Here is a 45,004-nt window from a genome sequence, read left to right on the forward strand (position 1 = left end):
GCCTCCGGCCTCCACACATCCTACGGACCCGGTGCCCACCTCAGGCGGCACGGAAACGTAGGATGCGTGGAGCGAAGCGCAACGCATCAGGACGACGTGGCGGCATCCCCCGCACCCCAACGCCACGCCCACCACCGGCTGATGCGTTACGGCCTCCGGCCTCCACACATCCTACGGACCCGGTGCCCACCTCAGGCGGCACGGAAACGTAGGATGCGTGGAGCGAAGCGCAACGCATCAGGACGACGTGGCGGCAACCCCCACCCGTCAACGCCCCAGCAAGCGCATCCACCACCAGAAGTTGACGATGCCGATCAAGGCACCGGCGACGTAGGTGAAGGCGGCGGCGGTCAGGATTCTGCGGGCGGGTCCGCGGTCTTCGCGCTTGAGGTAGCCGCCCTTGTCGAGCAGGGGCAAGGCGCGTCGGAAGCTGGCGTCTAATTCCGTCGGCAGGGTGACCAGGTGGACGACCACGCCCGAAGCCAGGGAAGCCACCGCCATGGCCAGCAGCACCAGGCCCGCACGCGGCAGGCGTAGCGCCAGCATGGCGACGGGCGCGAGCACCAGAAGCACCATGCCGAATCGCTGGAAACGCTGCATGGCCTTGACCATTTGCGTACGCCACACCAGCGGTTTGTAGCCGTCGGCGTGCTGGATGGCGTGGCCGACCTCGTGCGCGGCAATCGTCACCGCGGTCAGCGAGGCGCCGTTGAAATGCTCCGGACTGAGTCGGACGGTGCGTTCTTCGGGATCGTAATGGTCACCGCCCGAATCGGTCTGCTCGACCCCCACCTTTTCGAGCCCCAGCTGGTCGAGCAGGTGCCGCGCCAGCTCCCCGCCCGTGCCCTGGTAGCGATCGTCGGGCTTGCGATATTTCGACAGCACGCGTTTGACCCACCACTGGGGCAGGAAGACGACGACGGCGATCAGGATCAGGATGATGATGGGCATGGGGTTGGTGGATATGGCGTCTCAGCCGGAAGGTGGAGAGATTCTAGCAGCGGGGGTGACAAGGTTTCAGGCCGTAGCGTGTCGTTTCCGGTGGCGGGTGCGGCGTCGGCGTTCGGGGGTTGCCGCAACGTCGACCCGATGCGTTGCGCTTCGCTCCACGCATCCTACGTTTCCGAGCCGCCTGAGGTGGGCACCGGGTCCGTAGGATGTGTGGAGGCCGAAGGCCGTAACGCATCATTTCCGGTGGTGGGTATGTCGTCGGGGTGCGGGGGTTGCCGCCACGTTGACCTGATGCGTTGCGCTGACGCTCCACGCATCCTACGTTTCTGTGGCGCCCTTGGCTAGCACCGGGTCCGTAGGATGTGTGGAGGCCGAAGGCCGTAACGCATCATTTCCGGTGGTGAGTGATGGCGTCAGGGTGCGGGGGTTGCCGCTACGCTGACCTGATGCGTTGCGCTGCGCTCCACGCATCCTACGTTTCTGTGGTGCCCATGGCTGGCACCGGGTTCGTAGGATGTGTGGAGGCCGCAGGCCGTAACGCATCAGCCGGTGGTGGAAAGACAGCTGCGGTGTGAACTGGCTATCCGCGGCGTCCTTTGCCGACCGACCTTGATCGTGATCAACAAACGGGCCGGCGTCCTTGCCTACCATGCGCGGCAGCTGTTTATTGAAGAAGGAATTCGAACGTGTCCGATCCATACGCGGACGTGCAGGCCAGCTACGGGCGCTGCACGCGCAAGAAGGGCTTTATCACGCGCTTCTACGAGCTGTTGCTGGCCAGCGATGAACGCATGGCGCCCATGTTTTCACACACCGACTGGACCAAGCAGAACAAGGCCCTGCGCCGCGGCATCAGCATCGCGCTGACCTACGCCGGCGGCTCGAAGATCGTCGAGCGTCCGCTCAAGGAAATGGCCGACGTTCACTCGCGCAAGGGCCACGCCCCGGTGGACCCGGAGCTCTACGGCTTCTGGCGGCGCAGCCTGCTGCAGGCCGTGCGCGAACACGACGACCGCCTGACCCCCGTGCTCGAGGACAAGTGGGCCGAGGCCCTGAAAAAGACGACGGATTTCTTTGTCGAGCGGCATTAGTCGACCTGATGCGTTGCGCTGACGCTCCACGCATCCTACGTTTCCGTGCTGCCTGAGGTGGGCACCGGGTCCGTAGGATGTGTGGAGGCCGCAGGCCGTAACGCATCATTTTCGGTGGTGGTTGCGCCGTCCGCGTGTGGGGGCCGCCACCACGTCGTCCTGATGCGTTGCGCTCCGCTCCACGCATCCTACGTTTCCACGGCGTCCCGCCCCGCGGTCCGTAAACCGTAAACCGTAATCCGTAATCCGTAATCCGTGACCCGGAACCCGGAACCCGAGGCCTCCCCTGAAACCTGAACCCTGAAACCTGAAACCTGAAACCTGAAACCTTCCCCCCACCCCTTCCGATATAATCCACCCCATGACTCACTCCCCCACCCCCCGCGCCGCCTCCGGCCGGATTTTCCTGATTGTCGTCATCGCCCTGGCGGCGATCGCGACCGGCCTGGTTGTCTCCTCGGTGCTGTTCGACCGTTCGCAGGAATTGCGCGCGGCGCGGGCGTTTCCGGAGCCGCGGCCGATGCCCGAATTCGAGCTGCACGACGCTTCCGGCGAGGCGCTGACGCCCGAGGATCTGCAGGGGCAGTGGTCGCTGATGTTCTTCGGTTTCACCAATTGCCCGGATATCTGCCCCGACACCCTGGCGGTGCTGGGCGCGGCCGTCGACGACCTTGACACCATGGGTGCGACCTCCAAACCGCAGGTCGTGTTCGTCTCGGTCGACCCCGCCCGCGACGACGGCGAGGCCCTGGGCGACTACGTGCGCTGGTTCGACGAGGATTTCATCGGCGCGACCGGCAGCGAGGAAGCGCTCGAGTCGCTGACCAGCGAACTCGGCATCTACTTCGCACTCGACGAGCCCGATCCCGACTCCGGCTTCTACACCGTCGATCACTCCGCGTCGGTCATGATCATCGACCCGCAGGGCCGGATCTACGGGCGCTTCGCGCCGCCGTTCGACCGCCAGGACATCGCCGCCGACCTGTTCGCGCTGGCGCGATGAGCGCGCCGCTGTCGGTGCGGCTGCGCGTCTGGCCGCAGTACCTGCTGCCGCAGAAGCTGCTCACGGCACTGGCCTGGCGCCTGTCCTCGTGTCGCTGGCGCTGGTTCAACCAGCCCTTCATTCGCGTTTTCGTCCGGCTTTTTGGCGTGGACCTGTCCGAGGCCGAGCGCAAGCGCCCCGTGGACTACGCCTGCTTCAACGACTTCTTCACCCGGTCACTCGAACCCGCCGCCCGGCCGATCGCCGAAGAAAGTCATCGACTGGTCTGCCCCGCCGACGGCACGATCAGCCAGCTCGGCCGCCTCGACGGCGAGACCATCCTCCAGGCCAAGGGCATCGACTACACCGCCGCCGAGCTGCTGGGTTCCGCCGAGCGCGCACGGCCGTTCGAGGACGGTCACTTCATCACCGTCTACCTCGCGCCAAGGGATTACCACCGCGTCCACTCGCCGATCGCCGGGCGGGTGATCGAGGAAGTGCGCGTACCCGGGCGGCTGTTCAGCGTCTCGGCCAACACCACCCTGGCGGTGCCGCGCCTGTTCGCGCGCAACGAACGCATGGTGGCCATGCTCGAGACCGAGCACGGTCCGGTGGCGGTCGTGATGGTCGCGGCCATGCTGGTCGCCGGCATCGAGACCGTCTGGGGCGGGCCCGAAGACCGCCGCCCCGGGCCGCAAATGCAAATCCGGTCGGTCGACGGCGCCCCGCTGACCCGCGGCGGCGAACTGGGCCGTTTCCACTGGGGTTCGACCGTCATCGTGCTCACGCCGAAGGGCTTTCCCGGCTGGCTGCCCGACCATTCCGCCGGTGATCGCGTTCGCATGGGCCGGGCCTTGACCTGAGCAGCGCATCAGGTCGACTTCGTGATGGCACAATGGCACTGAACTAACCCGCAGCCAGTCCCGTCAAAGCATCCATGAACAAACTCATTGCATCCCTTTTCCTGCTCCTGACGCTGCCCCTGGCCGCGCAGGAAGCGTCCGAATCCGGCGAGTCGGCCAACGGCGACGAGAACGAGCCGCTGACCACACCCTCGCAGCGAGCATCCGAGTCCGACTACGTCGTCCTCGGCCAGCTTCACGTCTACAAGTACGAGAAGAAACGGGAGGTGCCCGTCAGCGGCCACTCCTGGTTCGACGTGCTGGTGCCCTACAAGGTCCCCATGCCGGTCGAGCGCATGAAAGTCGTCGAAGAAGGCTTTAGCGAGGGCAAGTGCTACTTCGACAACGCCGACCTGTTCGGCGAAATGCCGCGCTACCTGTTGTTCCTCAACGACGACCCCGACGGCGACGCGGGCGAAGTGCGCGGCCATCCCGACGGCTGCGCCGTACCCGTCGCGACCACCGTCGACAACCAGTACGTGGTGCTGTGGCCGATCGAAAACATGCGCTTCGAAGCCGACGCCGAGGCCCTGGTCGAGGAATTCGAGTTCCACGGCCCCGGCTCCTTCATCGATCTCAGCGACCTGGTCAGCTACCGGAGACAGGAAGAAATCGAACGCCTGCAACTGGAGCCGGCCGATGACGACCGCCGCCGGCGCGAGATCTACCGCTACACCCGCGGCATCCCCCTGAGCGTCTTCCGCTCCGAACTGATCGGCTCGGAAAACCTCACCCGCGACCGAATCCAGCGCGGCCAGTAGAACCCCTCCGACCCCGACGGGCCCCGCGTAGGATGTGTGGAGGCCGAAGGCCGTAACGCATCAATTCCGACGGTGGGAATGGCATCGGGGTTTGGGGGCTGCCGCCATGTCGTCCTGATGCGTTGCGCTGCGCTCCACGCATCCTACGTTTGCGTGGTGCCCATGGCCGGCACCGGGTCCGTAGGATGTGTGGAGGCCGAAGGCCGTAACGCATCAATCCCGGCGGTGGGTTCGTCGTAGGCGTGCGGGGGCCGCCGCCACGTCGACCTGATGCGTTGCGCTTCCGCTCCACGCATCCTACGTTTGCGTGGTGCCCGCGACCGGCACCGGGTCCGTAGGATGTGTGGAGGCCGAAGGCCGTAACGCATCAATCCCGGCGGTGGGTTCGTCGTAGGCGTGCGGGGGCCGCCGCCACGTCGTCCTGATGCGTTGCGCTCCGCTCCGCGCATCCTACGGCTCTGCGGTCCCTTATCCGTAAACCGTAAACCGTAAACCGGAAACCGTAAACCGTAAACCGGAAACCGGAAACCGGAAACCGAAAACCGAAAACCGAAAACCGAAAACCGAAAACCGAATCCCCCGTTTCGGTGTCATACTTGCCCGTGAGAGCCGGCCGGACAGTCGCTGTGCCTTCAGGCATGGAGGAAAGTCCGGGCTTCACAGGGCAGGGTGCCAGGTAACGCCTGGGCGGTCCGCAAGGGCCGACGGAAAGTGCCGCAGAAAACATACCGCCGATGGTCGGCAACGACACAGGCAAGGGTGAAAAGGTGCGGTAAGAGCGCACCGCGCGGCTGGCAACAGTCGTGGCAGGGTAAACCCCACCCGAAGCAAGGCCAAATAGGGGTGCTATGGCGTGGCCCGCGCTGCACCCGGGTAGGCTGCTAGAGGCGGCTGGCGACAGCCGTCCCAGATGAATGACTGTCCAAGACAGAACCCGGCTTACAGGCCGGCTCTCACTATTTTTCGGCGGGCGGTGCGCCATTTTTGTGGAGGTGGCGCGGATGTGGTGTTGCCTGTGGCAGGCGGTGGGGATGAAGGGTTCAGGTTTCAGGGTTCAGGTTTCAGGAAGAGATGAATAGACGGGTTCCGGGTTCCGGAAGAAAACGGCGTTTGCAGGTCGGGGTTGCATCCCCGACGGACGAGGTAGAGAGCCGGTACACGCGTAGCTCACAGGTATCCAGAACCGAAATGTCGTCTTGTTTTCCGGAAACCGGAAACCGTTATCTTGTCCCTGAAACCTGAAACCTGAAACCTGAACCCTGAAACCTGAAACCTGAAACCTTGTTCCCATGTCCCTCGAACCCCTAATCCGCCAAGCCGCAGCCAACATGGAAGCAGCCGGCCTGTTCTTCGGCCACGGCACCGACAACGCCCTCGACGAGGCCTGCTGGGCCGCGTCGCACGCGTTCGGCCTGCCGCCGGATTTCGGGGACGAGGATCTGCTCAAGCAAGTGACGGACGATGAGCGCGCCCGTTTCGACGCGCTCATCGCCGAGCGCATCGCAACGCGCAAGCCGCTGGCCTACCTGATCGGCGAAGCCTGGTTCGCCGGCCTGCCGTTCGAGGTCGACGAAAACGTGCTGGTGCCGCGTTCGCCGCTGGCCGAGTTGATCGTCGAGGGATTCGCGCCCTGGGTGGAACCGGCGCGCGTGCGGCGCGTGCTGGATGTTGGCACCGGCTCGGGCTGCCTGGCCATCGCCACGGCCCTGCAACTGCCCGATGCGATGGTTGATGCCGTCGACATCAGTCCCGAAGCGCTTGCCCTGGCGCGGCGCAACGCCCGGCGTCAAGACGTATCCGACCGCGTGGAAGTGATCGAGTCCGATCTCCTGGATGCCGTGCAGGGCCGCCGCTACGACGTGCTCCTCGCCAACCCGCCCTACGTGCCCACCGCCTCGATGGCCGAGTTGCCCGCCGAATACCGCTGGGAGCCGGCCCTGGGCCTGGAAGCCGGCGAAGACGGCCTCGACCTGGTCCGCCGCCTGCTCGATACCGCGGCCGGGCACCTGGAGGCCGATGGCGTTCTGATCCTGGAAGTCGGCGAAGCCGCCGAGTCGCTCGAGTCGCTGCTGCTGGAGCGCGGCATCGAATTCACCTGGCTCGAATTCGAGCACGGCGGAGACGGCGTGGCCCTGATCGAAGCCAGCCAATTGCCGTAACGCATCAATCCGGCGGTGGGGATGGCGTTGGGGTGTGGGGGTTGCCGATACCTTGACCTGATGCGTTGCGCTTACGCTCCACGCATCCTACGTTTGCGCGGTGCCCGCGGCCGGCACCGTGGTCGTAGGATGTGTGGAGGCCGAAGGCCGCAACGCATCAATTCCGGCGGTGGTTTCGTCGTAGGCGCGTGGGGGCCGCCGCCATGTCGTCCTGATGCGTTGCGCTTACGCTCCACGCATCCTACGTTTGCGCGGTGCCCGCGGCTGGCACCGGGGTCGTAGGATGCGTGGAGGCCTTAGGCCGTAACGCATCAGCCGGCGGTGGTTTCGTCGTTGGCGCGTGGGGGCCGCCGCCACGTTGACCTGATGCGTTGCGCTTGCGCTCCACGCATCCTACGTTTGTTTGGTGCCCGTGGCTGGCACCGGGGTCGTAGGATGTGTGGAGGCCGCAGGCCGTAACGCATCAATTCCGGCGGTGGGTTCGTCGTAGGCGTGTGGGGGCCGCCGCCACGTTGACCTGATGCGTTGCGCTTGCGCTCCACGCATCCTACGTTTGCGTGGTGACCATGGCCGGCACCGGGTCCGTAGGATGTGTGGAGGCCGGAGGCCGTAACGCATCATTTCCGGTGGTGGGTATGCCGTCGGCGTGTGGGGGTTGCCGATACGTTGACCTGATGCGTTGCGCTTACGCTCCACGCATCCTACGTTTCCACGGCGCCCGTGGCGTGCAGCCGAGTCGTAGGATGTGTGGAGGCCGAAGGCCGTAACGCATCGGCCGGTGGTGGGCGTGGCGTTTTGGGGTGCGGGGGTTGCTGCCACGTCGTCCTGATGCGTTGCGCTTGCGCTCCACGCATCCTACGTTTCCATGGCGCCCGTAGCGTGGTGCGGAATCGTAGGATGTGTGGAGGCCTTAGGCCGTAACGCATCAGCCGGTGGCGGGCGTGGCGTTGGGGTGCGGGGGTTGCTGCCACGTTGACCTGATGCGTTGCGCTTACGCTCCACGCATCCTACGTTTGCGTGGTGCCCATGGCCGGCACCGGGGTCGTAGGATGTGTGGAGGCCGCAGGCCGTAACGCATCAATTCCGGCGGTGGGTATGTCGCCGGCGTGTGGGAGTTGCCGCTACGTTGCCCTGATGCGTTGCGCTTACGCTCCACACATCCTACGTTTGTGCGGTGCCCGCGGCCGGCACCGTAAACCGTAAACCGTAAACCGTACCCCGGAACCCGTACCCCGGAACCCGTACCCCGTACCCCGGAACCCGAAACCCGAAACCCGAAACCCTCGCTCCCGAGCCCCGAGCCCCGAGCCCCGAGCCCCGAGCCCCGAGCCCCGAGCCCCGAGCCCCGAGCCCCGAGCCCTACCGCAAAAGCGCCCCGACATAAAACGCCAAAACCACCTGCGTCCCGGGGATATGCCAGCTGAAATCGCCCAGGGCGACGAGGCACAGGGCGGTGAGGCCGGCGCAGAGGGCGATGCGTTCGGTGTTCATGCGGAAGCGGCGCAGGAGGCGCCAGGCGACGGCGGCGAGGAGGAGCAGGCCGGCGAGGCCCATCTCCACGCCCCATTGCAGGAGGTCGTTGTGGGCGTAGTCGTACCAGCCGCCGATGTCGCCGGGCTGGTATTGCTTGAACACGGCCTCGAAGCCGCCCAGGCCGACGCCGTGGATCCACCACGCGATCGGGAACTCGGTCAGCATGATGCGGAACACTTCCAGCCGCGATTCCTCGCCCGTTGTGGCCAGCAACCGCTCGGCCAGGGGCGTGAGGCCGTACCAGGTGGCGGCGATCAGGGCGGCGAGGGCAGCGATGTAGGCCGGCCAGGCCGAGGCGCCGTGGATCAGTCGGCGGTGGCGGCCCCACAGCAACAGCGCCAGCAGAACGCCGAACACGCCGGCCGCTGCGCCCAGGCGCGAGCCGCTGCCGAGCATGGCCGCCCCCAGGATCGCGCCGCACAGCACCGAGCCGCTCACGCGCAGTTCCACGGGCAGCCGGCCCAGGCCCGGCACGCCGCGCACGAACCAGATGCCGACCGCCAGCGGCCAGGTCAGCGCCAGGTAGGCGCCGAACAGGTTGCGGTTGGAATAGCTGCCGTGGACCCAGTCGGGGTTGTTGCGTTCCCAGATGCCGAAGATGGTCTCCGCACCGCCTGCGTGCGAGAGCACGCCGTAGAGCGCCTGGAACAGCGCCGAGGCGACGATGGCCAGCAGCACCCAGCCGCGCAGCTGCCCGGGCAGGCTGCGGCCGAGCCAGGCGACGGCGAACAGGGCGGAGAACGCCGCCCAGCCGCGCAGGGTCGCGCCGGGGTCGGGCGACCAGTGTTGCGGTGAAACCGGCGACTGCGTCCAGAACTCGTCCGGGTAGGGCCCGAGCAGGCCGGCGAGCAGGCTCGAAGGCCAGACCTGGAGCAGCACCAGCAGCGTCAGGATGCCCCCGAACACCAGCCAGGGCATCGACGGCCGCGGAATATCGCCGGCCAGAACCGGCAGCAGCAGCGCGCCATGCCCGATCAGCACCAGCACCAGCAGCGTGGCGGTCAGGGTCTCGGGCGTGCGATGGCCCATCATCAGGGGCAGGACAAGCACGGCCGCTGCCAGCAGGGCGGCCGAGAGCCGTTGCGGCAGGGTCAGCGCTTTCTGAACACGAACCCGGCGGCCCGAGGAATCAGTACTCGATGGCCGCAATTCGGAACTGTTCGTGTTCATTCATTTCGATCCTGTAGAGAACCTGGCGGGTGGAGTGCACATCGGGCCGGTCGGCGTAGTCGACCTGCAGGTCGAACCGCGCCACCGCGGTCCAGTGGTTGTCGGCCCGCGAGATGTCCATGATGTCGAGCGCCAGTCGTCGGCGCTCGGAGTTGTCGAACAGCCAGCCGTAGTTGCTCCGGAACCACGACCGGCCGCTGTGCTTGTTCTCGCGCGGTTCGGCGGTGAAGTGGTCGAGAAAGTCGTCCAGCCAGCCGTTCTCGAAGCTGGTGCGGTAGCCGGCCAGCAGCCTTTCGATATGCCGGCGGCTGTGCTCGCCGACCTCGTCGCTGGCTTCGGTCGCCGTGGTCGCCGGCGCCGAGACGCTCGCGACCATTGGTTCGGGTTCGGCGATGGGTGTTCGGGCCGGCTGCTCCGGCGCGGGCTTTGGTTCGGTCGCGGCAACCTCGCTTTCCTGCCGCGGCGCTTCTTCGGCGGGCGTTTCGGCGCTGGCATCGGGTGTCGGCGCCGCAGCCGTGCTCGCGGCCTTATCGTCGGTGGGGGATGATTCCGCGGGCGGTTCCGCAACCGCTACCGATTCATCCTCTTCGCCGCCCGGGGCCTCACGGCTTTCCGGGGCTTGCGGCCGTGCCGGCTCAGCGGCGGCGACTTGCTCGGCCGCGGCGATCTCAGGGTCAGACGCGTCACCGGATTCCGCCTCCGGCGCTTGCGACTCATCGGGCGTCGGCGGCGCCTCTTCCTGCGCGTCGGCCAAGGGATTGGCGACCCCGGCCAGGGTTTGTTCCGCGGTGTCGCCAATGGTTTCCGCCCAGGCGGCCAGCTCGAGCAGGCTGGCCTCCGGCGTGGGTTCGGCCGCCGCGTCGGGTTCCGGGGTGTTTTCCTCGGTGCCCGCCTCGCGTAAGGGGGCGATCGGCCTGCGCTCCCGGTCGAACCCGGTGGCGCGCTCGGCGCGCGAGCGCTCCCAGCTGGGCCGGATCGGCGCGACGGGCTCGGGCAGCGAATGCGCCAGCTCCGGGCGCGTGTCGCTTTCGGGCGCGGGTTCTTCCGAGTCGTCGTCCCCGGGTGGTGCAGCCACCGGCTGAACCGTCGGCTCGACCACCGCCGGCGCATCGGCCGTCGTCTCCGGCGACTGGATGGCCCGGTAGGGCTTGTAGGCCAGGTAGGCGTAGAGCACCGGCACCAGGCAGACGATGACCAGGCCGATCAGGATCCGCTGCTGAAGGTTCTCGATGCCCAGCAGCCAGGTTCTCAGGCTCGATAGCAGCCCGGGGCCCGAAGTGGGTGTGAGCCGGGCCGAGCGCCTGGCGCCCGGCCAGCGCTTGTTCGCCGCAGGCCGAGACATCGGCTGGCCCTGCTCCGGTGCAGCCCCAGCCGCGCCCGCTTCCGGCGGCTGGCCCTTGCGAAAGCGGGCGTAGGACTGGTGGATGGCCTGGGAGCGCGGCGTCAGCCATTCGGCGTGATCCGGGTAGGCGTCGGGATGATACGCCTTCATCAAGCGCCGATAGCGCGCGCGCCGCAGGTCATCGGCGAGCCCGGCTTCCAGGTGCGCGCCGGCCAGGTCCAGGCGGTCGATGTCGAAAAGCTGGAAATCGAGCTGGTCGTAGACGGCGATGCGCCGCCGCGGATGTTCGAGCGCGTGGCCGAGGCGGCTGGCCAGCGCGTCGCCGTCGTGCCGGTCGCTGCCCGACAGCCAGGCGAGCACGGTGTCGAGCTCGGCGGCGCTCAGGCGCTGCTCGCTGCCGTCGAGCAGGCGTTCGACCAGTTGCTCAATGCCCGGGCGCTTGTCGTTCATGGTGACGGCGTCTCCCGACAGTCGGTGGCTTGCTCGTTGTCGCCGGCGCCGGGGTCGCAGTCACCGGCGAGCAGGTCGCGTGCGCGAGTGAAGGCTGAAGAAGCCGACGTCGCACGGGTCGAGGGTAGCAAACGAACGGTGTCGAGTCCCGCCAGTTCGACCCGCCCCTCGATAAAGCGGTCGAAGTTGTCGGTGCTGTCGCGGCGCAGCCTGAACACCACGCTCTGATCCGGCGCGTGGGTGGCGAAATCGATCTCGAAGGGCGTCCAGCCGAAGTCCGGGGCGGGTACGTCGACGCGCTCGCGCGTGCGATGGTCTTCGCTGCGCGTGTCCAGCCACAGGTAGGGCAGGGCGCGCGTTGTCAGGTCCTCGGCCCGCCACCAGCCTCGAAGCCGGTACTGCCCGGGGCGGGCGACGGGGAATCGCACTGCCGGGGTAGTCAGGCGCAGGTTGTGTTCACCGGAAAATGAAACGCGCAGGGCGTTTGGTGTTTTGGTGGTCGTGTTGGCCAGAGAGGTTCTTTCCAGGTTTGCGCCTTTGGGCATGCGCAGCGACCAGCCGAAGGCCGGGAGGACGTTCACGGGGTAGTCGAAATCTCCCGCCGGCACCTGACCGGGCTCGTAGTCGGGGTCAACCGCTGCCCAGGCCTGCATCGCGCGCGTGGGCTGCTGGCGCAGGGCCAGGTAGGTGTAGTCGGCAAAGGCCGGTTCGCCGGCGGCGATGGCGTCGGGGCCGTGTTGTTCGATCAGGCGGTGCCAGACGGCCTCGGCCAGGGGCATGGAGCCGGTGCGCCGGGCATGGTTCATGGCCTGTTCGAGGTAGGGCTTGCCTTCCGGCAGTACGTTCTCGAGCAACCGGGCGGGGTCCGGGCTCCAGCGCGAGCCGATGAACAGGGCCTGGCCGGTCGCGCGGGGATTGACCGCCAGCAGCAGGCGCAGCTGGCGAAACACCAGATCGGCGCGGCCGGTGCTCTGCGCCAGGTTGGCGGCCTGCCAGCGCACCTCGCGGTTGCGCGGCTGCACGGAGATGGCCGTTGCCAGCAGATCGGCCAGCCGGGATTCGTCCGCGCCGTCGGAGAAGGCCATGCGCGAGAACAACAGCCAGCGCCAGGGGTCGAGGGGATAGCGCCCGAGCTGCCACTCGAGCGCCGACCTGGCGTCCTGGCGTTCCAGCCGCCAGCGCGATTCAAGCAGGCGGGCACCGTCGCGCGCGGCCAGCCCGCCCCAGGGCTGGGTGGCTTGCAGGTAAAGCAGGGATTGCGCTGGTGCCTCGCGGTCAAGCCAGCGCAGGTGGGCGAACTCCGACCCGGCGATCCAGGCCGCAATCAGGGCCGGCACCACCAGCACCAGCCCCGGGCTTTGGAGCGCGGCGAATTTCGCCCCTCGGGCTGCGCGGGCCTCGGTCACGAGCGAAGCCTAGGACGCCGACGAACTGCCCAGCTTGGGAGCGTCCTCGGCCGGCTCCTCCTCGGCCTCGTAGTTGTAGTAGTACGAGGAGTAGTAGGCGTATTCCGGGCTGTCGAGGTCGACACCGTTGAGCACCACGCCCAGCACCGGCGCCTTGACCTGGGCCAGGCGCTTCATGGCGACGCGGAAGTTCTCCTTGCCGGTCCTCGCCGCGCGGGCAACCACCACGACGCCGTCGACCTGGCGCGCCAGGATCATCGAGTCGGCCAGGCCCAGGGTGGGCGGGGCGTCCATGATGATGTAGTCGAAAGCGCGGCGACAGCTGTCGAGCACCTTGGCCAGGCGCTCGGAACTGAGCATTTCGGCCGGGCTCGGCGTGGCACTGCCCGAGGGCATGATGAACATGTCGGGCACGTGCGTGGCGTGAATGGCCGAATGGTCGCGCCCTTCGTTGTCGCTCAGCGCGATGCGGTTGGTCAGCCCCGGCGAGCGGAACAGGTTGAAATCGCGGTGGATGCGCGGCTTGCGCAGGTCGGCGTCGATCAGCAGCACGCGCGAGCCGTTCTGCGCCAGCACCGTGGCCAGGTTGACCGCCGTGGTGGTCTTGCCTTCGCCCATGCCCGAACTGGTCAGCATGATGGTTCGCGGCAGGCCCTCGGGCGTGGAGAACATCAGGCTGGTTCGAAGCGAGCGGAAGGCTTCCGAAACGGACGAGTTGGGGTGCACCGCGCTGTAGTGGCTGACGATGCGCTCGTTGTCGCGCGCTTTCTTGTCCGAATCCGATTCCTTCTGGCGCAGCTTGACCAGCGGAACCATGCCCAGCACCGGCCGGTCGACCAGGCGCTCGATGTCCTCGACCCGGCGAATGGAGCTGTCGAGGAACTCCAGCACCAGGGCCAGGCCGACGCCGGCCATCAGTCCGATCACGAGCGCCATGGCCAGGTTGCGCGGCACGTTCGGCTTGAACGGCGCCCCGGCGGCCATGGCTTCCTCGATCAGGGTGATGTTGTTTTCCTGGATGCCGGAAGCCACGCCGATTTCCTTCATGCGCTGCAGCAGGCCGTCATAGAGTTCGCGGTTGGTCTCGAATTCTCGCTGCAGGATGTTATACTGCACGGCCTGTTCGTTGAGCGCGAGCATTCGGCTTTCGCGCTCGTCGATCGCCTCGTCCAGCGATTCGGCCTGCGCCTGCAGGTTCTCGTAGCGGCCGAGAATGCCCTCGACCATTTGTTCCTTCTCGGCCGCCAGCTCGGCTTCGAGTCGCTCGATTCGATTGAGTACTTCCTGAACCTCGGGGTAGGAGTCCTGGAAGCGCTGGCTCAATTCGGCGTATTCGCTGCGTGCCTCGACCAGGCGGTCTTCGAGCTGGTCGACCGACTCGCTGTTGACGATCGGGTCGAGATGCTCCGTTCGTCCTTGCTCGATCAGGTTCTTCCAGCTCTCGAGCTGGACGAGTTCCTCGTCGATCTCGTTCTTGCGGTCGCTGAAGCGGTCGATGGCGGAGCGCGCCCGGTCAAGCAGGTCTTCGAGGTCGGCCACATTCTTGTCACGGGCAAAATCCATCAGCGCCTGGTCGGCTCGCTCGAGCTGAATGCGCATGTCCTGAAGCTGCTCCTGCAGGAACTCGCGCGCTTCGCTGCCGGAATCGTAGCGGCGCTGCATGGTCATCTGCCGATAGTTCTCGACGACCGCGTTCGCCAGTTGTTGTGCAAGCTGGGGATCAAAGGCGCGGACACTGACATCGACCAGGCGGGATTCCTCGACACGCTGCACTGAGATGCGCGAGCGCAGTGCATTCGCTGCCCGCCGGATCTTCGCTTCATCCTGTTGTTCTGCCGAAGGGGTGCTGCGTTCGACGCCCTCGCCGGGTCCATCGCCGCCGGGCAGGATGGCGCGGGTTACCGTGCGAAACAGCGAGCGGATTTCACCCATCACGCTGCGCTGACGAACCTGGCCGAGCAGCTCGGGCTGGTCCTGAAGCTGCTCTTGCCGGATGACCTGTTCGGCCAGGGCGCCGCTTTTGAGAATCTCGAACTGCGTGCTGTAGAAGATGCTGGTTGCATTCCAGCCCTGCTGCTCGGGCGCGAAATCCTGGTAGTTGAGAATCCGGGAGCTTTCGGGGTTGATCTCGATACGCGCCGACGAACGATACTCGGGGACCATCAACAGCGAAGACAGCAGTGCCGCGGTCACGACGATCGCGACCACACCGATCACGGTCCACTTGCGCTTGACCAGGATGCGCCAGTACTCGCGCAGGTCGATGGTTTCGTCGTCGTCAACGCGTCCCTGGACGGACGGGTCGTATACCGCCATTTGCTGGCCGGACTGACCCACGGGCTGCAGGTGGTGCGGCTGTTCGTTGTCCCTGTTGTCGCTCATGCCATTTCCGTGTCAGTCCGCCTTGCGGGCACTCTCGATCTGCTCTGCCGGGCGTGTTCTGCTGAAATATTGTTCAGTCCGTTTGGTTCAAAGTGGCCTGAAGCCCAGGAGCGCGAACGGCCGAAATATCTTGACGAAGGTGGACAGTCCGGATCGAAATGCGCCTGAATCGACGATCACGATATCGCCGTTCCTCAGCGAAACGTCCTCGTCCGGATTGTCTCGAATGTCGTTGTAGGCCAGATCGGTGCTTTCCCAGGCCCCGTTTTCATCCCGCCTGAGAACCTGGATGTCGGATTTGTTGGCTTCGAATGCGAGTCCGCCAGCTTCCGAGAGTATCTTGAGTACGGTACTGTCTGCTCGCTGCCGGTAAGCGCCAGGTTTTTCCACTGCACCCTCGACATAGACGTAACCTCCGCGCGGGACATTGATCATCGCACCCTCACCGAGTACCAAATTGTATTCGTCGGTGTCGCGCATCAGCTCTTCAACGTCAATGATCAGGGTCCGCGTTCCAAGCTGCCCCGATTCGGGATCGCGAACGCGATCTGTCAAGTAGATGCTGCTGCCGGCCTCGCCACTGATGCCGCCGGCAAGGGCCAGTGCTTCGATCAGCGTTGTCTGCCGGCTGACCGAGTAAACTTTTGGATTCGATACGGCCCCGATAACGGTGAATTGCTGGCTGCGATACTCGGTGACTTCGGCCGAAACCCGGGGGTTGCGAAGGTATTCTTCGCTGTAAGCTTCGGCGATGACGCTTTCGACTTCACTTAGCGTGAGTCCGGATATCGCGACCTCACCGACGAGCGGCATGAGAATCTTTCCGGCGCCATTGACGCGGTACTCGCGGGAGAGGTCCTCGACGCCAAAGATGTCGACCCGGACTCTGTCTTCAGGGCCAATACGGTAGACCCGATCCGCCGAGCCTTCGACGGCCTTCATCATCAGTTCATCATTGATATCGCTGACCCGTTCCTGGGTCGCGACTTGCTGTTGGAACTCTTCCAGGGACTCGCCGGACTCGCCCTGGCCGCCACTGGTTGCGCAGCCGCCCAACAAGAAAATACTGGCTAAGGCCAGCGAATAGAGAAACTTATGCATCTTTCCCGTTGCGTCCATCCAACCTGTGTGTGGCGCAGGGTCCCCCAAAAACAACGAACCCCCCGAAGATGTTGGCCCGATCACGCCGGCATTCGGAGCCGGCGCGTCGGTTGCCCGGATCAGCCCGCGGTTCACGGGCTGACGGGGTCGGGATCCTCGTCGTCGTCATCGCCGCCGTCGATGATCTCGTAGCCGATGTAGCTGCCGATAACCCCGCTGAACGCGAGCGCAACACCGCTGCCCGAGCTCAAGCCGGCGATGGCGGCCCCGGCGACTTCCTGTCGAGTCCACCAGACCATGCAGGGCAGGGCGCTGCGGTCGGTGTCGAGCTGTTCCTCGACTTCCGGCGGCAGTTCCAGTTCGACGCGGCGCGCAGCCTGCGGCGTGAATTCATACTGTTCGCCGGGTTCGACCAGGCGTTGGACCGTGCGTTGGCGGTTGCGGCCGTCGAGCTCGCCCGATTGCACCGTCACGCGGTTGAGGGAGGTATCCACCAACTGGATCAGGCCGGCCGCGGTCAGGCCGAGGCAGGGGGCCAGGTCGCCAGCGGGACGGGCCTCGAACTGGAAGTCCCCGGCGTCGATCAGCAGTTCCTTGTCTTCGCCCTCGAGGGCGTAGATCAGGTCGCCGGCATCCAGCGTGCCCGAAATCGTGCCGTTGTCGATCGTCAGGGTCGCGTCCGTGCCTTCAATGAAGGCGAAGCTGTTGCCTTCGTTGAGGTGCAGGATGCCGTAGCCGTTCCGGACCTGGACGCGGTCGCCCGAGAACCAGGAGTAGTTGCTGTCGCGAACCGTGATGGTGTTGCCGCTTCCCCCCTGCGTGACGCTGACGGAGCCGCGCACGTCGAGCGTGCCGCTGGGCGCCTGCGCCATCGCGCTGCCGGCCATGAAGGCGCTGGCAACGAGCGCGCCGGAAATCGTGGCAACCCATTTCGAGGTAACCGTGCGAGAAAATGTGATCATATTCAATGTTCCTGGTGCAAAGCCTGAACTGCCGCTCCCCACTTTTACTGAGGACAATGCAAGTTCAGAGTAATGGGGCCGGCGGTGCATGTCAAACCATTTGGCGCCGCCGACAGGCGGTCTCGTCGGGACTGAATCGTGAGCGGATGTGGCCTGTGGGACGCGGATTTGCTTGCCGGGGCGACGGGCCTGTCGTAGAGTGACGCGGCAATGAACGCACCCGCACGATTCCCCTGGGGCATGGTCGATATTCACGGGCACCTGTTGCCCGGCATCGACGATGGGGCGCGTAGCATGGACATGGCGCTGGATATGGCCCGAATGGCCGTCGCCGACGGCATTTCCCTGTCCCTGATGACGCCGCATCACCTCAACGGGGTCTACGAGAACCCCGCCGAGAACGTGCGCGAGCGCACGGCGGCGTTCCGCGAGGCCCTGAGAGCGGCCGAGATCGAGCTCGAGGTGTTCCCGGGCGCGGAATGCCACCTGGTGCCCGAGCTGGCGCGCGAACTGCAGGCCGGCACAGCCATGACCGTCGCCGACCGCGGGCGCGCCGTTCTGGTGGAGCTGCCGGTGCATTCCATTCCAATGGGGGCGACCACCATCCTGGAAAACATCCTGGCGCTGAACATGGTGCCGGTCGTCGTCCACCCCGAGCGCAACTCCGAACTGGCCCGCAACCCCGACCGCCTGGCCGACTGGGTCGACATGGGCTGCCTGGCGCAGGTCACGGGCCGCTCGTGCACCGGCAAGTTCGGCGACCGCGCCCTGCGCGCCGCGCGCGAGATGGTCACGCGGGGAATGATCCATTTCCTGGCCTCGGATGCCCACCGCGACCGCCGCCGCGTCCCCGAGATGACCCCCGGCCGCGAATCCGTCACTCCCTGGATCGGCCCAGAAGCCGCCCGCCTGATCACCGAAGATTTCCCACGCAACCTGGTCATGGGCCGAGAAATCGACCCCGAGCAGCTCCTTGAATTGCTCCCGCGCCAAAGAAAAAGCCGCGGGCTCTTCGCACGGTTGCTGGGCCGAAGCTGAAGGCCCGCGGTTTTGGTCTTCCGTAGGATGCGTGGAGCGCAGCGCAACGCATCAGCCAACCCCAACCGCCGCCGATGCGTTACGGCCTAACGGCCTCCACACATCCTACGCCCCCCACCCAGACCAACGCACCCACCCCACACGGCAAAGCCGTCCCCCTGGTCCGTGGCCCGTGATCCGTAAACCGTAAACCGCGGAATCATCGACCGTAGGATGCGTGGAGCGAAGCGCAACGCATCAGCCAACCCCAACCGCCGCCGATGCGTTACGGCCTCCGGCCTCCACACATCCTACGCCCCATCCAGACCAACGCACCCACCCCACACGGCAAAACCGCCCCAACGCTAACGGAGCCGCGCCAAAACACCAGAACGCAGCCCGGAACCCGTTGTTCTTTCCTGAAACCTGAAACCTGAAACCTTCTTTAAGTCCCCTCCAAAACCGCCCAATCCCCCAGTTCGCTATAATCTCCCCATGCGCATCACCGAACAGCAACATCAGGCCATCCTCTCTGCTGCGCGTCGTGCCTTCGGGCCTAACGTGACGGTCCGGCTGTTCGGTTCGCGTACGAACGACCAGCGCAAGGGCGGCGATTTTGATTTGTATGTCGAGTGCGATTCCGACGACGCCGATTGGCTTACCCGCGCAAAGCTGAAATTTCTTTGCGAGTTGGACAGGAGCACGGCGCTGGCAGGCGAAAAAATTGACGTCGTGCTGTCCACGCCGCTGCACCGCGAACCGCGGGCCATCGACCAGATCGCAAGAAGTGAAGGTGTCCGGCTGTGAGCGGGTCCTCCCGGAGCAAGCTCGAATCCGCGTTCAGGGAATGCGAGCTGCACGCGGAAATTCTCGCTGAAGATCTTGACGAGCACGGTGAACCCGCATATTCGGCGGCAAGTATCGAGGCACTGACCAGGCACCGGCTGCGTCTGCTGGACCAGATGGCCTACCGCTTCACGAAACTGCAGGCCACCCTGGGGGAGCAGGTACTGCCCATGCTGCTCGACCTGGCCGAAGAACCACTCGCCTCGGACGCGCCGTTTGCACAAAAGCTCCAACGCCTGGAGCGCATCGGCATCATTCCGTCGGCCGAACAATGGCGCGAGCTCCGAATCGCGCGCAATACAATCGCCCACGAGTATCCCGATGCTCCCGAGCTCAAGGCCGCTGCGCTAAATCAGTTCGTGCGAAGCGCAGACGACCTTCTTCAGTTCTGGGAGCATGTCGCCGACCAAGCCAGGCAACTTGGCTGAACCCTTCGATCCCGACCCGATAGTCTTTCCCGGAACCCGGAACCCGGAACCCGGAACCCGTTGTTTTCCCTGAAACCTGAAACCTTCTTTAAAGAACCCCGACGCCATTTCCATGCATCGTTCGTCAAGGTAAGTCATGCAACTCCAGGTCACCGTCACCACGCACTTCCAGCACCTTGTTGACAAGGTCACCGCCACAGCGATCGTCTGCCCATTTCAGCGCCTGGCAAAGGCGTTGCCATTGGTCTTCACGGCTGAGCCCAGCTTCTCGTAGCGCAATCACTCCGGGGTGGAGTTCGATATTACGCGCCAGGTTGAGGAAGTCACCAATATTTAGTGTGACAACGACCTGGTCATATCGCCAAGCGTACTGCCAGACGCGGATATCCGGTTGCCCCATAAGGCCTGCATCCCTGACTGCTTGTGAGGGAAATCCTGCCTGGTTGGCCCATTGCGCAAGAAGCGGGGACAGGTTTTCGTCAATCAGCAGCTTCACCGGCAGCGCGTCTGATCTGCAAACGGCCAGGAGGACGCCCTGGGTCGTTGCCCATACGGGCTTTCAGCGCAGCATAGGAAAGTGCTGCACGATCCAGCGCCGGATAGTCTTCGCGAAGTTGCTCAACCGGTACCCCTTGCCGGATCTGTTCGACCACCTGCTGGACCGGCACTCGCGTACCCCGGAAAACCGGCTGGCCACCGCAGATCTCAGGATTGCGCTCGATGCGGGTCGAACCCAGCCTGTAGGCGCGTAGCTCCGAGCTTGAACGGTTGATGATTGGACCGAGATCGAAGACAACGGGAACATTTCCGCTCCGCTTCAGTTGTTGTCCGTCGCGTCTCCAGCGACCCGAAAGCGCCACATTGCGCCTGAAAACGGAATACAGCTCGCGCCGCTCGTCAGGGCCAACACTGATGCCTTCCTGCTCCAGTTCTTTCTTGAAACAGAAGTAAATCACATCCCGGAAGCTGAGCTGCAGACGGGCACGGCCCGCGGAAACTGCAGATCGCTTCAGTACCCGCTGAAACTCCTGCCGAATGGCCTTGGGAGTCTGTCCGGCAACCGTCGCCGCTACGCGTGTTTCAATTTCAGTACTCATGACAAAAAATATGACTCAGAGTGAGTCGTATTTTACATGAGCCAGAGTCCAACTGTAAACAAACGGCTCTCGAAACCCAGAACCCGCAACCCGTTGTCGCTTCCTGAACCCTGAACGCTGAACCCGGAACCCGTTGTTCTTTTCCTGAAACCGAGCGCAGCACCAGCCGCTCCCCATCAAAACACCAAAGAACCAAATGAACGTAGGATGCGTGGAGCGCAGCGCAACGCATCAGCCAAGCCCAATCGCAGCCGATGCGTTACGGCCTCCGGCCTCCACACATCCTACGCCCCCATCCAGACCCAGGCAGCCAGCTCGCACGGCAGAACCGCCCCCAAAGGCAACGGGGCCGCACCAAAACACCAAAACACAAAAAAACCAAAGAACCAAACGAACGTAGGATGCGTGGAGCGAAGCGCAACGCATCAGCCAAACCCAACCGCAGCCGATGCGTTACGGCCTCCGGCCTCCACACATCCTACGCCCCTGGGAGCATGTCGCCGACCAAGCCAGGCAACTTGGCTGAACCCTTCGATGCCGACCCGGTAGTCTTTCCCGGAACCCGGAACCCGGAACCCGGAACCCGGAACCCGGAACCCGGAACCCGTTGTTTTTCCGTAACCCGTAACCCGTAGTTTGACCCTACCTCGAACCCTTCAACGCTTCTTCCGGAGCCCCCGGGCCCCGCTCAGCCCGCACCCGCTTCCGCCGCTGATACCGCCGCAGCAGCCGCAACACCCGATCGGCTCGCCACATCGCGACCTGGTAACCGACAAAGAAAGCCGCCAGCGGCCAGAACATCAGCCACTCGGGCAGCCCCAGCCACCAGCCGCCGATACCGACGGCCACCAGCAGGCTCTGCAGCAGCAGCAGGCGGTTGACCGTGATGGCTACCGACCAGCCACCGCGGATGAAGATGTGGTGCAGATGCCAGCGATCGGCCGACAGCGGACTGCGGCCGCGCACGCAGCGACGGAAGAACAGGCTCAGGGCATCGGCCGCCGGCAGGACGAGCATCCAGGCCACGGTCACCGGGTAGATGCCGGCCGATTCGGTCTGGGTGGCGTAAATCGCCAGCCAGGCCAGGGCAAAGCCCAGGATGGTGCTGCCGCTGTCGCCCATGAACACCGAGGCATTCTTGCGCCAGGGTCCGCGCATGTTGTAGGGCAGGAAGCCGCCCACGGCCAGGCCCAGCAGGAAGGGCATGATCCAGGCGGCCGAGCCGTCCAGGAACAGCACCAGTGAGAACCCGGCCAGGGTGACCAGCGACACGCCACCGGCCAGGCCGTCAACGCCGTCGAGCATGTTGACGGCGTTGATCATCAGCATCACGCACAGCACCGTGAATACGCCCGAAAAGACCCACAGCCCCACGGCACCAAAGCCGAACAGGTTGCCCAGGAACTGTACCTGGAGCTCGCCGTAGACCACCACCAGCATCACCGCGGCCAGTTGTGCCAGCAGGCGCCAGAAGGTGCGCAGATCGTGGATGTCGTCGATCACGCCAACGATGGCCAGCAGGCCGATGCCGGCCAGCAGTGTATCGGCGTGGAAATTGAACGGCTCGAGCAGAAGCAGTGACAGCAGAAAGCCGACGGCGATGCCCAGGCCGCCCACGACCGGAGTGGTGCGGGCGTGGCGCCGACGGTTGCAGGGATGGTCAACCAGCCCGAGCGACGGCGCCAGTGTGCGACAAAGAAGAATGATCAGCGCCGATGAAACCAGCGCCGTGATCGAAGCAAACGTCATTTCCCCCATTTGCATCTCTCCCCTTCCCCGGAAACTTGAACGCCTTGACGAGACTAGCGCGGAATGTGATCTGGATCAAGTCTTTGGGGCATTCGGGCAGGTTTACGTTCAGGCGGCCGACTAGCCGCTCATCGATTCAATGCCAGTCGACGACCCGGAATCCGGAGACCGATTCAACCGTATCGTCGATCGGCTCCTCCCCTAGCGTCACCCAGGAGTGTGACTCCACGCCCTTGCGCGACGAACCGCGGACCCCGATCTTGAGCTGCGCATCCAGCCCCGCCCGCCGCATCCAGCTCCACAGGCACAAAGAGCGCGACAGACAATGCACGCCGGGCAGCCGAGCACCAACACGCTTCAGCGCCAGCGCGCGCCGGCGCCAGGTTGCGGCAGCCGCCGGGCTGGTCTCGCGCGCGGACTTGCGGCGCCCGAGCAGGCGCTGTGCGCGCCTGAGGCCACCCAGGCGCATCACCGCATGCGCCAGCGGCAGTCGCCAGGCGGCCGAGAACAGATCGCGACGCTGCGGCGCCGGCAGCGCGCGCCAGCGGCGCGTCCATGAGTCCCGCCTAGCCATGCTTGCCCGCGCGGTAGAAGCGCCCCTGCTGTTCGAACAGCGCCGCATAGCGACCGCCACCGGCCAGCAGCTCGGCATGACTGCCGCGCTCGATGATCCGCCCGCGGTCGAGCACGCAGACGTGATCGGCCTGCTGCAGGGTCGAGAGGCGATGGCTGATGATCAGCGCGGCGCGCCCTTCGGTGCGCTCGCGAAGATGATTGAACAGCTCGGCCTCGGCGGCCGGGTCCAGCGCGCTCGACGGCTCGTCGAGCACGATGAGGCGCGCGCTTTCGGAAAACATCGCCCGCGCCAGGGCGATGCGCTGCCACTGCCCGATGCTCAGCTCACGCCCGTCGTCGAACATGCGCGACAGTGGCGTATCCAGGCCCAGCGGCAGCTCGCCGAGAAACCCGTCGGCGCCGGCGCGCCGCGCCACTTCCTCGAAGCGCGCCGAGTCGGCCGGCTGCCGCACTTCGCCGAAGTGGATGTTGTCGCGCGCGCTCAAGGCGTAGCGCGCAAAATCCTGAAAAACCACGCCCAGCAGCGAGCGGTATTGCAGCGGGTCGAGCTCGCGGACATCCACGCCCTCGAGCGTGATGCGCCCGGCATCCGGGTCGTAGAGCCGGCACAGCAGCTTGATCAGCGTGGTCTTGCCCGAGCCGTTGGCGCCGACCAGGGCGGTGATCTTTCCCGACTCGAGCTGCAGGTCGATATCGTGCAGCACCGTCGCGTCCGTGCCCGGATAGGCGAACGACACCGACTCGAATCGAATGCCTTCGCGCACCGGGTCGGGCAGGGTGGCCGGCTCGGCCGGGGCCGTGATGGCCGGGCGGATGTCGAGAAACTCGAACAGCAGATCGATATAGAGCCGGTCCTCGAAAAAGCGCGAGATCTGGTGTACCAGCTCCTGCCCCGTGCTCTGGGCGCGCTGGAAGACCATCAGGAACAGCACCAGGTCGCCGACGCTGGTCGCACCCGCGGCCGTGCGGCCCACCAGCCAGGCTAGGGCCGCAAAGAACAGCCCGGTCGAGACCACGCCGGCGGCCAGCTCCCAACCGGCCTGGCGCCTGTGGATGGCAAAGCGCCCCCGGCGCAGCCGACCACGGATGCGGGCATATCGATTGCGCAGCAGCCGCCCGATGCGGTTCTGGCGCACTTCCCGCGCCTGCTGGTCGGCGGTCATCAGCCAGTCCAGGTAGCCGGCCCGGCGCTGTTCCTGCGTGGTCCGGCGCTCCCACTCGTAGAGCCGGCGTGTGAAGCGCAGCCGGGCCCACAGCATCGGCAAGGTCGCGACGGCCAGCAGGGGCAGCAGCAGCGGGTGGATGGTTGCGATCAGGGCGATGACCGCCACCAGCATCACCGCTGACTTGACCATCATCAGCAGGTTGCCCACCACCTGCGCCGGGCGCTGGTTGCCCGCCTGGCGCGCCCGGCGCAGCGTGTCGAAATAGCGCGGACTCTCGAAAAACGCCAGGTCGGCGCTCACAGCCGAGTCATGCACCTGCCAATCGACATGATCGGCCACCTTCAGCCCCTGCGCCTCGCGGCACAGGCTGGCGCCGGTGCGCGCCGCCAGGTAGGCAATCGTGCTCGCACCCGTCAGCGCCACCCAGAACAGGGCCGAAGAGGCATCCCCGCCGCCACCCTCGAGCGAGGCGGTGAGCACATCCACCAGCTGCTTGATCAGGTAGAGCACCGCCAGCCCGAAAAAGATCTCGGCCAGCATCGCCGCGGCGGCCAGCAGCGTCCAGCCCGGGCTGGCCTGCCAGGTCAGCGAGAGCATGCGGCGCAGGGACTGGGTGGCGCTTCGAATCAAAAGGGGATTCCGGAGACCGAACTGGCCGCATTCTACCTGTTCGACTCCCCATCGCGCCGAACTCGCCGCGACAGCCCGCGGCGCAAACGCTTAAACTGAACGCTTCAGCAACCAACCGCCAGCCCATCACCGCCATGACCGAAATCTCCCGCGCCGACGCCGATGCGGCCATCGCGCGCATCGCCGCCGCCCTCGACGACAAGCGCCTGACCATCAACGCCCTCGACGACGGCTCGGGGGTGGTGCTCGATGTCGAGGGCGAGCAGATGCTGACGGCCAACGCCACGGGAATCGCCATCGTGCAGGCCATTAACGCGGGCGAGCGCGACACCGCGACCATCGCCCGCCGACTGGCCGAGCAGTTCGATGTAACAGAAGCACGAGCCGGCGAAGACGTCACCGCGTTCGTCGCCCGGGTTGCCGGCGGCCTCTGAAGCATGCGCGTCGAAGCCGATACCGAAGCCCAGGGGCCGGCCTGCCGGCTGGTTGCCGAGGCGCTCGGTGTCGAGATCGCGATCAGCGGAATCACCGCCGGTGAAATGCGCTACCGGCTTGAAGGGCAGGGCGAGCCCTGGCGCTGGGCCGACCTGGTCGGGCGTGGCCCGATCGGGGTCCGCCTGGCAACGGATCCCATCCATGAGCCCGTCGAGGGCGAGCCGATCGTATTTGAGACCGATCTATCGGACGGCCGAGTAAAGCTGGTCTCCGGCGGCGAAGCCGAGTTCCGGGTCGAGCCACACCACGCCGACAGCGGCGGCATTCTGCCCTATTGTTTTCACGCCGCCGTCGCCCAGCAACTGGCGCGTGCCGGCGTTATGAGCGTGCATGCCGCCGGTATCGTTTCGCCACGCGGTGGGCTGCTGGTCGTCGGACGCAAGGGTGCCGGCAAGTCCACTCTGACGGCGTCGGCTTTTTGCGCGGGGTTCGGTGTGGTCAGCGATGATTGGCTGCTGGCCGCGGTGAATGGAACCGCCATACACGTAGAGCGGATGCGCAACTACATGATGCTGCGCATGGGCTGGGCCAGCGAGCAGTTCCAAAAGCGACTACCGGACGGTCTGCTGCAGGAGTCCGCCACGCGACCGCGCTTTTACCTGCGCCTTCCGCCGAGCAACGCCCGTTTTCCGCAAGACGCACGAATCAACATGATCGCCGTTGTCGAGCGGCCGCGTGGCGGGCGCCGTGCGCAAACCGAAATCGAAGCGCTGCCGTCGGCGCTTGCGTTGGCACACCTCACCGAGTCGAGCATGCCCGTCTTGTTGTCGCAGCAGCTGCCGGTCGAAAGGGCATGCCTTTTCGAGCAGCTGTCACGCGCCCTGTCGCAAGCGCCGGCCCGTCGAATTCGCACCGGCACCGACCTGGTGAGCACACCCGAGAAGGCCTGGCGTTGCGTGCTGCAGCCCCTTGCGGGCGCGGCCGGCAGGCGGCGTGTCGCGGTTGACCGAGGCCGTTCCGGGTGCTAATCTTCTAACGAAGAGTGTGACTGAGTTCAAACCCGCGCAGGGGGGGAGCATTGGAGACGGGTTTCCGCCCTGTAGCGCATTCCGAATAAGGGTGATTTCATGTCTGAAACGAGGGTCGATCAACTCGAGCCGGGCCATAGTAATGTCGCTGGCAAGTCTTCCTACGAAGCGCCAGCGGCCGAATGGCACGATCTGCGTGTAATTACGCTGGGGGGCAGTCCAGGGGAGGGAGACTCTGGAGCCATAGACACTCAACAACCAGCAGGTGACCAGTCCAACAGTCAGTATAGAAGCAGGGGCGGTAGTCACTACGACGCCAATCCAGACGACGATTATGGCAACTACGTCTAAACTCCCCCAACGCCCGAATGGCTGAATGAATAGGGCGGAAGCGCCTACTTTATCTTTTGCGACCGATCAAAGTAGTCCAAAGCCATGGCAATTGCTTGGAAGTGGCTGGTATTCATCCGGCTCTTGGTCCTTAGCGCTACTCGGTTTTGTATCCAACCTTCATGAATTCTCCACCGGGCCTTCATTCACAAGGACGGGATCGCAAGCTCAAATTCTCGCTGATTTACTGGATAAGCGTGGCCCGAGCCTGATTGAGCGTCTGTGCGGCAACTTCGCGTTGTACGCAGTCTGTCACCCCGAACGTTTCATCCTTTTGGCGCGCGATCGACTCGGCGGTCGTACGCTCTACTACGCCATTCATTCCAGTCGGTGGTACATCGGGCCGACGGCCGGGGGCGTTTTGCGTTCATGCAGGATGCCGCCCCGGCAGGATAGCGTGTCGATGGCTGCCCATTTCTCCGGTTTGCCGGTGCCTCAAGGGCGGACCGGCTTCGAAGGGGTTCACGAACTGCGACCGGGCGAAATCCTGAGTATCGATGTCTTCGGTACTCGTTCCCTGTATATGGCCCTGCCTTCCGCCTGCATGGATGATTACAGCGACACCGCCGCAACTGTGGGAACCTTTCGCGAGCTATTCGATCAGGCCGTTGCCAGTCGTCTTCCCTTACACGGCCCTACGGCAATTATGCTTTCGGGTGGGATGGACTCAGGGCCTGTCGCTGAATCGGCGGCGCGGCAGTTGCGGGAAAATCGAGAGTCGCTGCATCCGGTTTCCTGGCGGCTACCCAACTCTCCGGAAGCTGATGAGAGTTATTGGATCCGCACCCTGTGTCGCCATCTCCGACTGCAGCCGCAGTGGATTGATCCGCAATACCTTCCTTTTGGCCAGCTCAACGGTTCCATGATCAGCCCGGACTGGCCGAGCTTCAATTCCTTCCGCCACCTGGTCAATGCCTGTTATCGCGAGGCTGCCGAGTCGGGTTGCTCCGTGATCCTGAACGGCAATGCCGGGGATAACCTTTATATGCCATTTCACCTTCTCTACCGCGGCTATGCACTCGACGGCGACTGGCGTTTGATCTGGCGTGATCTGGTGCACATTTTCGGGCGAGGCGGTGCGCGAGCCCTGGCTTCGCACCCCCCGCTTCGCTATTTACTCGGCCGGTTCCGTTCCGGTCGAAGAAAATCCCGAATGCCTGAATGGCTGTTGCCGTCCGCTCGGCCAGCCTGGCACCTGGCCCACGAGGGTCAGCCGAGATTCGATGATCATGTATTGCCGGAGTACGCAGCACAGTTGCTGGGGCCGCGCATGACCAGCGGACGCTGCCATGAACAGTATTTCGCTGGCCTTCACGGCATTGAGCGTCGCGATCCTTTTCACGATGAGAATCTCGTTGGATTCATGCTCAGGGCACCTGCGTCATTGAGTGTGCGGGATGGTCGGACCAAGTGGATCATCCGTGAGGCCACGCGAGGCCGCTTGCCTAATGCGTTTCGGCTCAAGCAGCGCACCGGCCTGCTGAATAGCTACTTTTTGGCCGGGTTGCGAGCGAATCGAAAGGCTGTGGACCGGTTGCTGTTCGAAGAATCTCCCGGCTGGCAACGCTGGCTGCGACCGGAGTTCGTTCGCGCTGCGCTGGCGGAACCGGACAAAAATCATAGCGTTGTGTTGTCGCGTTGCGTCGGCTACGCGCTTTGGGCGAAGCACTGGGGCCTCTAGAAGACAGGGTCGACATAAAAAAGGGGCGCCTCGCAGGGCGCCCCTTCTCGGGCTTCGATTTATGTTGAGTGTTCAGTCCACCGTAAGCGTCGGATCGCCAAGCAGGCCCCAGTTGATCACCTGGTCGTCCAGCCCTTCATCACTCGCGTCACGACGAGCCTGCAACACGGCCTGACCAAGCGTCATGCCTTGGAGTTGGTATTCCTGAACCCTGGAGACCACGAACTCGTTCTGCCGATAGTTCGACAGTGTAGTCGCCCCATGGATGGCCACGGCACCGTTTTGCGCACCCGGAATCGGATTTCCCTGAGCGTCCTCGTCGTAGCCGTTCATCCAGCGATGGGCCACTGTCTCGCTGTAGGGCGAGACGAAGTAGCTGGTGTAGCACGTCGAGGTGCTGATCATCGTCGGCAGCCCGAAGTTGTCGAGTCCCGCCAGGTCATTGGGAACCAGCAGGCCGTCGAAAGTCCACATGCTCGGGGAGCCGTGACCGACGAAGCCGGTGAACGCCCGGCCTTGCTCGAGCAGCCCGAACAACTGATCGCGGCCGGCATCCGGGCTGGCAACGTCGTCGAGGAATACTGAATCGATCTGGCCCTCGGGCCAGCCGGCATCAACGAGCTGGGCCATCATGCGGGTGGCCTGCTCCTGGAAGGAACGCTGGCCCGGATCTTCCAGATCCGCGACCCAGACTGCATTGCGCAGGCCTTCCATGCTGCCTTCCCAGTCCAGCGTCTTGTAAACGATGGATTCCAGGTCGTCGAGCGTGCGCACCGGCCAGCGCCCAATCGCCTTGTCGGCTACGCCGTCCCCGTCAATGTCGGCCATCAGCCCATCCGACGGGGTATGGGCGACGCGTTCGGTCGCCGCATAGAAGGTCGGGATGAAGCTGACACTGCCCATCTCCAGAATGTCGCGGTAATCGTAGGTGTCGTCTCCCACGAGAAGCACGTGCTCGTAGTCGAACTGCGAGTCAGCCGCGGCCAGGAAACGACGCACGGCCTGGGGCAGGGGCATCCCGCCGCCGAAGTGCGTCTGGATCTCGGTGATATCGAGCAGGCGCACGTTCCAGCCTTCCGCATTGCGCTCGGCGACGAAGTCATTGAGCGGATGCGATTCCTGAGCACTGGCCGGCAGGAAGGCCGGGTGAGCAATCACCAGGAAGTCGCCGGCTTGATCCAGCAGCGGGTTGCTGCCGATTGCGTCCAGGGGCTCGGGCCGGTGCAGGGCGTTGTCTGAGGACATCCACAGCGCATAGCCTTCCTCGGCCGGCGGAACGGCGCGGATCATGCCGCGGCCGGCGACTTCGGTCGGCACACTCAGCAATTCCTCACCGTTCCAGGCCCAGGCGGTCTGGCCGGATTGAAGGAATCCATCGCCGGTAACGTTGTTGCCCGGCTCGTATTCCTGGATCAGGAGCCGGTCATCGTTCGCCCGAGTGCTTGTGGGCACGAACAGCGTGATCGACTCGAGCAGCACGAGGTCGACATCCGCTTCCGTACCGCCGGGCAGGCTCACTTCAACAGAAACCGTTTCGCTGTCGAGGGCACTCGCCGGAATCTCCGACGTGATGCGCCGTTCCACGCGGCCATTGAAGAATTCTTCGGTGACAATTTCACCATTGACCGCGACACGAACGTGGTGATCGGGAGAGGGGTCCGGATCATTGCCACCCGCAAGCACGATCTCCAGGCGACCGGTTTCGCCCCGAACAGCGTGCTTGGGCAGATCGAACGTTGATGTGTGTGAGTTTTGATCCGATACCCATGAGCGCAGCTCGGCCAGCGACCAGGGGTCATCCAGCACGGCCGACATGCGGTAGGACAGATCCCGGTCATCGCGCAGCGGCTTCATGTAGGAGCGGTCGGTATGGATCATTGCCCCTTCGGGTGCCTTGCCGGCCGCCAGCGCGTTGCCGCGGTCGAGTTTGACGCGATAGACGAGGTCGTCCACGTAGAGCGCGTTCGGGAACGAAGGCTTCTCGCCCCAGAACTCGATGACGGTCCGTTCATTGAACGTCCGTGAACGTGCGCCCCAGCGCGAGCCATTGAATGAATCGCCGCGCCCCAGTGTGCGAACGGATCTCGGTACGGGCTCACCGTCGGCGGTGACGGCAATTCGATCCAGCCGCTGGCCACGCAAGTCGATTCCCGCTGCCATGAGATCGTCATGGGTGATCCGTTGCATACCTTCCTCGGTAACCAGGAAGTCTGCCGCTAACGGCTTGTCCTGGCGAGAATCGGCGCGCCAGGTTTCACCCATGCGCTGGAAGCCCAGGGTCGCCAGCCGTGCTTCGGCAGCGGTGCGAATGCTCTGCCAGTCGATGGGTGTGGAGGCATCGGCGCGGCCGTAGCGCGCATCGACATCAAACAGGCCGTACATCTCTTCCTTGCCGCGATTATCAACGGCGGTAATTGCGAGCTGATCAATGCCGGCACGTTGCTCATTTGTAAGCGTATGGCTGTACTCCTGAGGATGCGCGGCGTCCCCGGTCTTCGACGGAATCATGTCGGGCGTGAGAAGGGTCATTTCTCGTCCGTTATAACCCCACAGGTAGAAGCCGACATTCTCAGTCTCCGAAACCGTAGACCACGAGACGTTCAGGCCTTCGCGTGTCTCGCGAGCTTCAAAGCCACTGATGCTGACAGGAAGGGTGCCAGCCGTGAGCTCGTGGTCTTCCACTTCACCATCCGCCTGGAAACCCCATGGTGCCGGCGAAGTGCGGTCAATATCCAATGCACTTGAACCAAAGAAGCCGCGTTCGGTGTCGGTGGTAATGCGGAACCGTGAGAAGGTCTGGCCAGTCGTCAGGGTGTCACTGGAGGTATAGCGCCAGACTACAACCACCACCCCTTCGCAGTTCGCGGGCACGTTGCCATCATCGAAATTAGGACCGCCAATCGTGTCACCATTGTTCGCGCCACTTTGCGCACAGGTGTTCCCGTCCCCGGAGGGATCGAAGTCATCGAGACCGGTATCCCCGACGATGACCTCGGCGGCCGAGCGCTCGCAGTCGGCGGAAATCTGCCCGTCACTGGTAGCGCAGTCATTGCCGAATTGCCCCGAACCGTCGAAGTCCACCCATCCGGCCAGCTGCGCATCGGTCGCGGTGGGGTTGGCCACGCGCACGGCGGCGCAGTATTCAAACTGATCGGTGCCAGGATCATTGAGCATATCAACACCATCGCAGGAGACGGCTTCGCCGCTGCCGACGGCAGCAAAATTCGCCAGCTCGACCCCGCTTTCGGCACCGTCATCGGTGGCATCGGCGGATGGCTGCCCATCTTCCTCGCCGTCGGTGTCGTTGGCGCCCGGACTACCGACCGGATTAATAGAATTCGGCATCCAGGGGCCACCAATGGTGTGATGAGCGCCGCTTCTTGCGCCAACACTGAAGTTTCCGGGCAGTTCGGTAAAAGCCAAAGTGTCGTATGCTGGCGACTCTCCTAGATCTGCAGACGCAGCACGCGCGTCCGGCGCATCGCCCCAATCAATCCCACATGCAGTAATTGGAGTATCGATGGTGAAGTCAACGGCATCTGCTTGCGGATCGAACTCAAGTTCGATTGCGCCCACGTTTGAAAAAGTGACGCCGTTGCCGGTGTCCTGCCAGTTCGGATCATCAAAATCGAAGACTACGGATCGCTGAGCACCTTCCTCGATCACTTGGGTCAACGATGAGAAGTTGTTGGCATCGGAATAAAGAGTCAGGGTGACGTCTACCTCGTTATCGGGCGGCTGCCCCGCGCCGACCCCGAAGGCTACTGCCTGCGAAGCGCTCGGGCATCCCTGCGTCAAATCTTCGCCACCGAGGCCCGTTGGATCGATGACTTCAGGCTGATCATCGGCACCGTCCCAAACGATGGTAATGGTCCCGTTGGCACCGCCTTCGGCCAGATGCGAAATCTCTCGAGTATCAGCAAAAACACTTGTTCGAAAAAACCTGCCCTCATTCCCCTGCAGCTTTTCAACCACAAGATCGCGTTGGCCGCCGAGCACTCCCGGTGCAGGTCCGGCTCCAGAACTGGGACTTGACTCCGACACTGTTTCTGGCGCAGCGGCTTGAGTACCGACTTGTTGTTCGAAGTCGAATTTGTCAATCACCACCGGGCTTTGTGCCGCGGCCGCCAAGGGTAGCGCCAGGGCCGCGAGCGCCAGGGCGCCGCGAAGCCAGCTTTTGGACGTTTTCGAATGCACGCCCAGCAAACGCCGCACGGGGAGGGCCTGACCGGAACGCCGGTCGCCACGCCGCCGTTCACCCCCTGCCGTTCTAGCGTCTAACAGAGCAATCGTACTCGAGCGACCGATTTTCAGAAAATTCATTAAGGATCCCTTGTTCATAAAGCTCTTCCCTTGGTTTGGCGGTCACGCCCCGCTATTCGGAGACGGGAGAAGAAGTAAAGAACTGCTGAACTCTCCCCCTGAAGGCGTTGCTTGCAAAAAAATACCAGTCTACAAAAATGTTTCACTTAGCCTGTTGGCTCGTACAGCGCGTAGAGACCTGCCTAGCCAGTCAGTCCGTTCTGCTCGAAACGGGCCAAGCAGCTGGCTATTACCTCGCGGCTCTGGTGTGCTAGGCGCATGCGAGATACGATTGAGCGCGCTAGTTGTGACTGCTGCTCCTGAGTAGGGATCGTCGGCGCATTCATGGTTACCCACTGGCGCTCGCAATTGCGACTTCGGCGCGGAGTGGAGTTCAGTTGACATTGGATACACCCTTTTCCCCTACTTGTGGATTTGAAGAGGCCCCTGAATGCGCATGGCACTCGACAATTTTTCCAGACTTTGACCCCAATCTGAGAATAACATCACGCTATTCAAGGGGCAAGCGCGAGTTCTGGCCCTATAGCATCTTGACGGGTAGCCCTATGTAGAAGGTCAGGCCGCGTCGGGGGGCGCGCCCACTTGGGCAATAGCGCGTGTTGCCTTGCTGACCAGTTGGCGACACGAATTGGTATAGTCGAATACTCGTCGGGAATCGCCTGGCCGTGCTGATCGGGCAGACGGCTCCGCCGATCTGCAGGCGTGTCCCTGCAGATCACGTGTGTCCTGGCGTTGCGCCGAGCCCTGATCAGTCCTGGACTTCGAACCGGTCCTGGAACACTTCATCGACCACGCCGGTGATTCCGGTCTCGTCGAAATCACTGGCTGTCTCGTCGCCGGCGACGATCTCGGCCGGAACGACCATTAGGCCGCTGGCATCGGGCCGGACGTCGACTTCGAGCACGTAGGTCACCGAGCCGCCGGCCGCGATCTCGACCGCGTTGTCGGCAATCTCGCCGCTGCCGAAGGCGGTACAGGCGCTGCCCGGGCCGGCAGAGCAGGTCCAGGTCGCGGTCGCCGGGTCGAGCTGGGGCGGGAAGCTCACGCTGACCTCGGCGCCTTCGGCGGCGCTGGGGCCGGAATTATCGGCGGTGATGATGTAGGTATTCTGCTCGCCCGCATCGATGGTGCTGCGCGAATCGGTGATGCCGATACCGAGTTCGACCACCGGCTCGACGTCGGCGACGAAGGCCACCGGACTGCCGGTCAGCCCCGGCGCGCTCGCGCTGACCTCTTGCGTCGCCGCGCTTCCTAGCGTCCAGCTGCCGAGCTGGACCAGACCGTCGTTGTCCGAGACCTGCACCGTGCCGCCGATGCTACCGTCGCCGGCGGTGATCTCGAAGCCTACCGTCGTGCCGGCGAGCGGGTCGCCGAACTGGTCGAGCACCTGCGCGGTGGGCAGGTCGGCGGGAGCCACCGGTTGCCCGGCCAGGCCGCTGATGGTGACCGGGCTGGCGGCAACCAACTCCTCGGCGACCAGGCCGCCGCGGCAGTCGCCGCCGGCCGTGAGATTCCACGGCAGAAACTCAATATTCTGGCTCACCGAGCTGCCGCCGCCGTTTCCCTCGCCGGCCGGGCCGGTCGCACTGTCCCACCAGTTGCAGGTGGCATCCAGCGGGCCGCCGCTGGTGTCGGCGTCGCCCTGGACGAACACACCGATGTCCATCGGCGTGCCGGCAAGGTGGTTGTCGCGCAGCACCGCGCCGTCGGTGTTGCCGCCAAGCCCAACGACCACGCCGCCATCGATCAGGTTGGCGGTCAGCTCGTTGTTGGCATGCCCGCCTTGCTGGATCACGACGCCGGCGACGTTGCCGGTCAGTTCATTGTCGAACACGGTCGAGTCGATCATGCCGCGCAGGTTGAGCGCGGGGGCGTCGGTGCTGACCTGGTTGCCTTCGATCAGGATGTTGCTGCTGCCTTCGCCGATCTGGATGCCCCAGGCATCCGCGACCGTCGAGGTGAAATCGTTATCGCGGATGATCGAGTCGCTCATCGGGTTCTGGCCGGAGCTGAAGCCCCGGGATCCGAACTCGCTGGCGGTGTTGTCGGCAATGGTGATGCTGTCGGGCACGATCGCGGGATCGTCGAAGGGGCTTTGCGATATCGCACGACCCGCAACGCCGTTGATCTCGTTGAACTCGATCAGCGCATCCACGACGTTGCCCTGCAGGGCGATGCCGGTACTGGTGTCACTGATCGTGTTGTTCTCCACTTCGACCGCGTTCGACTGGGCCCAGCCCGGATCGGTACTCGAGAGGCTACCGGCCAGGGCGATGCCGATATCGCCGCCCGCCACCGTGTTGTTGAAGATCGAGGCGTTGTCCGATCCGATGGCCAGGATGCTGGAACTCGATTCACCCCGGGTGGCCGCCGCGACCTGGATCAGGTTGCCGCTGATGACCGATCCGGTGCCGCCGGCGACGGCAATGGCCGTCGTCGTCACGCCCTCGGTGGCCTCGACGACGTTGTCGATGATCTCGATCGTGCCGGTGCCCAGGCGCTGGGCAATGCCGCGCCGGGTCCAGCCGACGACGGTGAAGCCCTCCACCCGGACGTTGTCAGGGTAGACGCCGCCCTTGGGGTCGAACGCGCCCTCGACATCGCCGATCGAAATCGCGTTGTCGACGCCGCCGGCTTCGATCGTGGTCGACGCCGCACCCGATTCGGACAGCAGCGTCAGGCTCTTGTCGATGAAAGGCGCCTCGGCGTAGCTGCCGGCACCCACCGAGACGGTATCGCCCCCGTCGGCCTGGTCGATGGCGTACTGGATGGTCAGGCAGGGCGCGCCGGCATTGCTGCAATCCCCGGCGTCGCTGCCGCCGACGGCCACGTAGCGGGTCTGCTGGGCCAGGGCGGGTGCTGCCAGCAGCAGCAATGCGACCAGGGCGAGGCCGGTGCGGGCCGGGTGGGCGATCAAAGCGATTGTGAATTCTTTCATGTGTGTCCCCTGTCTGGAATCGGTCGAGACCAATCCGGTTGACTCCCTCTGGCGTGGCCAGGCTGAGGCCGCAACGGGCTCACCCTATACGTCGCCTGCGGAACTGAAAATAATGCAATTGGCGCGTTATTGCAATTTGCTGATTCGGGCTTTTCCCGGAACGGATCTGTCGCTTGGTAGCCTCAACCCATGATCCGAATGCGTACCTGGTCGCTCGCCGGCCTGGTAGCGCCGCCGGCTCGGCCGGAATGTTCAACTCCGACACGTTCCGCTTCGACATGGCCGGGCCCACGCAAAGCCTAAAGCCGCAACACGCCTGCCGTGGATCCGGGAGGCTGGTAGACTTTTTCACGTTTTCAAGAAGGTGGGTGGCATGTCAGTGCTTCGATTTCGGCCGGTTTGTCAGACTCGCGTCTGGGGCGGACGCAAGTGCGAAAGCCTTCTGGGGCGGGAACTGCCCGGCAGCGACCCCATCGGCGAGTCCTGGGAAATCGTCGACCGGCCTGAAGCCCAGTCGACGGACATCGGAACCGGCCGTACCCTGCGCGAATTGCTTGAGACCGACGCGGCTTCCATCATGGGCCCCGGCTACGAGCCGAACCAGCCATTTCCCGTCCTGGTCAAGTGGCTGGACTGCAGCGATCGCTTGAGCCTCCAGGTTCACCCGCCCAAGGCAGTCGCCGAGCGCCTTGGCGGTGAGCCCAAGACCGAGTGCTGGTACATTGCGGATGCAACCGACGACGCCGCGCTGATTGTCGGCCTGCGCCACGGCGTGACAAGACAGCAGTTCGAGGAAGGCATCGAGCACGAAGCCCTGGAACCGCTGCTGCACCGCTTTCCGGTCCGGAAAGGGCAGGCCATGCTACTCGAATCCGGCCGCCTGCATGCCATCGACGCCGGCAACCTGATCCTAGAGATTCAGCAAAACTCCGACACCACCTACCGCGTTTACGACTGGGGCCGCAAGGGCCTGGAAGGCAAGCCCCGGCAACTTCATGTCGGGGAAAGTCTGCAATCCATCGACTTCGACGACATCGAGCCCCATCCCCTGCCGCCGATGACGGCTCCAGGTGAACGAACGATCGCCGATTGTCCGGCACTCCGCATCCGGCAACAAAACCTGCGTGCCGGCGAGTCCATCCAGTTTGAATCGGGCCAGCAGCCGCGCATCCTCAGTCTGGTCCAGGGTCGACTTCTGGGGGAAGGAGGGCAGCTTGCGGTAAACGCCTTCGAGAATGTCCTCGTGCCCTATACCAGCACATGCTCGCTGAAAGCCGATGGGCCCTGCACCCTGCTGATTACGGACAACTTCGTGTAATGCGCGACTCGGTTGCCCGGCGGTCTGCTATTTACGGAGGCCGTGTACCAGGCGTTTCAGGTAGAGCCTGAAACGAGAGCGACCCCCGTCGCCCTCGTCATGCTGCGCGCGCAGGTAATCGACGGGGGGCAACAAGAGCCACCGCAGGCGCTTGATTCGCGACGCCCAGGTCGGCTCGCAGCAGGCGGCGTGCCAGTAGCTTCGCCACTTGCTCTCCCGCGCTTGGATCAGCGTGCTAATGCGTTTGGAACCGCCGTCATCGTGCAACCGAGCCAGCAGTTGCGGATCGACCGGCGTTTCGAAGATGACCCGGCACTCGCCCAAGCACTGGGCAACCAGCCCGGACAGGCCCTTTTCGACAGCGATATCGGCGGTGGCGCGGCGCTCTTCCTCGGTCATTGCGCGCCAGATCAGGTCCATGTCGAGCAGCCACACAAGCGGCCTCTCCTGGCCCAGATCGTCGAACCAGTGCATGATCCCGTGCAGGAGCGCGTGCGTAGGCCCGAGCCCGGGAACGGACACGCGTCCGACAGCGACATTTTGCCCTGTTGCGTGAAGGTCCGCGAACGTGAAAAGTCCTTGCAGGGCAGGGTGGTTGCGAAGATCCCAGTGGACATCCACCAGGTAGCGTTGCAGACCCTCCTGACGGATCCAGAGTTCCTGGGTCAATGGCGCGTCCGCTGCTACTTCGTAGCTGCGGCGGTAGCCCAGGCGAGTCAGGCTCTGTCGAACCGCGTCCAGGGCTTCCTGGTCGACCAGTACATCGAGGTCCGTCCTGTGCCGCTCTCGAGGATCCGGGTAGTAGCGCCAGGCCAGGAGCGCGCCCTTGAGAAGCAGGAGATGCCCAGTAGCTTCCGTCAGCGCCGTGAGCACGCGCTCTTCTTCGGCGAGCTGATGATCCGGTACCGTTCCGAGCCGGTCGGCGAACGGCGCGATGGCCGAGAGCGTTTCACCTGGAACGGCGCCGCGTTCACCAAGCAACGCCACGACCGGCGCCAGGCGGTGGGCCAGTAGCCACTGGGTCTGCTGCGGGATACTGCCCTGCTGCTTCAGAATTCGGGCCAGCGGGATGGCATCGGTGCCGCTCCTGCCCCCTACGTGGCGATGTCCAGTGACTGTTCCAAGGAAGGCTGCCAGCCCGACGCCGGTCAGGGCGCCCGCCGCGTTCAGTCCCAGGTCAGAAAGCTTGAATGTGCGTCCGGGAACCAGCCACTGCGCCAACTCCAGCGCCACGCCGAGTGCGATGCACAGCAAAACCGCCAGCCAGTCAAAGCCGCGACGATCCCTTGACCATGCCAGGGCGAGTCCGAGCAACAGGTAGGCTGCAAAGTGAACCGGTTTGGCGAGCCCCGCGGGCAGGGTGAGCGCGCCTTCGGGCGCGAGAAAGCCGACTATCATCGCGACCGTGATCGTGACCGCGAGTCCCCCTGACAGCGTGTATCGCATCAAGCCCAGCCGCGCAGGCGATAAACCAGGTGACCGATAAATTCGTGGAAGGCCCGTGAGGAATTCATCAGCGCATCCGCTGAAGGCAGCCAGCGTGAGGGGCCAAGACTAAACGGTGTTGCAACCTCGAAGTCCGTTGCGACAGTTACCGGCGCCAGTCCCAGGCGTTGGAATGTGGCCTCGGCTCGCGGCATGTGGAGCGCAGAAGTCACCAGGAGAAACTCCCTGGCCTGCAACTCGTCGAGCAGCTCCTCGACGTAGACGGCGTTCTGCCGGGTCGTGCGGGCCCGCTCTTCCAGGCGCATGCCTTCTTCCGGGACGCCCATATCGGCCAGCAATCGGGCGGCAGCTCGGGCTTCTGTGGTTGCTTCCGGATGGCGGGGGTTGCGCCCGCCGGTCAGGATCAGTATCTGCGTCCTGTCGGCCGCGTAGAGGCGGGCCGCATGCCAGTAGCGATCGGCAGCGTGATTGAGGTTGGGATAGGTAAAAGTGCCGCGACCGGTGCTGAAAGCTCCGCCGAGTACCACCGTGATCGGAAGGACGGGCGCCGACTCGACAGCCACGTCCGCGTACCCGCGCTCGAGCTGCCACCGGACCAGATCGCTGAATACGGGCATCGACCACAGCCACAGCCAGGCAAGCCCGACCAGCACGAGCGTGCGTCCCCAACGTCGACGAGCGAATAGCAGCCCGGCCAGCATGGCCACGCAGGCCGATCCCAGCGGATAGAGCAGCGCACTCATCTCGTGTCTGTAGCCGGTGCGTAGAGATCCCTGGCGATCTGGTCGGGTGGCGTCGGCAGCGAGGGAAAGGAGCGCCACAAGATTCGGCTGTTGGGGAAAATGACGACCCAGGCCGTCATGATGATCGCGGCAAAGTAGACGGCTAGCGACTGGTTTCGAACGTACCATTGCTCGAGCTGCCCTTTGTAGGGCATGACCAGTTCATCGTAGAGCCGGTCGGCATCGTCGGCATCGCTCATCATGCGGCTTTCGGCCCGAAACGCGATCGAACCGATCCCCGAAAGACCCGGACGAACTTTCACGATCTCTTTCTGGGAGTCCGCTGGAAAGGCCGAGAAGCAGCGATCGGTCTGGGGTCGGGGGCCGATCACGCTCATGTCCCCCTTGAGAATATTGATCAGCTGGGGCAGCTCGTTGATCTTGGTTGCTCGGAGAAACTTCCCGAAAGGTAATACTCGTGGGTCGTCTTCGAGGGTGAGTGTGCCCGTACCCATGTTGGGGCTATTCTTCAGCATCGTTGCGAATTTCAGCAGGCCGAACCTCCGCCCCCCGAGGCCAACGCGCGGCTGCACGAAAAAGATCTCGCCCTCCCCGGTAAAACGGAGAACGACCATGATGGGTATAAGTATCGGCGAAAGGGCGATCAGCGCCGCACCGGAAAACAGAATATCGAAAAGTCTTTGCATGTCGGTTAGAGTGGCAAGTCGGTCATCCAGAAAGAGTCCCTGCGCAGTCGACGCAACGTCTCCCGGCCTTCATGGAGTCGGGCTATTCTCCAGGCTCAGAATCTGCAATTCGGGCGATTGATGGCAAACACCAGGCTTTTCATTCATATCGGCACGCACAAGACCGGTACTACGGCGATCCAGAATGCGCTGCTCGCCAACCGTCGGCGCCTGAAGCGCGCCGGGATAGTCTACATGCCTGTTCCGCCGGGGCATAGTTCGTTGAAAAACGCCGAGGAGCCCCACGAGGCCGCCGTCGATCGCTTCCGGCGTTTCCTGGGTGATGCGCTGTCCAGAAACGGGGTTCAAGAGAATGACGGGAGCACGGTTGTACTGAGTTGGGAGGGGCTGAGTGGCAGCCTGAACCTGGGGTATACCAACGCGGAGGCAGTTGCCGGCAACCTTCACAGTGCGCTCGAGTCGTTCGAGTTGGAAACCTCGATCATCGTCTATCTTCGACGGCAGGATCGGTTCGTCGAGTCCGTCTACTCCCAGAAAGTGCACGAAGGATCGGCTCTGACATTCAAGGAATTTCTCAGCGCCCTGCCGGAAGGCGCTTTTGATTGGCTCGATCTCATTGCTGCGTATGCAGACTACTTCGGCCGGCACAATGTGACGCCCCGTGCCTATGGGGACTTCGGCAAACCGGCTCATCTGGTAGAGGACTTCTGTCGGAACATCGGAGTCAGGCCATCCGGCCCCTCCGGAGTCGTGATCGATCAGGCACGGGAGGTCCCCAATCGAAGTTATTCTCCGGCTGCCCTCGAAGTATTGAGAATATGCAACAGCGAACTGGATGAGAATGATCGCCGCGCCCTCCGGCGCCTTCTGAAAAAGCACGCAGCCAAAACCGACGAGGACGCTACGGCCTTGTGGTTGCCTGTCGAACGTGCCGAATTCATGAAACGCTTCGAGCAGTCGAATCGCAAGATTGCACGGGACCATCCGGATCTAGAGAGCTGCCTGCAATTCAAAGGCGCGCCGGCCTCATGTGGAAAAGGCCCTTCGGTACCGCAGAACGAGGATGTCGTCGTAAGCCTGGCCCGCACGTTGTTGAGCGTGGGCCGAGAGAGTCGGCGTTCAGGACTTGCATCGGCCGGAACTGGACTCGTGAACCTGGCCAGACGCATTCTCACGCTGAATCGGTGAGTCCTGCCGCCAGGCTCAGATTACGCTGGACGGGATGGCAACAAGACGATTCTCGAGTGATTCAGTGGCTTTCAGATTCGATTTCTGGCAATCCTTGTAAAGGGGCAGGTGGTGCATGGGCGTCCAGCATGGGCGCGTCATGACACCGGCCTCGTTGGTGGCTTCCAGGATGCTGTCCCGTTCGGCCCTGTCCCGGGCAAAGAAGGCATTGAACCAGTAGTTCGATCTGGCCTGTTCCGGCTCAACGAAGATTTCATAGTCCGTGTCCGAAAACCAGTCGGCATATCTTTGGGCAAGCGCGCGTTTGCGTTCAACATAATCGGGTAGTGACTGCATCTGGGCACAGCCGAGCGCGGCATTGATGGCGGGCATGCGATAGTTGTAGCCGACCTCATCATGGATGTACAGCCAGGGGTGCCGACGTTTGGCAGTGGTCGTCAAGTGTTTTGCGTGATCGGCGAGTTGCTTATCATCGGTGATGATCATGCCGCCACCGCCGGCGGTGATGATCTTGTTTCCATTGAAGCTGATTGCCGCGCATTTTCCCTCGAGCCCAGTATGCCGGCCCCGGTAGAGACTGCCCAGGGATTCTGCCGCATCCTCAATCAGGATGAGGTTCCATTGGCGGCAGATCTCTGATATGCGATCGATGCGAAGGGGATGCCCGAAGCAGTGCATGGGTACGCAAGCACGGATAACCCGACCCGTTACCCGGTTCCAGCACAGGCCGTCGTCCCTGATCTCGGCGTTGTCCTGCAACCACGATTCGAGGCTGTTGGGACTCATGCCCAGAGTCGACGACTCCACGTCGACGAATACCGGATGAGCGTGGCAATAGCGAATGGCATTGCAGGTGGCAACGAAGGTGAGTGATTGGGTGATCACCTCCTCGTCCGTCTGCACGCCGGCGAGCATGAGGCAAGTGTGCAGGGCCGCCGTCCCATTGACGGTTGCAACGGCGAACCCAGCGCCCGTGTAATCCGCAATCGACTGCTCGAATTCGCCGACATGTCGTCCAACAGAAGACACCATCCCGGAGTCCAGGGTCTCGAGCACCATTTCGCGCTCGGTATCTCCCAGGCGTGGCGCGTGCAGCGGGATGAAATCGTCGGTATTGAACTCCGAGCGGACATGACGAATCAATCGGTCGACGAACTTTCCTGTTCTCACCTGGTTCATCGTGCCGACACTCCGTCGCTTTCGAAGACATTCTCCCGATACCAGGCCCAGGTCTTCTCGACGCCCGCCTGCAAATCGACGCGGGAACTGTAGCCGGTCAGTCGGGTCGCCTTGCTCATATCAGGCCCCCGGCGTGCGGGTGAGCCGGGCGGCGGCGGTTCGGGGCGAATGGTGACGTCTCGACCGACCGCCTCGTGGCAAGTACGTGCCACTTCGCGAATCGTCAGTTCCGGCTCCTGGGTGCCAAGATTGAGCGTCTGTCCTTCGCATTCCCGGCTTCGCATCATGCGAACCAGCATCTCCAGCGCATCGTCGATGTAGCAGAAGCAACGGGTCTGGTCGACCGAGGGAACCGGGATCTCGTCGCCGTCACGGGCCTCGAAGGCCTTGTGCAGTTGGCCCGGTACTACGTGAACCAGCCCCATGCGCGGGCCGTAGACATTGTGTGGCCGGAAAACCGTATAGGGGATGTCGGCATAGTGGCAGAGGCACTCACCGCTGATCTTGGACAACATGTAGGAGGTTCGCGGCCGAGACAGCTCGGTCACGGCAAGCGGCGTGTCTTCCGGCGTTGGAATCGGCAGATCAAAGGATTCGAGCGTGCCGGCATACACTTCGCTGGTCGATGGGTACATGAATCGCTTGAGCGCCTTCTGCCGTCGGGCATGCTCAATCATGTTGTCCATCATCACCAGGTTGTCCATGACCACTCGATAGGGTCGTTCCATTACGTGGACCACCCCGATGATGGCGGCCAGGGGAAAGATGTAGTCGAAGTCCGTTGGTAGGGCAGCCACCGCTTCCGCGTCGAGGCAGTCGATTTCATCGAAGCGCGCGCCCGGATGTTCCAGGATCTTCTCGAGGTCCGGGTCCCGAACGCCCCGCGCGAAACTGTCGACCAGGTGAACCTGCATCCCTTCATCCAGCAGCCGGCGTGCCAGGTGCAGGCCGATGAAACCCGCGCCGCCGGTGATCAGCACTTTTTCGGTCACAGTCCGTCTCCCACGCCAATGGCTTCGATTCTTACTCCTTTCTCACGGAAGGCCCGCCGCTGCTCGGCACTGAATACCAGGTAGGCGTCCAGCACCACCGTGCCCTGCTTGTTAGCGACCCAGTCGGCCAGATCGAGCGCCTTGTACTGGGCATGCGGTATGGCGAACATCACCGCATCATAGGCTGATGAGTCCGGCAATTCGTCGGGCACCGCGAGATCCAGCTCCTCCCACCAGGAAACGAAGGGATCGTGGAAATCCACGTTGGCCCCGCGGCCGATCAGCTCCCGGTAGACGATCTCGGCCGGCGAATGGCGAGTATCGGCCACATCCTGGCGGTAGCTGACGCCGCACAGCAGGATGCGCTTGCCGGCAACCGATCCGCCGAGTAGTTCCGTCAGGCGTGACACCCCGTGATGCGGCATACCGGCGCTCTCGGTCACGGCCAGCCGGGAAAACGGAAACTGCAAGTCCAGCCCGAACAACTGGCGGGCGGCGGCCGGAGTGAACGTCGGATCCTTCGTCAGGCAGTATCCGCCGATGCCCAGCCCCGGATAGCGGATGTTCGCGTGCGTGGGCCGCTTCTGAATGGCCGCCACCACCTCGTAGAGGTCGATCCCGACCTTTTCGGCATAGCGGGTCCATTCGCAGATGAAGGCAATATTTGCGGCTCGGTACGTGTTTTCCATCACCTTGGCCGTCTCCGAAGCGGTTGTCGACGACAGTCGGGTCAGGGGGTAGTCCGCGATGTTGATGACATCGGAAAGAAAGACTTCGCATCGATCCGCGGCCTCCTTCGTGTGGCCCGAATAGACGCGCCAGAAGTTGATGACCGAGTCAAGGTAGTCGCGGCCCGGCATCACGCGTTCGTAGGAATGAGCCACGAGCAACTCGGCGGGATCCAGACCGCGCTTTTCGAATTCCTCACTCAGGACCGGCACCACGACCTTCTCGCAGGTCCCCGGCGGTACGGTCGTTTCGATGACCACCAGCGCGTCCTGTCGCATGCGGGCCCCGATTGTTCGCAAGGCCTGTTCAAAGCCTGCGAATTCGAGCGCGGGTAGTTCTTCCTGAAAGGGAATGTCCAGATGGACATCGACCACAATGATATCCGCCTCGGAATAAACTTCCGGGTCTGTGGTGGCACGAAGATTGCCCCGGCCTACGGCTTGCGCAACGGCTGGCCCCAGCTTGGGGTCGCTGGTTTCGAATGGGAATCGGCCTGCGTTGACTTCCGAGACCCTGTGCTTGCCGCTCGGGTTTGGCAGGTCGACACCAATTACATCGTGGATCGGGTCTCCGGATTCGTTCTCCGCCAGGGCCACTGCGGTTGCCATCGCGGATCCCACGAAGCCAAGGCCCTGCACACATACGGTTGATCTTCGGTTTTGTGGACTGCTGTCACTCACACTTGATCCTTGAATGCTGTCGATGAGTTGAATGAATTTTTCTTGTCCCGGGTTGCTAGCCAGCATCGGCCGGTTTGGGGCGTGCCCCGATGTAGCGGATGACGCGTCCGGTATCGTCATCCCGAAAGTTCGGCGCAGGTCGTTGCTTCATGCCGTTGGCTGTTTTCAAGACAATGGGCGTCAAGGGCAGATTCGCGAAGAATTCTCGCCTAAAATAGAGGGTGTGTGGCGGTTCAACACCTGCGTCCGGGAACTTGCCACGGACTGGGTGACAGTTGGGCACCTCGATGAAGATTCTGCCGCCCGGAACGTGTCAACATTTTCCCAACACATCGGCGACGATTTCTATGTAACAACCTCGGGCAGCTCAGTGCTGACCGGTGTTGGAGAGATTTGGAACGCTTGCGGATCGTCGAGTAGCTCCGCTGCAGTCTGACCGTCGTCCGGGTTGATCGAGACCACCGCTGGCGGTCTGGCGACTCGGGGCGGCCCTTTGACGTAGCGCTCGGGATGCGCCGCATAGTGCCGGTCCATGGCTGTTTGCCGT

General features: G+C 63.8%; 33 protein-coding genes, 1 other RNA gene and 2 pseudogenes. 15 read left to right on the plus strand and 21 right to left on the minus strand.

Going from position 1 to position 45,004, the window contains the following annotated elements; translation table 11 throughout:
* Positions 1-267: 267 nt before the first annotated feature.
* Positions 268-951 carry a zinc metallopeptidase gene (locus tag ACDC67_RS14695; RefSeq protein WP_376694351.1) on the minus strand — a complete coding sequence of 228 codons (684 nt, stop codon included), beginning with the start codon at positions 949-951 and terminating at the stop codon, positions 268-270.
* A gap of 686 nt (positions 952-1,637) precedes the next feature.
* Here ACDC67_RS14695 and ACDC67_RS14700 point away from each other — a divergent pair.
* The 6 genes from ACDC67_RS14700 to prmB all read left to right on the plus strand — a co-directional run bounded on the left by ACDC67_RS14700 (position 1,638) and on the right by prmB (position 6,846).
* The gene (locus ACDC67_RS14700; RefSeq protein WP_376694353.1) at positions 1,638-2,042 is read left to right on the plus strand and encodes a globin; all 405 of its coding nucleotides are present in this window, start codon (positions 1,638-1,640) and stop codon (positions 2,040-2,042) included.
* Between the two features lie 361 nt (positions 2,043-2,403).
* Complete coding sequence (locus tag ACDC67_RS14705) at positions 2,404-3,045, plus strand: SCO family protein (RefSeq protein WP_376694354.1); 642 nt, start codon at positions 2,404-2,406, stop codon at positions 3,043-3,045.
* Entirely contained in the window at positions 3,042-3,887 is an 846-nt protein-coding gene (gene asd, locus ACDC67_RS14710) for an archaetidylserine decarboxylase (RefSeq protein WP_376694356.1), read from the plus strand. The genes ACDC67_RS14705 and asd overlap by 4 nt, the downstream gene beginning before the upstream one ends.
* 74 nt (positions 3,888-3,961) lie before the next feature.
* Positions 3,962-4,687 (plus strand): hypothetical protein, encoded by a 726-nt coding sequence (locus ACDC67_RS14715; protein WP_376694358.1) that lies wholly within the window; start codon positions 3,962-3,964, stop codon positions 4,685-4,687.
* Between the two features lie 605 nt (positions 4,688-5,292).
* An RNA gene (rnpB, locus tag ACDC67_RS14720) (RNase P RNA component class A) lies at positions 5,293-5,645 on the plus strand.
* 331 nt (positions 5,646-5,976) lie between these two features.
* Positions 5,977-6,846 (plus strand): 50S ribosomal protein L3 N(5)-glutamine methyltransferase, encoded by an 870-nt coding sequence (gene prmB, locus ACDC67_RS14725; RefSeq protein ID WP_376694359.1) that lies wholly within the window; start codon positions 5,977-5,979, stop codon positions 6,844-6,846.
* Positions 6,847-8,205: 1,359 nt separating this feature from the next.
* On the opposite strand, the gene ACDC67_RS14730 is transcribed toward prmB, so the two are convergent.
* From ACDC67_RS14730 to ACDC67_RS14755, 6 genes are all read right to left on the minus strand, one after another.
* On the minus strand, positions 8,206-9,549 hold the full coding sequence (locus tag ACDC67_RS14730) for an O-antigen ligase family protein (protein WP_376694361.1): 1,344 nt from the start codon (positions 9,547-9,549) through the stop codon (positions 8,206-8,208).
* The gene (locus tag ACDC67_RS14735) at positions 9,509-11,341 is read right to left on the minus strand and encodes a J domain-containing protein (protein WP_376694362.1); all 1,833 of its coding nucleotides are present in this window, start codon (positions 11,339-11,341) and stop codon (positions 9,509-9,511) included. Before ACDC67_RS14735 ends, ACDC67_RS14730 begins: the two co-directional genes overlap by 41 nt.
* Complete coding sequence (locus ACDC67_RS14740; protein ID WP_376694363.1) at positions 11,338-12,747, minus strand: hypothetical protein; 1,410 nt, start codon at positions 12,745-12,747, stop codon at positions 11,338-11,340. The genes ACDC67_RS14735 and ACDC67_RS14740 overlap by 4 nt, the downstream gene beginning before the upstream one ends.
* A gap of 9 nt (positions 12,748-12,756) precedes the next feature.
* A complete protein-coding gene (locus ACDC67_RS14745) occupies positions 12,757-15,129 on the minus strand; it encodes a GumC family protein (RefSeq protein WP_376694364.1) in 2,373 nt (790 codons plus the stop codon).
* 87 nt (positions 15,130-15,216) lie between these two features.
* Entirely contained in the window at positions 15,217-16,230 is a 1,014-nt protein-coding gene (locus ACDC67_RS14750) for a polysaccharide biosynthesis/export family protein (protein ID WP_376694366.1), read from the minus strand.
* 131 nt (positions 16,231-16,361) lie between these two features.
* Positions 16,362-17,192: a hypothetical protein gene (locus ACDC67_RS14755; protein WP_376694367.1), complete on the minus strand. Its 831-nt coding sequence runs from the start codon at positions 17,190-17,192 to the stop codon at positions 16,362-16,364.
* Between the two features lie 210 nt (positions 17,193-17,402).
* On the opposite strand from ACDC67_RS14755, the gene ACDC67_RS14760 reads away from it, so the two are divergent.
* From ACDC67_RS14760 to ACDC67_RS14770, 3 genes are all read left to right on the plus strand, one after another.
* Positions 17,403-18,230 carry a tyrosine-protein phosphatase gene (locus ACDC67_RS14760; protein WP_376694369.1) on the plus strand — a complete coding sequence of 276 codons (828 nt, stop codon included), beginning with the start codon at positions 17,403-17,405 and terminating at the stop codon, positions 18,228-18,230.
* 474 nt (positions 18,231-18,704) lie between these two features.
* A complete protein-coding gene (locus ACDC67_RS14765) occupies positions 18,705-19,016 on the plus strand; it encodes a nucleotidyltransferase domain-containing protein (protein WP_376694371.1) in 312 nt (103 codons plus the stop codon).
* Entirely contained in the window at positions 19,013-19,483 is a 471-nt protein-coding gene (locus ACDC67_RS14770; RefSeq protein WP_376694372.1) for a hypothetical protein, read from the plus strand. The genes ACDC67_RS14765 and ACDC67_RS14770 overlap by 4 nt, the downstream gene beginning before the upstream one ends.
* 124 nt (positions 19,484-19,607) lie before the next feature.
* On the opposite strand, the gene ACDC67_RS14775 is transcribed toward ACDC67_RS14770, so the two are convergent.
* The 5 genes from ACDC67_RS14775 to ACDC67_RS14795 all read right to left on the minus strand — a co-directional run bounded on the left by ACDC67_RS14775 (position 19,608) and on the right by ACDC67_RS14795 (position 24,701).
* Positions 19,608-19,979: a DUF5615 family PIN-like protein gene (locus ACDC67_RS14775; RefSeq protein WP_376694374.1), complete on the minus strand. Its 372-nt coding sequence runs from the start codon at positions 19,977-19,979 to the stop codon at positions 19,608-19,610.
* Positions 19,963-20,580: a DUF433 domain-containing protein gene (locus tag ACDC67_RS14780; protein WP_376694376.1), complete on the minus strand. Its 618-nt coding sequence runs from the start codon at positions 20,578-20,580 to the stop codon at positions 19,963-19,965. Before ACDC67_RS14780 ends, ACDC67_RS14775 begins: the two co-directional genes overlap by 17 nt.
* Before the next feature lie 642 nt (positions 20,581-21,222).
* Entirely contained in the window at positions 21,223-22,338 is a 1,116-nt protein-coding gene (locus ACDC67_RS14785) for an MraY family glycosyltransferase (protein ID WP_376694377.1), read from the minus strand.
* 127 nt (positions 22,339-22,465) lie between these two features.
* Complete coding sequence (locus ACDC67_RS14790; RefSeq protein ID WP_376694379.1) at positions 22,466-22,903, minus strand: lasso peptide biosynthesis B2 protein; 438 nt, start codon at positions 22,901-22,903, stop codon at positions 22,466-22,468.
* Positions 22,896-24,701, minus strand: coding sequence for an ABC transporter ATP-binding protein (locus tag ACDC67_RS14795; protein WP_376694381.1), 1,806 nt, complete (start codon positions 24,699-24,701; stop codon positions 22,896-22,898). Before ACDC67_RS14795 ends, ACDC67_RS14790 begins: the two co-directional genes overlap by 8 nt.
* Positions 24,702-24,835: 134 nt before the next feature.
* Here ACDC67_RS14795 and ACDC67_RS14800 point away from each other — a divergent pair, with 134 nt between their 5' ends.
* The 4 genes and pseudogenes from ACDC67_RS14800 (at position 24,836) to ACDC67_RS14815 (ending at position 28,235) form a co-directional block, all read left to right on the plus strand.
* On the plus strand, positions 24,836-25,135 hold the full coding sequence (locus ACDC67_RS14800; protein WP_376694382.1) for a PqqD family protein: 300 nt from the start codon (positions 24,836-24,838) through the stop codon (positions 25,133-25,135).
* A gap of 3 nt (positions 25,136-25,138) precedes the next feature.
* Entirely contained in the window at positions 25,139-26,164 is a 1,026-nt protein-coding gene (locus ACDC67_RS14805) for a hypothetical protein (RefSeq protein ID WP_376694384.1), read from the plus strand.
* A gap of 376 nt (positions 26,165-26,540) precedes the next feature.
* A pseudogene (locus ACDC67_RS14810) lies at positions 26,541-26,882 on the plus strand (hypothetical protein); the annotation flags it as partial.
* Between the two features lie 75 nt (positions 26,883-26,957).
* On the plus strand, positions 26,958-28,235 hold the full coding sequence (locus tag ACDC67_RS14815) for an asparagine synthase-related protein (protein WP_376694403.1): 1,278 nt from the start codon (positions 26,958-26,960) through the stop codon (positions 28,233-28,235).
* A gap of 72 nt (positions 28,236-28,307) precedes the next feature.
* On the opposite strand, the gene ACDC67_RS14820 is transcribed toward ACDC67_RS14815, so the two are convergent.
* Together ACDC67_RS14820 and ACDC67_RS14825 are read right to left on the minus strand one after the other, a co-directional pair.
* Positions 28,308-32,576: a C25 family cysteine peptidase gene (locus ACDC67_RS14820; protein WP_376694386.1), complete on the minus strand. Its 4,269-nt coding sequence runs from the start codon at positions 32,574-32,576 to the stop codon at positions 28,308-28,310.
* A 730-nt stretch (positions 32,577-33,306) separates the two neighbouring features.
* Positions 33,307-35,496, minus strand: a complete 2,190-nt coding sequence (locus ACDC67_RS14825) for a right-handed parallel beta-helix repeat-containing protein (protein ID WP_376694388.1) — start codon at positions 35,494-35,496, stop codon at positions 33,307-33,309.
* Positions 35,497-35,869: 373 nt separating this feature from the next.
* On the opposite strand from ACDC67_RS14825, the gene ACDC67_RS14830 reads away from it, so the two are divergent.
* Positions 35,870-36,814: a type I phosphomannose isomerase catalytic subunit gene (locus ACDC67_RS14830; protein ID WP_376694389.1), complete on the plus strand. Its 945-nt coding sequence runs from the start codon at positions 35,870-35,872 to the stop codon at positions 36,812-36,814.
* Positions 36,815-36,841: 27 nt separating this feature from the next.
* Here ACDC67_RS14830 and ACDC67_RS14835 read toward each other — a convergent pair whose 3' ends face one another.
* Genes ACDC67_RS14835 through ACDC67_RS14845 form a run of 3 tightly spaced genes read right to left on the minus strand, consistent with a single transcriptional unit; the run spans position 36,842 to position 39,689 of the window.
* Complete coding sequence (locus ACDC67_RS14835; RefSeq protein WP_376694391.1) at positions 36,842-38,260, minus strand: VanZ family protein; 1,419 nt, start codon at positions 38,258-38,260, stop codon at positions 36,842-36,844.
* Positions 38,260-39,003, minus strand: coding sequence for a YdcF family protein (locus ACDC67_RS14840; protein ID WP_376694393.1), 744 nt, complete (start codon positions 39,001-39,003; stop codon positions 38,260-38,262). Before ACDC67_RS14840 ends, ACDC67_RS14835 begins: the two co-directional genes overlap by 1 nt.
* The gene (locus ACDC67_RS14845) at positions 39,000-39,689 is read right to left on the minus strand and encodes a sugar transferase (RefSeq protein WP_376694395.1); all 690 of its coding nucleotides are present in this window, start codon (positions 39,687-39,689) and stop codon (positions 39,000-39,002) included. The genes ACDC67_RS14840 and ACDC67_RS14845 overlap by 4 nt, the downstream gene beginning before the upstream one ends.
* A gap of 120 nt (positions 39,690-39,809) precedes the next feature.
* Here ACDC67_RS14845 and ACDC67_RS14850 point away from each other — a divergent pair, with 120 nt between their 5' ends.
* The gene (locus tag ACDC67_RS14850; protein WP_376694396.1) at positions 39,810-40,877 is read left to right on the plus strand and encodes a hypothetical protein; all 1,068 of its coding nucleotides are present in this window, start codon (positions 39,810-39,812) and stop codon (positions 40,875-40,877) included.
* Positions 40,878-40,892: 15 nt separating this feature from the next.
* Here ACDC67_RS14850 and ACDC67_RS14855 read toward each other — a convergent pair whose 3' ends face one another.
* The 4 genes and pseudogenes from ACDC67_RS14855 to ACDC67_RS14870 form a co-directional block, all read right to left on the minus strand.
* Positions 40,893-42,056: a LegC family aminotransferase gene (locus ACDC67_RS14855; RefSeq protein ID WP_376694398.1), complete on the minus strand. Its 1,164-nt coding sequence runs from the start codon at positions 42,054-42,056 to the stop codon at positions 40,893-40,895.
* Positions 42,053-43,048 (minus strand): NAD-dependent epimerase/dehydratase family protein, encoded by a 996-nt coding sequence (locus tag ACDC67_RS14860; protein ID WP_376694400.1) that lies wholly within the window; start codon positions 43,046-43,048, stop codon positions 42,053-42,055. The genes ACDC67_RS14855 and ACDC67_RS14860 overlap by 4 nt, the downstream gene beginning before the upstream one ends.
* Positions 43,045-44,577: a nucleotide sugar dehydrogenase gene (locus ACDC67_RS14865; protein WP_376694401.1), complete on the minus strand. Its 1,533-nt coding sequence runs from the start codon at positions 44,575-44,577 to the stop codon at positions 43,045-43,047. Before ACDC67_RS14865 ends, ACDC67_RS14860 begins: the two co-directional genes overlap by 4 nt.
* Before the next feature lie 225 nt (positions 44,578-44,802).
* Positions 44,803-45,004: pseudogene (locus ACDC67_RS14870) on the minus strand (hypothetical protein); the annotation flags it as partial.

The sequence above is a fragment of the Wenzhouxiangella indolica genome (assembly GCF_042310355.1).
Taxonomy (GTDB): Bacteria; Pseudomonadota; Gammaproteobacteria; order Xanthomonadales; family Wenzhouxiangellaceae; genus Wenzhouxiangella.

Coding starts and splice junctions, on each gene's coding strand:
- ACDC67_RS14805 (WP_376694384.1), top strand. CDS start 25,139: ATGCGCGTCGAAGCCGATACCGAAGCCCAGGGGCCGGCCTGCCGGCTG.
- ACDC67_RS14825 (WP_376694388.1), bottom strand. CDS start 35,496: ATGAAAGAATTCACAATCGCTTTGATCGCCCACCCGGCCCGCACCGGC.
- prmB (WP_376694359.1), top strand. CDS start 5,977: ATGTCCCTCGAACCCCTAATCCGCCAAGCCGCAGCCAACATGGAAGCA.
- ACDC67_RS14695 (WP_376694351.1), bottom strand. CDS start 951: ATGCCCATCATCATCCTGATCCTGATCGCCGTCGTCGTCTTCCTGCCC.
- ACDC67_RS14800 (WP_376694382.1), top strand. CDS start 24,836: ATGACCGAAATCTCCCGCGCCGACGCCGATGCGGCCATCGCGCGCATC.
- ACDC67_RS14785 (WP_376694377.1), bottom strand. CDS start 22,338: ATGGGGGAAATGACGTTTGCTTCGATCACGGCGCTGGTTTCATCGGCG.
- ACDC67_RS14790 (WP_376694379.1), bottom strand. CDS start 22,903: ATGGCTAGGCGGGACTCATGGACGCGCCGCTGGCGCGCGCTGCCGGCG.
- ACDC67_RS14855 (WP_376694398.1), bottom strand. CDS start 42,056: ATGAACCAGGTGAGAACAGGAAAGTTCGTCGACCGATTGATTCGTCAT.
- ACDC67_RS14755 (WP_376694367.1), bottom strand. CDS start 17,192: ATGATCACATTTTCTCGCACGGTTACCTCGAAATGGGTTGCCACGATT.
- ACDC67_RS14850 (WP_376694396.1), top strand. CDS start 39,810: ATGGCAAACACCAGGCTTTTCATTCATATCGGCACGCACAAGACCGGT.
- ACDC67_RS14745 (WP_376694364.1), bottom strand. CDS start 15,129: ATGAGCGACAACAGGGACAACGAACAGCCGCACCACCTGCAGCCCGTG.
- ACDC67_RS14765 (WP_376694371.1), top strand. CDS start 18,705: ATGCGCATCACCGAACAGCAACATCAGGCCATCCTCTCTGCTGCGCGT.
- ACDC67_RS14830 (WP_376694389.1), top strand. CDS start 35,870: ATGTCAGTGCTTCGATTTCGGCCGGTTTGTCAGACTCGCGTCTGGGGC.
- ACDC67_RS14750 (WP_376694366.1), bottom strand. CDS start 16,230: ATGCATAAGTTTCTCTATTCGCTGGCCTTAGCCAGTATTTTCTTGTTG.
- ACDC67_RS14865 (WP_376694401.1), bottom strand. CDS start 44,577: ATGACGATACCGGACGCGTCATCCGCTACATCGGGGCACGCCCCAAAC.
- ACDC67_RS14730 (WP_376694361.1), bottom strand. CDS start 9,549: ATGAACACGAACAGTTCCGAATTGCGGCCATCGAGTACTGATTCCTCG.
- ACDC67_RS14705 (WP_376694354.1), top strand. CDS start 2,404: ATGACTCACTCCCCCACCCCCCGCGCCGCCTCCGGCCGGATTTTCCTG.
- ACDC67_RS14760 (WP_376694369.1), top strand. CDS start 17,403: ATGAACGCACCCGCACGATTCCCCTGGGGCATGGTCGATATTCACGGG.
- ACDC67_RS14835 (WP_376694391.1), bottom strand. CDS start 38,260: ATGCGATACACGCTGTCAGGGGGACTCGCGGTCACGATCACGGTCGCG.
- ACDC67_RS14820 (WP_376694386.1), bottom strand. CDS start 32,576: ATGAACAAGGGATCCTTAATGAATTTTCTGAAAATCGGTCGCTCGAGT.
- ACDC67_RS14715 (WP_376694358.1), top strand. CDS start 3,962: ATGAACAAACTCATTGCATCCCTTTTCCTGCTCCTGACGCTGCCCCTG.
- asd (WP_376694356.1), top strand. CDS start 3,042: ATGAGCGCGCCGCTGTCGGTGCGGCTGCGCGTCTGGCCGCAGTACCTG.
- ACDC67_RS14735 (WP_376694362.1), bottom strand. CDS start 11,341: ATGAACGACAAGCGCCCGGGCATTGAGCAACTGGTCGAACGCCTGCTC.
- ACDC67_RS14815 (WP_376694403.1), top strand. CDS start 26,958: ATGGCTGCCCATTTCTCCGGTTTGCCGGTGCCTCAAGGGCGGACCGGC.
- ACDC67_RS14840 (WP_376694393.1), bottom strand. CDS start 39,003: ATGAGTGCGCTGCTCTATCCGCTGGGATCGGCCTGCGTGGCCATGCTG.
- ACDC67_RS14780 (WP_376694376.1), bottom strand. CDS start 20,580: ATGAGTACTGAAATTGAAACACGCGTAGCGGCGACGGTTGCCGGACAG.
- ACDC67_RS14845 (WP_376694395.1), bottom strand. CDS start 39,689: ATGCAAAGACTTTTCGATATTCTGTTTTCCGGTGCGGCGCTGATCGCC.